A 56,047-nucleotide genomic window follows, 5' to 3' on the forward strand; every position below is an offset into this window, starting at 1 on the left:
ATGAGTGACTCACAGGCAGAAAGAAGCGAATCCGGCATCCACCCAACTGCGACACCAGCGCCTGCAACTGCCCGCCGTGGGCCTGAGCCACCGAACTGCAGATCGCCAAGCCCATCCCCATGCCACCGGTCTTGGTGGTATGAAACGCATCGAATATACTCTCCCGCTCGTCCGCCACGATCCCCGGCCCGTTGTCGTCCACGCAGATTTCCACCCCATCCTCGACCACCGCCGATCCAATCTTCAGCACCCCGTCACTGCGATACCCCGCCAATGCTTCCAAGGCATTGGTAATCAGGTTGAACACCAGTTGCTGCAACTGCACCGGGTCGGCTGTCACGCATACCCCGGCTTGTAACAGCGTCTGCACATCCACCTTGCCCCTGGCGGCGTCGGCCGAGGTCAGGCGCACCACCTCGCGGATCAATTCGTCCAGCTTCACCGCCTTGAGTTGCATCGGTGACTGCTTGGCCAGGGACCGCAGCGCCCGCACGATGTTGCCGGCCCGTTCGCTGTCGTTGCGGATATCTTCCAGGCCGGCAATCGCTTCTTCCAGGTCGGGGTTGGCGCGCTTCAGCCAGCGCAGGCTGGCCGCGGCATTGGAAGCGATGCCCAGTAGCGGCTGGCTGATCTCGTGAGCGATGGATGCTGACAGCTCATTCATCGCCTGCAAGTGCGCACTGCGTGCCAGTTCCGCACGCGAGCGGCGCAACTCAGCCTCCATCTGTGCGCGGATCTGGTTTTCCTCGGCCAGACGCGTGTAGAACTTGGCCGTTTGTAGCGATACCGCCGCCTGCGAGGCGAGGATCTCCAGCATGGCCAGGCGCTGACTGCCGAACAGGTTCGGCACAAGGCGGCTTTCCAGGTACACCAGGCCGATCAGCACGCCCTGGATCACCAGCGGCAGGCACAACACCGAGCGGGCGTTGCGTGCCTGCAATTGTTGGCGGAAGGCCTCTGGGCACTCATCAAGGGCATCGTTGAGCACCAGCGGTTTGCGGGTGCGCATGGTGGCGTTGATGACTGACAGCGGCGCCTGGGTCATGAACTTCTGGCAGTTGTCCATGCTCACGTGCAACCCGGCATCGTCGATGTGGGCCAGGGCAGCCATCTGGAATTCGGCCCCGCTTACAATCAGCAACACGCCATGATCGGCACCGGAGTGCTGGGTCAGATGGCCCATCAGGGTTTCGATCAGGCCTTCGAGCAGTACTTCCTCGGACAGCGCCCGCGCAGCTTCGATACCGGCTTCGAGGTCCAGCCTGGCCTGGTGGGTGGCACGATAAGTTTCCTGAACCGGCTGGGTGCGCAGAAACGGATGCAACGTCTCTAGCTGGTGCACCTTGCCGGTCGCGCCCCAGATATGGAAGCAGTCGCGGGCGATACGCAGGTGCAGGTTGGCGCCGGAGATCAGGCCGTTGGGGATGCACACCTCGGCCAGCTGTTCATGGGCCAGTGCCTGCTCGTGGATGAAACCGGCAGCAGTGGCGGCGATCTGCGCCTGGTCGAAGCAGCGGATCGCGGCCAGGCCGTCGCCATCGAGCTTGGCGATCACGCCCTCGATCAGCAACTGCTTGCTGCGGAAGGTGGCCGGGTTGAAGCCGGCCCAGCGGCTGAAGCGCTCGCGCAGGGCCTGTAGCTCGCGCAGCTTGTCGGCAAGGCTGCCGTGGGCTTCGGGGCTGCCCAGGGCCAGGCCGCGGAACAGGTGATAGTCGGCCAGGTTGATGTGCGCCGGTGCCGCCCAGCTGTTGTCACCAGCCAATGCCAGGTCGCGCATGGCCTTCGGGATATTGCCCATGTAAAAGGCGCACATGGCGGCGAACAGATGTTGGAAGAACCGCGTGGTGGCCGACCTCGAGGGTGCGGCCGGGGCTGGGCTGGGTAGGCCGCTCAGGTTGGCGACGAACGCTTGCTGGGCCTGCAGGATCAGCTCGATATCGCGGTAGCCGTGGTGACGCACAGTGGCCAGGCCTTGCGCCACTTCCTCGACCACGTCCGGCAGGTAGCGGCCCATGAACAGCGAGTCTGAAACCAGGTGGTTGCAGGCATAGCAGCTCATCGCCAGGTCACCGCTCAGGCGCGCCGAGTCGACCGCGTCCAGCGCGGTGCGTCGGGCGAATTCCATGGGTGAGGTCCAGGCGCTGACCTGGTCCAGAGCCAGCAGCGCACTGGTCAGATCAGCGTCGAAACCGTGCCGTTCGATCAGCTTGAGCGCGGCCAGGCAACAGGCATGGCCATCATGGTAAGCGCCAAAACGCTCGGCAATCATCACCCCGTACCAGGCCATGCCGTAGGTGCTGCCAGGCGCAACACCGTGCAGTAGCGACATCTCCATGAGCTTGGCCAGGTGCAGGAAGCAGATGTCGTCCTTCACGAAGAACGATGATGAAAGAGTGGCCAACAAGCTGATGGCAACCATCACCTCCTCCGAATCGGTGCGCGGCAGCGACTCCAGGCAATGCCGTCCTTTCTGTTCGACCAGCGCCTGGACATGGGCATGACTGGCCTCGACCTCTTGCCAGTCGATGCCCCGTACCGGGCTTATACCCAGCAAGTCCAGGCCGCTCAGGGCGCTGTCGATGGCTGCCTGATAGTCACCGCGCAAGGTATACAGCAATGCCTGCAGCCGGCACGCTCGTGCCTGGTCCAACACCGAGCGGGCACGCTGTCGGCATTCAGTGAGGCGTGCCTCGGCCGCGACCGTTCGTGACAGTTGCATGTCGCACTCCGTCGCCATGCAGGCGATGGCAAAGCCATGCGTGGCGCGGCTTTCCAGTGTGGCGCTGTGGTGCAACAACTGCTCGGCGGTATGCAGGTAGCCTGCGGTCTGTTCGAAGGCGCCGGCATCGCGTGCGCGTGATGCGGCATCTCGTAAAAGCTGCAGGAACGCTTCGCAATCATCCGCTGCAAACCCGCGGGGGGTGGCACGTTGCAGCTGGCTGGCGAGCTCGAACAGCCCCTCCTGCATGTGGTCTGGCCAAGCCTGGCGCATGGCCAGGGCGATGCGTGCATGCAGCGAGGCGCGCTCGTGTACGGGCGTGAGTGCATAAGCAGCCTCCATCACCCGGTCATGAGTGAAGCCCAAGCCGTTCTGGCCCGGTTGCACGAAACCAGCGCCAATCAAGGCTTTCAACGGTTCGCCTGGCGGTTGGGCAAGCACTTGCCGAAGCAGGCGCTCATCGCAGTGGCTGCCCGCCGCGCTGACGACTCGCAAAAGCTCGCGTTGCGGTGCCGCCAGGCGCCCCAGGCGGTGGACCATCAGGTCGGCGACATTGTCGGAATAGCAGTGCCGGGCCACGGCCTGCAGGCACCAAGACCAGCGCATGGCCTGGGTGTCGAAGATGAACAGCTGGTCCTCGACCATGGCCCTGAGGATCTGGTTGATGAAAAACGGGTTGCCCGCCGTCTTGCCGTGCACCCGTTCGGCCAGCTGAAATGCGTCTTCGGGGGCAACATGGAAGCGCTCGCCAATCAGCTCGGCCACCGCCCCAACGGCCAGCGGCCGCAGGTTCAGCGTGGTGCTGCGCACCGCTGCGGGTATGGCCAGCTGTGCGCTGGTGGTGGGCGTATCGTTGCACCGGGTGAAAATCAGCAGCAGGTTGGCCGGTGCGTCAGCCAGCAGTTGGGCCAGCAGTTGCCGGGTGGCGTCGTCGGCCCATTGCAGGTCGTCGAAGAACAGCACCAGCGGTTGGCCCGGCCGGCTGAAAACCTGCAGGAACTCAATGATCGCGTGCAGTTCCTTGTGCAACGCAAGGCGCGTGGGCTTGGCGGGTAACTGTGGCAGGGGGCCGAGAATCAGTTGCAGGTCCGGGGCCAGCTTGCCGAGCAGACGGCCATGACCTTTGATGCGGCGCAGGATCTCGCGGCGCAGGGTGTCGAGGTCCTGACTGTTCTTGGCCAGCAACTGGGTAGTCAGAGCTCCGAGCACTTCGATCCAGGGCGTGTAGGGCACGGCTTGTGCCTGGCTGTTGCACTTGCCGACGGCCCAGTAACCTTCAGCGTTGGCCTTGAGCGCTGCTTCGACCAGGCTCGACTTGCCCATGCCAGTAGCGCCGTTGATGACCAGGGCTTGTGGTTTGCTGTCGCGATGCAAGGCCTTGAGCAGCAGGGTGATAGCCTTTTGCTCGGCGCCGCGGCCATACAGGCGTGCGTGGCCGGGTGCTACCGGGTCGGCGCAGCCTGGGGTGAAGGGTGCCATGGTTTTGTGGGCGACCCACTGCCGCTGGCAGTGAGCCAAATCCACTGCAAGGGCGCGCGCGCTCTGGTAGCGGGCGTCCGGCTCTTTGGCCAAGGCCTTTGCCAGGATCAGGCTGAGGGGCGGCGGTACGTTGCTGCGCACTTCGCAGGCCGGCCGCGGCTGCGCGCCGGCATGCAGCTGTCGCCAGTGCTGGGTGTCGCGCCCGGCGAGCGGCAGCTCGCCTACCAATAGCTGGTAGAGGATCGCCCCCAGGGCATAGATGTCACTGCGTCGGTCGCAGCTGCTACCGTGCGGGCAAATCTGCTCCGGCGCCAGGTAGGCCCAGTTGCCGAGCGGGGATCCCTGTTCGCTGAACTGCTCTGCCGGGTCGGCGTGAAAGAAGCCCAGGCGCACCTGCTGATGGGCGTGCAGGCACACATGCTCCGGCTGCAGTGTACCGTGCAGCACATTGCGTTCATGCGCTTGCGCCAACGCAAGGGCGGCGTTAACCGCGATGTCGAGAAACGGCTCCAGCGGCGCAGGGCCTTCAGTGATCAGGTCGGCGACTGAGCGCCCGGCCGGGTACACCAGCAATGGGCCTTCGGCCGAGCGCACGAACGCCGAGGGGATCACCGCCCACTGCGGGTCCAGTTGCAGGCGGTAGTCACGTTCCAGGCGCTGACAGGCGGAAGGGGCCTCAAGCGGGGCGCGCACGGCGATCCAGGCCTGGAGTGTGGCCGGGTCACGCAGTCGGAAGTAGCTGAGCTCACCTTCCTTGCCCAGTGCGCTGATCTCGCATCGGTTCAGCCAGCCCTCGTCGATTGACTGGTCGTAATCGATGGGCCTGTGGGCAAGGCGTTCATCGAGCATAAAGCACCCCCGCTAGCGACATCCTGAGGCGCGAGTATACGCAGCGGGCCCAACATGGATGCGGGTTACAGCCTGCTTGGCAGGAACGGGCACGCTGTTGTCCGTTATCGTCCCCTTGGGGCAGGCGGGCTTTTGTATAGTCCTTTGGCCAACCTATCCCTCGGGATAATTGTCTGAACGCCAACGCTGGCCTAGGCTGCCTAGGGCAGCGAAAACGCCCGTGCCCGCGCGAGGAAGCCATGATCCGAATAGGCAATGCCCAGGTGTCGCTGGAGCGGCGCGAAGTCTTTGTCGACGGCAAACCGATCCTGTTGGGTGGGCGTGCTTTCGAAGTGCTGGCCACGCTGATCAGGGCCAAGGGCCGCGTGGTCGGCAAGGACGAGCTGTTCAGTCAGGTGTGGGCTGGTACGGTGGTTGAGGACAATAACTTGCAGGTGCAGGTATCCTTGCTGCGCAAGGCCTTTGGCGACCGCGGCCTGATCCAGACCGTGCCGCGCCGGGGCTACCGTCTGGCCGCACCGATCAGCCTCGAGGTGCCGGGTCAGGCACTGTGTGGGTCGTTGCTGCACACCATGGCCGAGACTGTCGAGCCGCCCGATGAGCGCGTGAATGTGCCGGTGCTGGTGGTGGATGACGACCCGTCGGTGCGCACCGCGTTGGGCCGGCTGTTGCGCTCGCAGGACATCCCGCACCACTTGTTTGCCAGTGCCGAGGCGCTGTTCGAGGCCCGCCTGGAAACCCCCTGTGCCTGCCTGCTGCTGGACATGCACTTGCCTGGCACAAGCGGCCTGGAGGTACAGGATGCGCTATGCCGGCTGGCGCTGCCCTGGCCGATCGTGTTCATGACCGGCTTCGGCACCATCCCGATGACCGTTCAGGCCATGCGCGCCGGGGCGGTGGAGTTTCTGACCAAACCATTCGATGAAGACCAGTTGCTGACCCTGTTGCAGACAGTGCGCGCCCGTGCCGTGGCCGAAGGCCGCAAGTGGCTCCATGCGCGGCAGGTCGAGGAAAAGTACCAGCGCCTGACTCAGCGTGAGCGCCAGGTCTTCTCGCTGGTGGTCGGCGGCTTGTCGCACAAGCAGATCGCCAGGCAGATCGGCACCAGCGAGGTGACGACCAAGGTGCACAAGAAGAACATCATGAACAAGATGCAGTCCCGCTCGCTGCTGGAGCTTGCAGCCATGCACAACCTTCTCGGCGCGCGGTCTGAGAGCTTGGGCAGCGCATGAGCAGAGGGGTGTGCATCGTCGACGACGATGCCTCGGTGCGCAAAAGCCTGGCCAACCTGCTGCGCTCGGTGGGGTTCGAGACCTTGTCGTTTTCCGCCGCGGACGCATTCCTGGCCTCGCCACTGGCGGGTGAGGCGGGCTGTGTGTTGCTTGACCTGAAGATGCCGGGGATGAGTGGGCTGGAGGTACAGCGTGAGCTGGCACAGCGGGGGTGGCGCTTGCCGGTGATCTGCATGTCGGCACATTGGGATGATGGCTCGGTACGGGCAGCGATGGGCCTTGGGGCACTGGCCTGCCTGGGCAAGCCGTTTTCTGAAGAGGTGCTGCTGAAGGTGGTTGAAGAGGCTTTGGCCGGCGGTCAGTGAGGTATGGCTGTGCCGGCCTCTTCGCGGGTGAACCCGCTCCTACGGGGGGCCTCACAACCCTGGCAATCTAACTGCTCCCCGGCCGGTACTGCAGGGCCTCGGCCAAGTGCGCCCGGCCTATCGTCTCGCATCCCTCCAGGTCCGCCAGTGTCCGCGCCACCTTCAACAACCGGTGCGCCGCCCGAAGCGATAAGGTCAGCCGCTCGCAGGCCCCTTCCAGCCAGACTTGGTCCGCCGCTACCAACCCACAGTGATGCCTTAAACCTTCAAGGTCTAGAAATGCATTCGCACACCCTTGTCGCCTGTGCTGCAGCTCCCGCGCTTCAGCTACCCTGACGGCGACATCGGCACTGGTTTCACCACAAGGCTGGTTGTTCAACGTAGTGCTTTCGCGAGCCACGGTCAGGTGCAGGTCGATGCGGTCCAGCAGTGGCCCGGAAAGTTTGTTGCGATAGCGCGCGATCTGCTCGGTGCTGCAGCGGCAGCGGCCAGTGGGGTCGCCCAGGTAGCCGCAAGGGCAGGGGTTCATCGCCGCCACCAGCTGGAAGCGCGCGGGGAAACGCACTTTGTCGCGGGCACGGGCAATCACGATTTCACCTGACTCCAGTGGCTCGCGAAGCACTTCCAGTACGCGCCGCTCAAACTCCGGAAGTTCGTCGAGAAACAACACGCCGTGATGGGCGAGCGTGATTTCACCTGGTTGCGGTCGGCTACCGCCACCGACCAGCGCCGGGCCGGACGCAGAGTGATGGGGGTGGCGAAAGGGTCGCTGTGGCCAGCTGTTCAGCGGCGCTTTCCCGCTGACCGACTGGATTGCCGCCACCTCCAGCGCTTCGTGCTCGTCCAGTGGTGGCAGCAGCCCGGGCAGGCGGCTGGCGAGCAAGGTCTTGCCGGTGCCGGGCGGCCCGGTGAACAGCAGGTTGTGCGCACCGGCCGCAGCCAGCAGCAAGGCACGCTTGGCTGCCAGTTGGCCCTGCACTTCGCTCAGGTCCGGGTAGGGGCGTTGCTGCAGGATCAGGCCGTTGGCAGCGTAGGGCGGCAGCGGCACCTGGCCGTTCAGGTGGGCGACCAACTCCAGCAGGTGGCCCACCGCATACACCACCAACCCGCCGGCCAGGCTGGCTTCCTCGGCATTTTCCCGTGGTACCACCAGCGCCCGGCCTGCTTCGCGTGCCGCCAGTGCCGCAGGCAGCACGCCCTGCACCGGGCGCAATTTCCCCGACAGCGCCAGTTCGCCCAGGCATTCCATATCGGCCAGGGTGGCAATCGGCACCTGGCCGTCGGCGGCGAGGATGCCCAGGGCGATGGCCAGGTCATATCGGCCGCCATCCTTGGGCAGGTCGGCGGGGGCGAGGTTCTGGGTAATGCGCCGCTGTGGGTACTTCAGCCCGGAGTTGACGATGGCGCTGCGCACCCGGTCCTTGCTTTCCTTGACCGTGGTTTCCGGCAGGCCGACCAGGGTGAGATGAGGCAGGCCGTTGGCCAGGTGGGTTTCGACGCTGACCGCCGGTGCCTGCACGCCAACCTGGGCGCGGCTGTGGACGAGGGCTAGGGACATGAACACTCCGTTGTTGCTGGAAAATGCCGCTTCCTGCGGCTGGGCAAAGAATAGCCAGTGCTGCCATGGCAGGCGCAACAAGTGTGCGTCGTGGTTTTTCAGGGCAGGGGTTTTCCCTGCGTTTTGATGGGCTTCGGCAAAAATGGATCCAATAGGCTTTGCGCAGTCGTCAGGTATGACTTAGTGTTGTTGGGCAACCGCAGTTGCCATGGGATGGCACTGCGTCTTCTTTCAAATGGACTTGAGGTATTGCTCCGTGCAAACGCTCACCTGCACGCACCAGGCAATTCGCGAACTGGTGCAGGCCAGTGCATTCGTTGAACTCAACCGCTTTTTCGACAGGCTCGAGGCTCAGTGGCGTCAGGCCCCGACCGGCGAGTTCCCGGCCTACCTGGCGGCCATTGAAGGGCACATGCTGCTCGACCAGGAAAACCAGAGTGACAGGGCCCTGAGCCAAGTGCTCAGAGCCTGGATTGACGCCTGCCCCAGGGCATATCACCCACAAGTGGTAATGGGTATGCACTGCTTCCACCGGGCCCGCCAGGTGCAGGTTGGTGGCCAACGCAACGCTGCACGCTTGCTGGCTGTCGCGCAAATTTGTGAATCCGCCAGCGCGCACCTGTTGCGTGCAATGGACCGCTCTGCGCACCCCGTGGCAGCGGCCATTGGCATGCTGCGCATCAGTGCGCAGTTCCATGAGCCTGGTTGGTTGCTGCAACTGTTTCAGGGGGAGCCTGCACGCTTCAGGCCCAGTGCCCATGCCGATGTAGAGGTGCAGGAAGCTGCAGCGCCGTTGCTGGTGAGGCATGGGCTGTTGGCCTTGGCCGAGCTGCCACAGGCGCTGCCGCTCTACCTGGGCAAGCGGATCGTTCATGAAAACGAAGACCCTCGCTATTACTGGCTGCGCCATGCGCTGATCGCCCGCCCCGGTTGCTTCGAAGCGATCCAGGCCCTTGCTGTGTACCTGCTGCCCCGCTGGGGCGGCAGCCTCGATGCGTTCGAGCTGTTGGTCAATGGCCCGTTGTGCGCGACCTGGGACGAGCGCTTGCGTAATGCGCTGCGCTGGATGGCCGTCGAAGGCCGCCTGATGCTGCCACAGGCTGACCCGTTGCAGGCCGTCGCCGACTGGCAGCAGGTGGTCGAAGACTGGTCAGAACGCCCGTTAAGGCCCAGAGAGCGTGCCGTTGTTCTGGCATGGCGGGGGACGCTGCGTAGCAGGGCATCGGGCGACCATGCTGGCGCGATGCGCGATTTTGCCGCGAGCTTGGCGTGCAATGCCGATCTCGGCGCCATCCGCGCCATGGGCGTGCCTTTTCGCTGTTTGGCCGAGCTGATACTGCGCGATGGCATGGCAGATGAGAAGCAACTGTTACACGGCGCCATTGAGCGCCTGTGTGACGGCCGTTCACATGCTGCTGCCTGTGCATTGCGCGCGGCCGGGCACCGTTTCGGGCTGTGGGCGCTGCCACGCTCGGCCGAGCAGGCAAGGCTATGGTTGCAACGGGCGGTGAATCGCCAGTGTGCGGGCCAGGCACCGGGGTTCGAAGTGCTTGAAGTGGCACGGTTGCTGTGGGCAGCCAACCGGCATGAAGTGGCCTGCTACCTGTATGAACGCTGCGCCGAACTGAACCTGCCGGGTGCTGCCTTGGCCTTGTACGAGCTGCACCACGGCGGCCTGGCCAACACCCCGGCGCATTACCTGGATGATGAAGCAGCCGGGTATTGGCTGCAGCGTGCGGTGGAGGCAGGTAGCAGGCAGGCCAAGTACAATCTGGCCTGCCTGCGCATGGATGGCGATGAGGATTTGAACGAGCGCAGTGCCATGCTGGCGGTCAGGCGCCTGCTTGTCGACGCGCTGGGCAACGCGCAGATCAACGCGCGTGCGCGTTTGCATCTGGGAATTTTGTTACGCCGGTTTGGTGAGACGCAGGAGCGGACCGAGGCGGTTGCTTACCTGTTGAGCCTGGTCGAGCACCCGGACCTGCGGCTTGCCGGGCGTGCCTGCGCCGAACTGGGGCTGGCCTGGATGCAGGGGCGCGGCACCCGCAAGCAAAGCCGCTTTGCCGCCATCGAATGGGTCAAGCGAGCGGCCAGCTTGCAGCCACGGGATACGGCCATTGGTGATATCCAGGCCGAGATCCTCAATTCGCGCAATCGGGTGAAGACGCTGTTTACTCAGTGCGGGGCGGCGTTGTTCCGCGGCACACTGCATGCAAGTGAGCTACCACCGAAACAGGCCTTTACCCACACCGAGTCGTTGCGGGTTCAGCCTGCATCGGACCGTCTCAGGCACGTACATAAACCCAGGCTGTCAGGCCCGATGCAAGGGTGACGGCGACGCGCTTGTAGTCGGCAACTTCATAGCGGTCCGCTGCAGCCAGTTCGTCTTCGCTGATCTGAAAGACCATGCCGGCCACGCTGTCGTTCGCCTGGCTGCTGGGGGAAACGATGGGGTGATGGGACTTGCCGCTGGTCGCCAGTACGCCTGGGTCGGTGATCTCGACCCAATCCACGCGGTAGCCCGGCATGCGGTCGGCCTGACCGTTCAGCTCACGGCCAAAGTTGGCCAGTTGCACGGCTTTATCCTGCAAGGTGCCGTAGGAAAACAACAGTACCGGGTATGCGCTGGAGGGTTGCATTCACTCATCCTGTGAGGGTGGGTTCAGCCGGGCTTCCAGCTCGGCTACCTGTTTTTCCAAGGCCTCAAGGCGTGCGCGGGTACGCGCCAGTACGACCATCTGGCTGTCGAATTCGTCACGGCTGACCAGATCCAGCTTGCTGAAGGCACCTTGCATCAACACTTTGAACTGGCTTTCCAGTTCCGCACGGGGCTGGGCGGCATCGCTGCTGAACAGGCGCGAGGCCTGGTCGCTCAGGGCATCGAGAAGGGCTTTGGGCGCGAGCATGGGGCTGTCCACTGAAACGGAGAAATGGCCGCCAGTGTAGCACGCACAAACCTGGCGCCTGAGTGCACATTGGCCTTCGCAGGAGCGGGTTTACCCGCGAAGAAGACACCGCGGTGGATGGCACGGGCTTCGCCCGTGTTCGCGGGCAAGCCCGCTCCCACAGGAATGGCGCCAACTTTTAGAAATTGAGCAAGACAGTTGCTCCCACAAAAGAATGATCTGCGGTTTCTAATCCGTTGCACATTTTTCGCGCAACGTGTCCCGCCGCTGCGCACCGAAATTGTGCATGTTTCCCATGCTGGCGACTGGCCAATCCCGACCAAATCACATAACGCTCTGTTTTTCGGCACTTTGTCGGAACTGGCAAGGATTCTGCAAAGACCTGTACGAGCCATGCACTGAAGCAGTTCCTTGTGACCAGGCAGTGCGCACGCGGAGCCGGGTGCCGACGACGCGTTACAAAGCCAACCGCTGCGCTTAGACTTGAGACGGGTTTGTTTTCCTGGGGCAAGTCCACCAAATCGGGAGAGAGTTTCATGAAGCTAGTCACAGCCATCATCAAGCCGTTCAAGCTGGACGACGTACGCGAGTCGCTGTCGGAAATCGGCGTGCAGGGCATCACCGTCACCGAAGTCAAAGGTTTCGGTCGGCAGAAGGGCCACACCGAGCTGTATCGCGGTGCTGAATATGTGGTTGATTTCCTGCCCAAGGTGAAGATCGATGTCGCCATCGATGACAAGGACCTTGATCGGGTAATCGAAGCCATCACCAAGGCAGCCAACACCGGCAAGATCGGTGACGGCAAGATTTTCGTGGTGAATCTGGAGCAGGCGATCCGCATCCGTACCGGCGAAACCGATACCGACGCGATCTAAGCAGCAACAAAGCCTCACCAAACCCAACGCCCCAGGAGAAAACAACATGACTCTGCGTAAGATCGCAGGGCTAGGAGCCCTATTGTCCCTCGTAATGCCCGGGCTTGCCCTGGCAGAGGAAGCTGCCCCAGCGCTGAACTCCGGCGACACCGCCTGGATGCTGACCGCAACGGCGCTGGTGCTGTTCATGACCATTCCGGGCCTGGCCCTGTTCTATGGCGGCATGGTGCGTTCCAAGAACGTGCTGTCGGTGATGATGCAGTGCTTTGCAATTACCGGCCTGATGAGCATTCTCTGGGTCGTCTACGGCTACAGCATGGCCTTCGATACCGCCGGTATGGAAAAGGGCGTGCTCAACTTCAACTCTTTCGTTGGCGGCTTCTCCAAGGCCTTCCTCAGCGGTGTCACGCCTGACAGCCTGACCTCGGCCACCGCGCTGTTCCCTGAAGCGGTGTTCATCACCTTCCAGATGACTTTCGCCATCATCACCCCGGCGCTGATCGTCGGCGCCTTTGCCGAACGCATGAAGTTCTCGGCGATGCTGGTATTCATGGGCATCTGGTTCACCCTGGTGTATGCGCCGATCGCACACATGGTGTGGAGCGGTGACGGTGCCCTGATGTGGGACTGGGGCGTACTGGACTTCGCTGGCGGCACCGTGGTGCACATCAACGCCGGTATCGCAGGCCTGGTCTGCTGCCTGGTACTGGGCAAGCGCAAAGGCTACCCGACCACCCCGATGGCCCCGCACAACCTCGGCTATACCCTGATGGGCGCGGCGATGCTGTGGATCGGCTGGTTCGGCTTCAACGCAGGCTCTGCTGCTGCTGCCAACGGCACTGCCGGGATGGCCATGCTGGTCACTCAGATCGCTACCGCCGCCGCCGCACTGGGCTGGATGTTCGCCGAGTGGATCGGTCACGGTAAGCCAAGTGCGCTGGGCATCGCCTCGGGCGTGGTGGCTGGCCTGGTCGCCATCACCCCGGCTGCGGGCACCGTCGGGCCGATTGGCGCGCTGATTATCGGCCTGGTTTCGGGTGTGGTCTGCTACTTCTGCGCCACCACGCTCAAGCGCAAACTCGGCTATGACGATTCGCTGGACGCCTTCGGCGTGCACGGTGTTGGCGGCATCATCGGAGCCATCCTCACGGGTGTGTTCGCGGCCCCGGCGCTGGGCGGCTTCGGTACTGTCACCGACATCGGCATGCAAGTCTGGATCCAGGCCAAAGGTGTGATTTTCACCGTGGTCTACACCGCCATCGTCACCTACGTGATCCTCAAGGTGCTGGATGTGGTGATGGGCCTGCGGGTCAACGAAGAAGAAGAGTCGGTCGGCCTCGACCTGGCTCAGCACAACGAACGCGGCTACAACCTGTAACTGCGACGCGGTAAAAACTTGCCCGGCTTGCCGGGCATTTTTTTGCCAGTTTTTCAGCATTTCCCGCACGGCAAACGGTTTATTCGACACGTTCGTGACGTAGGTAAAAAACTTACAAGTCGCAGGGCGTTTATGGTGCTTTGCTTTTTCCACGGGCGCGCTAGAATGCGCGCCGAAGGGTGTTTGACGAGTAGTCCACACACTTCGCCAGCCTTTGCTAGGCTTGCCAATAGCGTGTGGCCAGCAGGGGCTAATGGATTTGTCAGGTCCTGCCAGGAGCAGGGCCTGCTGGGTACCGCCTCCCATCAGGAGTGCCGACCCAAGGGCAGTGGCCTAACCCACGGCCAGTTGAATTTTCACTGGTGGCTGCCGGTCTACGGCTGCACTGGTCTATAACCAACCTGCTTTTCGCAAGTCATGAGGTAGAACATGAGCGACGACGATCTGGAAAATGATGACCTCGAAGTAGGCGACGAAGACGAGGGTGATGAGGGCCTCGAGGCGGCGGCTGATGACGGCGTGGAAGACGCTGGCGATGATGACAGCAGCCCGGCACCCGTTGCCAAGGGCAAATCCAAGGCAGCAGTCTCGGTAGACGAGATGCCGAGCATGGAAGCCAAGCAGAAAGAGCGTGATGCACTGGCCAAGGCGATGGAAGAATTCCTTTCTCGCGGCGGCAAGGTGCAGGAAGTCGAGGCCAACGTGGTCGCCGACCCGCCCAAGAAGCCAGACAACAAGTACGGCAGCCGCCCTATCTGAGTGGCTGATCGCAAAAAAGCCCGCCGTCGCTGCGGGCTTTTTTATGCCTGTGGGTTTTGTGTTGCCTGTTCCGGCCTCTTCGCGGGCATGCCCGCTCCCACAGGTACACCACAGGGTTCAGGACCTGCGCGGTCCCTGTGGGAGCGGGCGTGCCCGCGAATGGGCCGCAAAGCGGCCCCGTCAGCGCCAGCGCGCAAGCACGTCAGGTAGTTGCGACAGGCGCTGGATCTCGGCATCCGGCGCCTGTTCGCCAGCCCAGGTCTTGCCCTGCGGGTTGAACCACACCGCGCGCAAACCGGCGCGCTGGGCACCGGCAATGTCATCGCCAGGGTGATCGCCGATGTGCACCGCCGCACCCGCATCCACCTCGCCACGGCGTAGCGCTTCGAGGAACGGCGCCGGGTCTGGCTTGCCAATGCCCAGGTCCTCGGCGCACAGGGCAAAGCGGAAATAATCGGCCAGCCCCAGCCGGCTGACGTCGGCATTGCCGTTGGTGACCACGCCCAGGATGTATTGATGGCGCAAGATCTCAAGCACCGGCTGCACCTCTGGGAAGATCTCCACCTGGTGGCGGGCATGCAGGAACACTTCGAAGCCCTCGTTGGCCAGCGCTTGCGCGTGCTGCTCGCTGTAGCCGACCTCTTCCAGGGCATGGAACAGCACGCGCCTGCGCAGGGCGCTGATGCGGTGCTTGAGGCCGGGCTCTGCTTGCACCAGGCGCTCGCGGATGGCGAACAGGTGCTCCACCGGTATGCTGCCGAGGGTTGGTGCGTTGGCCTCGAGCCAGTCGCGCAGCACGACTTCCGCGGTGGCAATCACCGGCGCGGTGTCCCACAGGGTGTCGTCGAGGTCGAAGGTGATCAGCTTGATGCTCATGAGTCTGTGCCTTTGCTGCGTTTGGCCCGAGGGTGGGCGCTGTCGTACACCGCGGCCAGGTGCTGGAAGTCCAGGTGGGTGTAGATTTGCGTCGTGCTGATGTCGGCATGGCCGAGCATCTCCTGCACCGCGCGCAGGTCCTGGGATGATTCCAGCACATGGCTGGCGAAGGAATGGCGAAGCATGTGCGGGTGCAGGTGTTGGCCCAGCTCACGCTCACCGGCGGCCTTTACCCGCAGCCGAACGGCCCGGGGGCTGATGCGATTGCCCTGGCGGGTAATGAACACTGCACGGTCGCGTGGGTTGCCGATGCCGCGCAAACGGTACCAGGCCTGCAACGCCTCGCGAGCCTTGCGACCCACCGGCAGTACGCGGGCTTTTCCACCCTTGCCCAGTACCTGCACCAGGCCGGCGGCGAGGTCGAGGTGATCAAGATCGAGGTTGGTCAGCTCGGACAGGCGCAGGCCCGAGGAATAGAACAGTTCGAGGATCGCCTGGTCACGCCGGGCGATGAAGTCGTCGTCCACGCCGCCATCGAGCAGCTGCAGTGCGCGGTCGGTATCCAGTACCTTGGGCAGCCGACGCTCGCCTTTGGGCGCGCTCAGGCCGGTGGCCGGGTCGTGCTGGCACAGGCCTTCGCGGTTGAGGTAGCGGTACAGGCCGCGCACTGCCGACAACAGGCGTGCCAGGCTGCGCGGGGACTGGCCATGGTGGTGCAAGCGAGCGACCAACTGGCGCAGTTGCTGAATTTGCAGCGCCTGCCAGTCGGCAATGCCGTGCTCTTCGCAGTAGGCGATGACTTTTTCCAGGTCGCGACGGTAGCCCAGCGAGGTGTGCTCCGACACTTGGCGCTCGTTGCGCAGGTGTGCGCAATAAGCCTCCAGCTGGCGTTTCATCAGCGTACCGAGCGCAGGGTCTGGGTAACGCGTGGCACAACGCGGCCGAGCACCTCGGCGATATAGCCGAGGAAAAGGGTGCCGACGCTGCTCTTGTAGTGTTGCGGGTCGCGGCTACCGATGGCCAGCACCCCGTGCAGCCCTTGGTACTCAAGAGCTGCCACGGCGCTGGAGCCCACTTCCTGGCGCTGTTCTTCACCGAACAGGAAAGCCAGCTCGTGCTCGCGCAGGTTGCCACTGACTGTCTTGCCACCGCCCAGCAGGGCACCGATGGCTTGCTGCGCCTCGGCATTGCTGACCCAGCGCCCCACCGGCGCGACGTTGTCGCCGAACAGGATCAGGCTGACGAAGGGCACCTGGAATTCCTGGCGCAGGCTGTCTTCGACCGCCATTACCACTTCTTCCAGGCTGCCGGCATCGAGCAGGTCAAGGATCAGCCGGCGGGTCTTGTCGAACAGCCGGTCATTGTCGCGGGCCACGTCCATCAGTTGCGACAGGCGATGGCGCATTTCGATGTTGCGGTCACGCAGCAGCTTGAGCTGGCGTTCTACCAGCGACACGCTGTCTCCTCGCTGGTGCGGGATGTGCTGTTCGATCAGCAGCTCGTCGTGCTCGGCGAAGAAGGTGGGGTGGGCGCGCAGGTAGGCGACCACCGCTTCGGCATCGAGCTCGGTGGACTGCTTGGGTACAACCTTGGGCTGATCGGTCATGGCGGTTACTCGTTTAGAGACGAACCTGTCCTTCGTAGACGCGTACGGCCGGGCCGGTCATCATCACGGGCTTGCCGGGGCCGGCCCATTCGATGTGCAGGCGGCCACCGGGCAGGTCGAGGGACACCGGGGAGTCCATCCAGCCCTGGCTGATCGCCGCCACGGCCGCGGCGCAGGCGCCGGTGCCGCAAGCCTGGGTTTCGCCGGCGCCGCGTTCCCACACGCGCAGGTTGGCGCGGTGGCGGTCGATGACTTGAATGAAGCCGGCATTCACCCGCTGTGGGAAGCGTGGGTGGTTTTCGATCTTCGGGCCCAGCTCGTGCACGGGGGCAGTATGCACGTCGTCGACACGCAGCACGGCGTGCGGGTTACCCATGGACACGGCGGCTATGGAATGCAGCTGGCCGTCGACCTCCAGTGGGTAGCTCAGCGCCTGCGCGTCAGCAACGAAGGGGATTTCGGCAGGGATGAAGCGGGGTGGGCCCATGTCGACACTCACCTGGCCGTCGTTCTGCACGTCCAGCACGATGATGCCGCTCTTGGTCTCCACGCGGATGCGCTTTTTCGCGGTCAGGCGCTTGTCCAGCACGAAGCGGGCAAAGCAGCGCGCACCGTTGCCGCATTGCTCGACCTCGGAGCCGTCGGCGTTGAAGATGCGGTAGCGGAAGTCCACTTCCGGGTTGTTCGGCGCCTCGACGATCAGCAACTGGTCGAAGCCGACACCGGTATGGCGGTCACCCCATTGCTTGGCGTGCTTGGGCTGGATGTGCGCGTGCTGGCTGACCAGGTCCAGGACCATGAAGTCGTTGCCCAGCCCATGCATCTTGGTAAAACGCAGCAGCATGGGCTTACTCCGGCAGCAGGCTTTCGCCAGCATACAGTTCGGCGACGGTCTCGCGGCGGCGTACTTCGAACGCCTGGTCGCCGTCGACCAGGATTTCAGCGCAACGGCCGCGGGTGTTGTAGTTGGAACTCATGACAAAACCATAGGCGCCCGCGGACTCTACGGCCAGCAGATCACCTTCGGCCAGGTTGAGGACGCGGTCCTTGCCGAGGAAGTCGCCGGTCTCGCAGATAGGGCCGACCAGGTCATAGGCACGGCCTTCGCCTGCACGTGGCTTGACCGCGCTGACACCCATCCAGGCCTGGTACAGGGCCGGGCGGATCAGGTCGTTCATCGCTGCATCGATGATGGCGAAGTCCTTGTGTTCGGTGTGCTTGAGGTATTCCACGCGGGTCAGCAGCACGCCTGCGTTGGCGACGATGTAGCGGCCTGGCTCGAACACCAGGGCCAGGTCGCGTTTGCCCACGCGCTCGCGGATGGCCTTGATGTAGTCGGCCACCCGTGGCGGCTGTTCGTCGCGGTAGCGCACGCCGACACCGCCACCCAGGTCCAGGTGGCGCAGGTGTATGCCGCACTCGGCCAGGCGGTCGACCAGCACCAGCAGGCGGTCGAGGGCGTCGAGGAATGGCTCGACGGTGGTCAGCTGCGAGCCGATGTGGCAGTCGACTCCGACCACTTCCAGGTTCGGTAGCTGTGCGGCGCGCACGTAGATGGCCTCGGCATCGGCGATGGCGATGCCGAACTTGTTTTCTTTAAGGCCAGTGGAGATGTACGGGTGAGTACCGGCATCGACATCCGGGTTGACCCGCAGCGAAACCGGGGCAACCTTGCCCATTTCGGCGGCTACCACTTGCAGGCGCTCCAGCTCGTCGGTGGATTCGACGTTGAAGCAGTGCACGCCAACTTCCAGGGCGCGGCGCATGTCTTCACGTGTTTTGCCGACGCCGGAGAACACCACGCGGTCGGCACGCCCGCCAGCGGCCAGCACACGCTCCAGTTCACCACCGGAAACAATGTCGAAGCCTGCGCCCAGGCGCGCCAGCACGTTCAGCACGCCAAGGTTGGAGTTGGCCTTGACCGCGAAGCACACCAGGTGCTCGGTGCCTTGCAGGGCATCTGCGTAGCTCCGGTACTGGGCCTCGATGTGGGCGCGCGAATACACGTAGGTTGGGGTGCCATAACGTTCAGCAATGGCCGACAGGGCCACGCCTTCCGCGAACAGTTCACCGTCGCGGTAGTTGAAAGCGTTCATCTGGTTTCCTTACTGCGCTGGCGATTGCTCGGGCTCGGATTGCAGCTCGGGCTGCTGTTCTTGTTCCGGGGCCGGCTCGGCTTTTGGCTGGTGCTGGTGCGACTTGTGCGCTTTGCCGTTATCGCCATCTTCAGGCAGATACAGCGGGCCTTTCTGGCCACAGGCCGAAACGAGGCAGGCAACAGCGACCAGCGCCGCGAAGGAGGAAATCAGGCGCTTCATGGGTGAAATCCTTAGAAAAATGCAGTATTGCGCCCGAGTATACCGAGCGACCGGCGGCTTGCCTATGCAAGGACCGGTCCGCCGGGCGGGCTATGCTTAGCCTCTGCGCAGCCCCCTGTAGGAGCGGGCTTGCCCGCGAAGAGGCCGGTGAAGGCAACGGCTAAACCTTTGCATTCGGCGGCAAGCGCCCGTATCTTGCCCGGCTTGCCTGTAACGCAGCCAATTTCGAGGTTCCTGCAATGAGTTTGAGTGAAGCGCGTTTCCATGATCTGGTCGACGCGACCCAACAGGCCCTGGAAGATCTGTTCGACGAGAGCGGCCTGGACCTGGACATGGAGAACTCCGCCGGTGTCCTGACCGTCAAGTTCGAGGGCGGCGCCCAGCTGATCTTCAGCCGTCAGGAGCCACTGCGCCAGCTGTGGCTTGCCGACCGCTCCGGTGGTTTCCACTTCGATTACGACGAAGACAGCGGCAAGTGGGTGTGCGAAAAGAGCGAAGAGTTGCTGGGGGAAATGCTCGAGCGTATCGTCTGGGAGCGGGCCGGCGAGAAGCTGGACTTCGACGAAATCTGACATGAGTAGCGCCCAGGTCCGGCCGCCCAAGCCGCTTTACAGCAATGTCAGCCCTGCAGTGCCGTCACCGTGCATCAGCGTATGCCGGCTGGACGAACAACGGGTGTGCACCGGTTGCCATCGGCATGTCGAGCACATTCGCGAATGGCGCTCGGCCGATGACGAACGGCGCCGGCAGATCTGCCGCGAGGCCCAGGTCTTGCGCGAGCAGGCTAAGGCACACTGAGCGCAGGGGCTTGAGTATTTGCCCGGCTGTGGTAGTGTCGGGTTCTGCGTCGGTGACGCCAAAGCCTTCTCAAACCCCGCCCTTGGGCGGGGTTTTGCTTTATTTGCACGTTGAAAACTGCCTGTTCAAAGGAGTCTGACTGGATCATGAGCACCAAGCCTTCCCTCATCCTCACCCGATTGGACGTACAACGTCTGGAGCGTCTGATCGACAGCCTCGACGAGAGTACGCCGGGTGTGCTCGCCCTGCAGGACGAGCTTGACCGCGCCGAGCAGGTGGTCGGTCACGAGGAAGTGCCGGCGGGCGTGGTGACCATGAACTCGCGGGTGCACTGCCGTGAGGAAGCCAGCGGCAAGGACTACCACCTGACGCTGGTGTACCCCAAGGATGCCGGGCCGGAAGGCAAGGTTTCGATTCTGGCGCCGATTGGCTGCGCCTTGCTGGGGCTGTCGGTGGGCGAACAGATCGATTGGCCGGCCCCGGGGGGCAAGACCCTCAAGCTGAAGCTGCTGGAAGTGGAATACCAGCCGGAGGCGGCGGGCGATTACGACCTGTAAGGGCCAGTAGGCCGCTTCGCGGGCCATTTGCAGCACAAGGCTGTTCCATCTTGTGCTGCGAGTTCAGGCGCCTTCCGCCAAAACCTGCTCCAGCCCCTCATTCAAAGCCTGCTCCAGCACCCGTTTGTAGCTCAGGTATACCTGCGTTGCCCCCAGGCGGTCATCCAGCAGCTCGGACAAATCCAGGTCGGTGATATAGCACCGGTACTGCGCTGCACCACGGCGCTGACCGATGATCTGCCGGGCCACCACCGCATACAGCTGCTCACCATGTTCCAGCTCGGAAAACTCCTGCTGGTCGCAGTACAGCGTCACATGCGCCACACCCGCTACACCGGCCTGGATAATCGCCTGTACCTCATAGTAAGGCTGGTCGCTGCCCTCGGCCGGGGCCAGGCGCGGCTCGATGCTGCGTGCCTTGCCTGGGCCGGTGGGCAACAGCTGCGCGAAGTGGATATCCAGCGAGGCCGGCCGCAGGCTATCGAGGGGCAGGCGTGCATCGCGGCGCATCACCACCGAGCGCAGAAAGCGCTGCAGTGGCAACAACAGATGCGCTTCGTCATGCAGCGGCAGGCGTTGTTGCCACAATGCGTTGTATTCATCCAGCACATACACGTCGGCCCAGCCGCCCTGCAGGCGGTAGAACACCTGAATGCAGGCTGGTCGGCCTTGCTCCAGCACCAGGCGCAGGTCGTGGTCCTGCAGCGCATTGGCATCCAGGTACAGCGGGCTGTAGGCGCTGCGCTCTTCGCCCAGGTAGGCCAGTAGCGCCTCATGCTCGGCCAGGGTCGTCAGGCTGACATGCTCGGGCAGCAGCTCCAGCACATGGGTGTGTTGGGCCACCTGCAACAGGTAGCGGTGGTGTAGCCCTTGATCCCGCAGCAGCTGCGCGGTGTCGAAAATTTCCTCTACGCGCTGGCCGATAGGCTGGGCACGGCTTTGGCAGAAGCAGCGTACTCGCACCCGTGGCCGGTGGCCGCGCTGCGCCGGGCTGTTGAGGAAGTCGCGCAGGCAGCGCACCAGCGCGTGTTCGCCGTCATAGCGCTGGACCAGCACCTCGTTCCAGCTGTTGACGGTGACCTGGTCCAGGGTCAGCACCAGGTTTTCGCGTACGCCAGCGTAGCTCAACGAATCAGTGCGCTCTGTGGTCATCAAAACGTTCAGGTCGCGGTGGTGGCGCAGCGGGTCGACGCCGACGTTGACCAGCAACAACACCTCATCGGCAACGCTGGGCTGCAACAGGCGCACTTCGCTGACGGTGGGCAAGGGCAGGGTGATACTTTGCCGCAGACAGCCCAGCAGGTTGAACAGCTCGAATTCCCCGAGGTCGCTGACCCCTGGATGCAGCGCCAGGCGGGTGCTGTTGTCGATGACCCCGTTGCGATGGGCCCAGGTCAGCAGTTCGAGTAGCTCACGGCAGCGCTTGATCGGGCTGAAGTGCTGCACCTCGTGGGTGTTCAGGTTGCCGCTGTACAGCTCCCAGTGGTAGCTGCCCGGCTCCTTGCGGTTGGGTGCCTGAACCAGCGTCAGGGTGCTTTCGGCGAGGTCAGGGGCGATGCCGGGGTTGATCACTTCGACCTTGCCGGCGCGGCGCTCGAAGGCTGCGTACAGGCGCCGGCCCAACACATTGAGGTCGCGCTGGTCAGCGCGGCTGCTCGCGTTCTGGGTGCGGGCGAACTGGCTGAGGAAGCGATAACTGAGGTTAAGCTCGGCCACCAGTTCGCGGCGCTCGACGGCAACCTGCTGCACTTTCCATTGGCTGCGGCTGTCCAGCAGGGCCAGCTGGCGCTGGTCCCAGCCCCACTCGTCGGCCAGGCGCTGCAGCAGCCGGCGTTGCCAGCCTTGGCTGCGGCCTTGGGCGCTGAGCTTCTTGTTCACCTTCAGGTACAGGCTGCGCCTTACCAGCTCCAGGCGCGCGGGTTCGCCGCGTTGCAGCAGGTAACGTTCGATGCGCCGGTAGACCATCACGTAGGGGTCCAGCTCGTCGAGGTCGAGCTGGTTGGCAAACACTGCCTGCTTGTAGTCCAGGCTCAGGCAGCGCACCGCAGGGTGTTCGCTGGCGTAGGCTTCGGTCAGTAGCAGTTTGAGCAGCGATTTGTAGGGCGAGTCGATGCCTTTGAACAATTGCCACAGGCCCGCGCCGACGAACTCACCGGGCGGAATGTGCGCCAGGTTGCCAAGGTCTAGGGCGTCCTGGCTGCGGATGAAGCGTTTGGACAGCAAGGTCTGGGTGTAGCTGTAGTAGTTGTGCTCCTCGTACACAGGTACCAGCCACCACAGCGGCGTGCGCCCGGCCAGCCACAGGGTGGTGCGGTAGAACTCATCCAGCAGCAGGTAGTGCTGGGTGGTGCCGCAGTCGTCGGAGCCGAGCTGGCCATCGCGCTGACCTTGGGCGAAGCCCTGTGTATCGATCAGGAAAAAGTGTGCTTCGGCCCCCAGGCTTGCCGCCCAGACCTCCAGCAGCTGGCACTTGCGGCGCAGCTCACCCAGCAGCTGTTCGGGCAAGCCGGGTGCATGGCACACCCACAGGTCCATGTCGCTGTGCTCGGCCTGCGCCAGCGAGCCCAGGCTGCCCATCAGGAACAGGCCGTGGATTGGGCGTGGCGGGTTGCCATGCTGGGCCTTGTAGGTGAACGAGCGGGCCAGGCGTTGGGCATCTGCCACCAGCTCGGCGCTTGGCTCGTAAGCCGATACGCCCGCGGGTGTGCTGCCGGAGACGTAACCCGGCAATAACGGGTGGTTCACGTGAAACAGCAGCGGCAGCAACGACAGTACCTGTTGCTGGCGCGTTGACAGGCCCTCCTTTGCTCGCTGCAGTCGGCCCTGGTTGAGATGCAGGAAGCGCGCACGCAATGTCGCCAGGACCTTGCGGTCGATGCCTTCGTCCAGGTCAGGGCGGATTTCGTGAGGGTGGTTCATTGCGCGCTCGGGCAGGCCATTGAAGCTGTGGCGAGTTTAGCCTGAGTGGCGGGGTCGGATAAGCGGTAAATGAAATTTTGGCGCCATTTTTCCAGCGCCGGCCTGCTCCAGCTTTCGCTGCACTTCAGGCATGATGGGCGCATTGAGTTCATGTAGAGAGTGTCCAATGCGTGTATGGATCGATGCCGATGCCTGCCCCAAGGCGGCCAAGGATCTGATCGTCAAGTTCGCCCTCAAGCGCAAGTTCGAGGTGGTGATGGTGGCGGGGCAGGCTGTGGCCAAGCCGGCGTTCGCGATCGTGCGCCTGATCGTGGTGCCCAGCGGCATGGATGCGGCCGATGATTACATTGTGGAGCACGCCGTGCCTGGCGAGCTGGTGATCTGCAGTGACGTACCGCTGGCTGACCGCCTGGTGAAAAAGGGTGTAGCCGCACTGGACCCGCGTGGACGTGAGTTCGACGAGCGCAACATGGGCGACCGCCTGGCGGCGCGCAACCTGTTCACCGAGCTGCGTGAGCAGGGCCAGGTGGGGGGCGGACAGGCGGCTTATGGGGAGTGCGAGAAGCAGGCGTTTGCCAATGCATTGGACCGGATCATTGCCCGGCTCTCGAAAAGCTGAGCGCTGACATGGTTCCTGTAGGCGACAGCCCAGCGTAGCGCGGTGGATGGCACCGGCTCTGCCGGTGTTCGCGGGTAAACCCGCTCCTACAGGACCTGTGGGAGCGGGCATGCCCGCGAAGAAGCCAACGCAGTCGCTTACTCGTGCGTCAGCTCCAGCACTCGGTCCACCAGCTTGTAGATTCCGCCCGCCGCCTCGCTGATCGACTTGGCCTCCATGTACGCCGGGGTAGTCACGAGCTTGCGCTGGGTGTCTTCGACAATGTCGTGTACATCGCATTCTTCATGGGTGCCGCCCATCTTCTCGACAGCCGCCGCAGTGCCGGCATCGCTCCCGATGGTGCAGACCACGCCCGGCCCATAGATCTTCGCCGCCAGCGCCGGCGAGATGCAGATCAGGCCAACGGGTTTGCAGGCGTCGGCAAAGGCTTCGGCCAAGGCCAGCACGTCTGGGTTCACGCTGCAGTTGGCGCCTTCCACGGCAAAGTTGGACAGATTTTTTGCTGCCCCGAAACCGCCCGGTACGATCAGCGCATCGAAGTCTTCGGCCTTGGCCTCACGGATATCCTTGACCTCGCCGCGGGCGATGCGCGCCGACTCCACCAGCACATTGCGCGATTCGGGCATTTCTTCGCCGGTCAGATGGTTGATTACATGCATCTGTGCGATGTTCGGCGCGAAGCACTGCACCTGCGCACCGCGCTGGTCGAGGCGCAGCAGGGTGATCACGCTTTCGTGGATTTCGGCGCCGTCATACACGCCACAGCCGGAAAGAATCACCGCTACTTTTTTTGTCATGCTCATTACTCCAGTGTCGAGGCGCTAAATGTCCTCTAGTTTGGCAGATGTCGCCATAGGGATTCCTGCGGGTGCGGCCTAATCTTGGTGGATAACGTCTGAGGTCGCGCCCATGGACCTGATACTGCTGGCCGTGCCTTTCTTTTTTGTGCTGATAGCCGTCGAACTGGTCGCCGATCGTGTGCGTGGCCAGCGCAATTTCACCTTGGCCGATTCGATCAACAGCCTGAGTACCGGCGTACTGTCGACCAGTACCGGGCTGCTGACCAAAGGCGTAGGGCTGGTCACCTATGCCCTGGCCTTCGAGCACCTGGCGCTGCTGCGATTGCCGGCAGAGGCATGGTGGGTCTGGTTGCTGGCCTTTGTCCTGTACGACTTCTGTTACTACTGGCTGCACCGCCTGGGGCATGAGCGCAACGTGCTGTGGGCTGCGCACTCTGTGCATCACCAGAGCGAGGAGTACAACCTCACCACGGCGCTGCGCCAGACCAGTAGCGGGTTCATTTTCTCGTGGCTGTTCTACCTGCCGTTGGCGCTGCTGGGCGTGCCGCCACTGGTGTTCATCACCGTGGCCTCGCTCAACCTGCTGTATCAGTTTTGGGTGCATACCCGGCATATCCCCAAACTTGGCTGGCTTGAGTGGGTGTTGATCACGCCATCCAATCATCGCGTCCACCATGCGCAAAACCCTGCTTACTTGGATCGCAATTACGGCGGTGTGTTCATTTTCTGGGACCGTCTGTTCGGCACGTTCAAGGAGGAGGACACGGCTGAGCCGGTGGTGTTCGGGGTGACCACGCCGCTGGCCAGTTGGAACCCGCTATGGGCCAACCTGCAGTTCTATGCCCAGCTCTGGCATGACGCCCGGCGCACCACCAGCCTGTGGGACAAGCTGCGTATCTGGTTCATGCCTACCGGCTGGCGCCCGGCCGATGTGGCTGCACGCTACCCACAGGCCAAGCAGGACCTGGCGTTATTTCGCAAGTTCGAGATTGCCCTGGGGCGCGCGCAGCAAGCCTATGTGGCCGCGCAGTTCGTGGTCTACGTGGCCTTGGGCAGCTACTTGATGGACGTGGCCGAGCGCGTGCCGGTTGCCGCGCTGGTGCTCGGCTGGTCACTGATGGCGTTTGGCTTGTTCGTGCTGGGCGCGTTGCTGGAGAATCGGCCCTGGTCTGCACGCCTTGAGCTGGCGCGGCTGTTTCTGAATGCGCCGGCCTTGTACCTGGCCGGCGCCTTGGGCTTAGCGGTGGTCGTGCCGCTGGCCTGGTTTCTGCTCGTGGCCTACAGCCTGCTCAGCCTCTGGGGGCTGGGCCTGGCTCGCCGCCCTGCGCTCCGCGCGCAACGCGCGGAAGCGCCGGCGCAGCCACAGCAGACCGCCCAGCGCCACCAGGCCACCAAGCACCCATAGCTCGTAACGCTTGACGTTGCCCAGCAAGCCTTCGAGGATGGCGCCGAAGTGGTAGGCCGCGACGCCCAGGGCCACTGCCCAGATGCCCGCGCCAATCCCGTTCAGCAGCAGGTAGCGGCGTGGCGGGTAACCCGACAGGCCTATGGCCACCGGCATGACCGTGCGCAAACCATAGACAAAGCGGAAGCTCAGCACCCAGATATCAGGATGGCGGCGGATGTGGTCCAGCGCGCGGTCACCCATTGCCTGCCAGCGCGGCTTGCGCGCCAGGATCCTGCGCCCGTGGCGTCGGCCCATGAAGTACCACAACTGGTCGCCCGCGTAGCTGCCGAAGAAGGCCACCAGGCACACCAGATTGATATCCATGTAACCGCGGAACGCAAGGAAACCCGCAAGCACCAGAATGGTCTCGCCTTCAAAGAAGGTGCCTAGAAAAAGGGCGAAGTAGCCGAAATCCTGCAGGAATTGTTGAAGCATTTTCTGAGGTGCTGGCGAAATGAACGCGCAGCCTACCCCTTCGCGCGCGTTCGTGAAAGTGTCCAAATGTGTCTCGACGTGAACAATTCCAGCGCAGACAATGCCAGAGGCCTTGCCACGGCTTGCCCATGTGTGTCACACGGGCGTCATAATGGGCGCTTATCTTGCCGCTCAATAGATGATAGGGCGTTAACGTCCTCAGGAACGCCAGATGAATAATGAAGTGCTAAGCCCTGTCGCGATCAAGGATGCTCAGGAGCTCCCAGAAGAGATGGTGCAAACCCCGCCAGACCTGCCTCCGGCGGCCGAGCCTGTAGCGGAGCAGGTGGTCGAGCCTGTGGCTCCGGCGCCCGCGCCGTCCCCGGCAATCACCGTCCCTGGCCTGGACGACAGCAGCCTGTACATTCATCGCGAACTCTCGCAACTGCAGTTCAATATCCGGGTGCTGGAGCAGGCACTGGATGAGAGCTACCCGCTGCTGGAACGCCTCAAGTTTCTGTTGATCTTCTCCAGTAACCTCGACGAGTTCTTCGAGATTCGCGTCGCCGGCCTGAAGAAGCAGATCAACTTCGCCCGTGAACAGGCCGGAGCCGATGGCCTGCAGCCCCACCAGGCGCTGGCGCGCATCAGCGAACTGGTGCACATCGAGGTAGAGCGCCAGTACGCGATCCTCAACGACGTGCTGTTGCCTGAGCTGGAAAAGCACCAGATCCGCTTTATCCGCCGCCGTTACTGGACACCCAAGCTCAAGACCTGGGTACGCCGCTATTTCCGCGACGAAATTGCCCCGATCATTACCCCGATTGGCCTTGACCCGACTCACCCGTTCCCGCTGCTGGTGAACAAGAGCCTCAACTTCATAGTCGAGCTCGAGGGGGTGGATGCCTTCGGTCGCGACTCGGGTCTGGCGATCATTCCGGCGCCACGCCTGCTGCCGCGGGTCATTCGCGTGCCGGAAGAGGTGGGCGGCCCGGGCGCAAACTACGTGTTCCTGTCGTCGATGATCCACGCGCACGCCGACGACCTGTTCCAGGGCATGAAGGTGAAGGGCTGCTACCAGTTCCGTCTGACGCGTAACGCCGACCTGGCGCTGGACTCTGAAGAGGTCGACGACCTGGCTCGCGCGCTGCGCGGTGAGCTGTTCTCGCGCCGCTACGGTGACGCCGTGCGCCTGGAAGTGGCCGACACCTGCCCGAAACACCTGTCGGACTACCTGTTGAAGCAGTTCAGCCTGAGCGAAAGCGAGCTGTACCAGGTCAATGGCCCGGTCAACCTCACCCGCCTGTTCAGCATCACCGGCCTGGACAGCCATCCGGAGCTGCAATACACACCCTTCACCCCGGCGATCCCCAAGCTGCTGGCGAACGCCGATAACATATTCAGTGTGATCAGCAAGCAGGACATCCTGCTGATGCACCCGTTCGAGTCCTTTACGCCAGTGGTCGACCTGCTGCGCCAGGCCGCCAAGGACCCGCACGTGCTCGCCGTGCGCCAGACCCTGTACCGCTCGGGGGCTAACTCGGAAATCGTCGACGCCCTGGTGGATGCGGCGCGTAACGGCAAGGAGGTCACTGCGGTGATCGAGTTGCGTGCGCGTTTTGACGAAGAGTCCAACCTGCAGATGGCCAGCCGCCTGCAAGCGGCCGGTGCGGTAGTGATCTACGGCGTGGTCGGGTTCAAGACCCACGCCAAGATGATGCTGATTCTGCGCCGCGAGCAGGGTGAGATCGTGCGTTATGCGCACTTGGGTACCGGTAACTACCACGCCGGCAACGCCCGCCTGTACACCGACTACAGCCTGCTGACCTCTGACGATGCGCTCACCGAGGACGTCGGCAAGCTGTTCAGCCAGTTGATCGGCATGGGCAAGACCCTGCGCATGAAGAAGCTGCTGCATGCGCCGTTCACCCTGAAAAAGGGCATGCTCGACATGATCGCGCGGGAAACCCAGTTTGCCCTCGAAGGCAAGCCGGCGCACATCATCGCCAAGTTCAACTCGCTGACCGACGCCAAAGTCATCAAGGCGCTGTACAAGGCCAGCCAGTCGGGCGTGAAAATCGACTTGGTGGTGCGGGGCATGTGCTGCCTGCGCCCTGGCATTCCGGGGGTTTCGCACAACATCCAGGTGCGCTCGATCATTGGTCGCTTCCTCGAGCACACGCGGGTGTTCTACTTCCTCAATGGCGGCGAAGAGCAGATCTACCTGTCCAGCGCCGACTGGATGGAGCGCAACCTCGACAAGCGTGTCGAGACTTGCTTCCCGGTGGAAGGCAAGAAGTTGTTGCTGCGTGTGAAGAAGGAGCTGGAAGGCTACCTGACCGACAATACCCACGCCTGGACCTTGCAGCCAGACGGGCGCTACGTGCGCAGCACCCCGACCGGCAACCAGAACCCGCGCAGCGTTCAGGCGACCCTGCTGGAGCGCCTGAGCAACCCGGTCCTCAACGTACGCTGAGGACGAAACCGACCCGGGCCAGCCACTCCGCCTCGTTGGCGAAGTCGGCCTGGGTCAGCTGGTTCTGTTCCAGCCAACCCTCAGGGAAGGCGACATCCAGGCTGTTGTCCCCGCCGTGCAGTTCTACTTTTGGCATTTGCTGGGTGCCGCGGATGTGGTGGAACAGGATGGCAAAGCGCAGCAGCACGCACAGGCGCAGCAGCTTGACCCCTTCCTCACCCAGTTCGGCATAACGGTCCTTGGGGATGTTGCGGCGGTGCCCGCGCACCAGCAGGGCCATCATCTGCTGATCTTCCCGGGAAAAGCCCGACAGGTCCGAGTGCTCGATCAGATAAGCGCCGTGCTTGTGGTAGTGATAATGGGCAATGTCCAGCCCGATTTCGTGCACTTTCGCGGCCCAGCCCAGTAGATCGCGCCAGTTTCCTTCTTTCAGATCCCAAGCATCGGCCACCTGGTCGAATGCGTGCAACGCCTTGCGCTCGACGCGCGCAGCCTGGCCCTGGTCCACGTGATAGCGCTCCATCAGCGAGTTCAGGGTGCGTTCGCGCACGTCTTCGTGGTGGTGGCGGCCGAGCAGATCGAACAGCACGCCTTCGCGCAGGGCGCCGTCGCAGTGGTCCATGCGGTGCAGTTCAAGGGCATCGAAGATCGCTTCGAGAATCGCCAGGCCAGCCGGGAAGATGGTGCGGCGGTCTGGCTTGACGCCGTCGAAGTCGATCTTGTCGACCTCGCCCAGCTTGAACAGTTTGCGTTTGACCCAGGCCAGGCCTTCGGCGTTGACCTCGCCATTGCCCAGGCCGCCGGCCTTGATGGCGGCGCCGATGGCGCGAATGGTGCCGGATGAGCCGATCGCCTCATCCCAGGTCAGGCGGTGCAGGGCATTTTCGATGCTCATCAGTTCCAGGCGCGCGGCAGTGTAGGCCTGGGCATAGCGGGCCGGGGTGATCTTGCCGTCGCGGAAATAGCGCTGGGTAAAGCTTACGCAACCCATCTGCAGGCTTTCGCGCAGCAGCGGCTCGAAGCGCTGGCCAATGATGAATTCGGTACTGCCGCCGCCGATGTCGGCCACCAGGCGCTTGCCGGGGGTGTCGGCCAGGGTGTGTGACACGCCCAGGTAGATCAGGCGCGCCTCTTCACGGCCGGAGATGACCTCCACCGGGTGGCCGAGGATGGCTTCGGCGCGTTGGATGAATTCGTTACGGTTGCGCGCTTCGCGCAAGGCATTGGTACCGACGATACGCACGGAGCCTGCCGGCATGCCGTTGATCAGCTGGGAAAAGCGCTTGAGGCAATCCAGGCCTCTTTCCATTGCCTCTTCATTGAGCATGCGCTCTTCGTTGATGCCGGCGGCCAGCTGAACCTTCTCGCCGAGCCGCTCAAGGATGCGGATTTCGGTATGGTGGGCCTTGGCCACGACCATGTGAAAACTGTTGGAGCCAAGGTCGATGGCGGCGATCAGGGACAGGTTCTTCGCGATGGTATGCGGCATGATCTGGTTGTTCTCGGTCGTTAACCTGGCAATCGTGCCACGATAGCAGGCTATCGCCAACGCGTGGCACTCCGCCGTTGTACTGGCCTTGATGCAAGGCAATGTGCCATTCGATTCTATGACGGCCATATGACAGTTTCGATTCGCGGCGTCTTGCGCAACTATAGTTACACTCAATCGTCCGTGGCTTCCTGTCCGGCGTGGGTGCGGCTATCATGGGCCACGTTTTTTGCTTACGACCCTGGAGATATCCATGAGCAGCGATCTGATCAAACATGTCACCGACGCCTCCTTCGAAGCCGATGTCCTGAAGGCCGAAGGCGCGGTACTGGTCGACTACTGGGCTGAATGGTGCGGTCCATGCAAGATGATCGCTCCGGTTCTGGACGACATCGCTTCCACCTACGAGGGCAAACTGACCGTCGCCAAGCTGAATATCGACGAGAACCAGGAAACCCCGGCCAAGCACGGTGTGCGTGGTATCCCGACGCTGATGCTGTTCAAGAACGGCAACGTCGAGGCCACCAAGGTTGGTGCACTGTCCAAATCGCAGTTGGCCGCATTCCTCGACGCCCACCTGTGATGTGAATAGGCCCCGCAAATGCGGGGCTTTTCTTTTTCAGAGCACTAGACGCAGAAAAAAGCAAGTGTTACATTCGGCCTCGCACTGCTTTTCCAGTGCCCTCTACATGCCGTCGCCGAAGCATCCCTAATTCGAATCAGTACGCGATCCTGTCGCCATCCAGCGGCGCGGCCTCATTAAGCCAGAAGCTTAATTCTCCCTTCTTACATGATTACGTCATTCCCCTTATGAACCTGACTGAACTCAAGCAAAAGCCGATTACCGATCTTTTGGAAATGGCCGAACAGATGGGCATCGAAAACATGGCCCGTTCGCGCAAACAGGACGTGATTTTCGCCCTGCTGAAGAAGCATGCGAAAAGCGGCGAAGAGATCTCGGGTGACGGCGTGCTGGAGATTCTCCAGGATGGTTTCGGTTTCCTGCGTTCGGCTGATGCGTCCTACCTGGCCGGCCCAGACGATATCTATGTCTCGCCCAGCCAGATCCGCCGTTTCAACCTGCGTACCGGCGACACCATCGTCGGCAAGATCCGCCCACCGAAGGAAGGGGAGCGTTACTTCGCCCTGCTGAAGGTCGATACCATCAACTTCGACCGCCCGGAAAACGCGAAGAACAAGATCCTGTTCGAAAACCTGACGCCGCTGTTCCCGAACAAGCGCCTGAAGATGGAAGCCGGTAACGGCTCCACCGAGGACTTGACCGGTCGCGTCATCGACCTGTGCGCCCCGATCGGCAAAGGCCAGCGCGGCCTGATCGTTGCCCCGCCGAAAGCCGGTAAGACGATCATGCTGCAGAACATTGCGGCCAACATCACCCGCAACAACCCCGAGTGCCACCTGATCGTCCTGCTGATCGACGAGCGCCCGGAAGAAGTGACCGAAATGCAGCGCACCGTGCGTGGCGAAGTGGTTGCCTCCACCTTCGACGAGCCGCCAACCCGCCACGTGCAGGTTGCCGAGATGGTGATCGAGAAGGCCAAACGCCTGGTCGAGCACAAGAAGGATGTGGTTATCCTGCTGGACTCGATCACTCGACTGGCACGTGCCTACAACACCGTGATCCCGAGCTCCGGCAAGGTGCTGACCGGTGGTGTCGACGCCCACGCCCTCGAGAAGCCCAAGCGCTTCTTCGGTGCTGCGCGTAACATCGAGGAAGGCGGTTCGCTGACCATTATCGCCACTGCGCTGGTTGAAACCGGCTCGAAGATGGACGAAGTGATCTACGAAGAGTTCAAGGGCACCGGCAACATGGAGCTGCCGCTGGACCGCCGCATCGCCGAGAAGCGTGTGTTCCCGGCCATCAACATCAACCGTTCCGGCACCCGCCGCGAAGAGTTGCTGACCGCTGACGACGAACTGCAGCGTATGTGGATTCTGCGCAAGCTGCTGCACCCGATGGACGAAATCGCTGCCATCGAGTTCCTGGTCGACAAGCTCAAGCAGACCAAGACCAACGATGAGTTCTTCCTGTCGATGAAGCGCAAGTAAGCTTCCCGATCAGGCAGTAATTGGGGCCGCCTTGCGGCCCTTCGCGGGCACGCCCGCTCCCACAGGTTAAATACAATCCTTGTGGGGGCGGGCGTGCCTGCGAAGGGGCGCAAGGTGGCCCCAGTGCATTTTTGCCCCCAAACAGGCCTCGAACGGCGCTACACTCTGCACCCCGACCGATACGGCCAACACGAGGCTCCTGCATGCAGTATCGCGACTTGCGCGACTTCATCCGTGGCCTGGAACAGCGCGGTGAGCTCAAGCGCATCCAGGTACCGATCTCCCCCGTCCTGGAAATGACCGAGGTCTGCGACCGCACCCTGCGCGCCAAGGGCCCGGCATTGCTGTTCGAAAAGCCCACCGGCTTCGACATCCCCGTGCTGGGCAACCTGTTTGGTACCCCGGAGCGGGTGGCCATGGGCATGGGCGCCGAGTCGGTCAGCGAACTGCGGGAAATCGGCAAGCTGCTGGCCTTCCTCAAGGAGCCCGAGCCGCCCAAGGGCCTGAAGGACGCCTGGTCGAAGCTGCCGATCTTCAAGAAGGTCGTGTCGATGGCGCCAAAAGTGGTCAAGGACGCGGTGTGTCAGGAAGTGGTGGTCGAGGGTGACGATGTCGACCTCGGCGCACTGCCGATTCAGCACTGCTGGCCTGGCGACGTGGCGCCGCTGATTACCTGGGGCCTCACCGTTACCCGTGGCCCGAACAAGGACCGTCAGAACCTGGGCATCTATCGCCAGCAGGTGATTGGCCGCAACAAGGTGATCATGCGCTGGCTCAGCCACCGTGGCGGCGCCCTCGACTACCGAGAGTGGTGCGAGAAGAACCCCGGCCAGCCGTTTCCGGTCGCCGTGGCGCTGGGCGCTGACCCGGCGACCATTCTCGGCGCCGTGACCCCGGTGCCGGACACTCTTTCCGAGTACGCCTTCGCCGGCCTGCTGCGAGGCAACCGCACCGAGCTGGTCAAGTGCCGTGGCAGCAACCTGCAGGTACCGGCAACCGCCGAGATCATCCTGGAGGGGGTGATTCACCCGGGCGAAATGGCCCCGGAAGGCCCGTACGGCGATCACACGGGCTACTACAACGAAGTGGACAGCTTCCCGGTGTTCACCGTCGAGCGCATCACCCACCGGCAAAAACCGATCTACCACAGCACCTACACCGGTCGGCCGCCCGATGAGCCGGCCATTCTCGGCGTGGCGCTGAACGAAGTCTTCGTGCCGATCCTGCAGAAGCAGTTCCCGGAAATCACCGACTTCTACCTGCCGCCGGAAGGCTGTTCGTACCGCATGGCGGTGGTGACCATGAAGAAACAGTACCCAGGCCACGCCAAGCGCGTAATGCTGGGTGTGTGGTCGTTCCTGCGACAGTTCATGTACACCAAGTTCGTTATTGTCACCGATGACGATATCAACGCTCGTGACTGGAACGATGTGATCTGGGCCATTACCACGCGCATGGACCCCAAGCGTGATACGGTAATGATTGACAACACCCCGATCGACTACCTGGACTTTGCGTCACCGGTATCGGGGCTGGGTTCGAAGATGGGCCTGGACGCTACTCACAAGTGGCCGGGCGAGACTACACGCGAATGGGGCCGGGTCATCGTCAAGGATGAGGCCGTCACCCGCCGTATCGATGAGCTGTGGGATCAGTTGGGAATAGATTGATGCAGGTAACGTTGCAGCCGTCCGGGGCGGTGCTGGCGCTTGAACCCGGGGAACGGATCCTGGATGGAGCACGGCGGCTGGGCTATGACTGCCCAAACAGCTGCCGCAATGGCAATTGCCATGTTTGCGCCGCATTGTTGGTTGAAGGCCGGGTTCGCCAGGATGGCGAAGTCCGCGACCATGGCGAGTTGTTCACCTGCATTGCCGAACCGCTGGAGGACTGCGTGTTGCTCTGGGACGGTGTGCTTGCCTTGGGCGAGCTGCCAGTGCGCAAGCTGGCGTGCAGCGTCAGTGAGTGCGTCGACGTCGGTGGCGACGTCTGGCGGGTGCGCCTGCGTGCGCCTGCCGGCAAGCCACTGCGCTACCACGCAGGGCAATACCTGATGATCGAACGTGAGGGCGGCAAGCAGGCGGCCTTCTCGCTGGCATCCGCGCCGCATGCCGGGCGTGAACTGGAATTGCACGTGCTGGCGCGTGAGCCTAGTGCGGTGCAACTGATCGACCAGCTCAGGCGAGATGGCCTGGCACGCATCGAAATGCCGTTTGGCGATACCCATCTGGCCGAACTGCCCGACGGGCCTCTGGTGCTGATTGCCGCCGGCACCGGCATGGGCCAGATGCACAGCCTGGTCGAGCACTGCCGGGCCCAGGGCTTCAAGCACCCGGTGCACCTGTACTGGGGTGTGCGCCGGCCTGAGGACTTCTACCAGATCGAGCACTGGGACGAGTGGCAGCGCCTGCCCAACCTGTTCCTGCATCAAGTGGTCAGCGACCTGTGCGGTTGGGAAGGCCGTTGCGGTATGCTGCATGAAGCGGTCTGCGAAGACATTGCCGACCTCAATAGCGTGCATGTGTATGCCAGCGGCTCACCGAACATGATCTACGCCACACTCGACGCTTTGGTCGAAGCCGGTATGGATGCGCACCGCATGCGTGCCGATGTGTTCGCCTACGCGCCGCGCGGTTAATAACCAAAGTTTGAAAGTATGGGTATAAGGCGGTAATTATTACCGCCTTCGCCAATAACTTTCACCGTTGCTGAAACAGTACTTCCCAGTCGTCGGAGCCGTGCACGAAACGCGTGTTCAAGGGCTTGAGTATTCCTGCAATTCTGGCCTATGGTTACTGCAAGCGCCCTTGGTACAGCGGCCTGGCGGCGCAGCGTAATCGAATCTCGCTACCTCCGTAGTTCAAAGGAATAATGGCGGCAGCTTATGTCGGCTCTTGAACGTATGTCTTGGGAAGTTTCATACCCTCCAGCTCTCGATTTCGGTCAGCAACATACTCGCGAACAGTTGTTCAGCTCCATGAAGACAACCATGTCCAGGCATCAGGGTGGCCCGGTGTGGCTGTTTGCCTATGGCTCGTTGATCTGGCGTCCGGAGTGCAATTCGGTGGAGCGCCAGCGCGCGCGGGTACATGGTTATCACCGTGGCTTGTACCTGTGGTCGCATGAACATCGCGGCACCCCGGAAACCCCCGGCCTGGTGTTTGGCCTGGACCGCGGTGGTTCCTGCAGCGGTTTTGCCTACCGGCTGGATGAGCGCAATCTGGACGACTCACTGATGGCCCTGTGGCAACGCGAGATGCCGTATCCGGCCTACCGGCCGCACTGGCTCCACTGCCGCCTGGGCGATGGTAGCAAGGTGCAGGCCTTGGGCTTTGTGCTGGAGCGGCATTTGCCGTGCTATGCAGGCAACTTGCCGGATACCTTGCTCAGCCAGATCCTGGCCAGTGCCAAGGGGCGTTATGGCACCACGCGCGACTATGTCGAGCAGACCTTGAATGCATTGCGTAGTCACCAGATGCCCGATCGCAATCTGGAGGCGCGATTCAGGCGTTGCCACAATCTGCGCGAAGTGTGAGCAACCTGTTCCGGCCTCTTCGCCGGCAAACCCTGCGCGGTCGCCTGTAGGAGCGGGTTTACCCGCGAAAGGGCCGGGCCTGCCGGCCAATCTCCACCCGCCGTTCACCGTTGTCGCCACCCCCGTATTCGCGGGTAAACCCGCTCCTACAGTCCAATATTCCCTACCTGTAGGAGCGTGTTCACCCGCGAAGAGGCCGCTACTGCCTTACCTGGCCAGCACCACCAACTTACCCACAGCCTGCCGTTGCCCCAGCGTCTCGATAGCAGCCCCGGCTTCTGCCAGTGGATAAGTCTGCGACACCAGCGGCTTCAACTTGCCCTCGGCATGCCAGGCAAACAGCTGGCGGAAGTTGGCGGCATTGTCCTCCGGCTGGCGCTGGGCAAATGCCCCCCAGAACACGCCCAGTACCGCCGCGCCCTTGAGCAGCACCAGGTTGGCCGCCAGCTGTGGAATGCTGCCGCTGGCAAAACCCACCACCAGCAGCCTGCCATTCCAGGCCAACCCGCGCACCGCCTGTTCGAACAGTTCGCCACCGACCGGGTCGTAGATCACGTCCACGCCCTGGCCGCCGGTCAGACGTTTGATTTCTTCGCGCAGGTTGGCCTGGCTGTAATCGATCAGCTCATCCGCCCCGGCAGCCTTGGCCACGGCCAGTTTCTCGGCACTGCTGGCCGCCGCGATCACCCGCGCGCCCATGGCCTTGCCGATCTCCACCGCCGCCAGGCCGACCCCACCGGAAGCGCCCAGTACCAACAGGGTCTCGCCTGCTTGCAACTGGCCGCGCTGGCGAAGGGCGTGCATCGAGGTGCCGTAGGTCATGCCGAAGGCCGCAGCGGTGGTGAAGTCCATGCTCGCCGGGATCGGCAGAACGTTATAGAACGGCACCGCCACTTGCTCGGCGAACGCCCCCCAGCCGGTGAGCGCCATGACCCGGTCGCCTACCTGGAACGCGCCGGCCTTTTCACCGATGGCGGCCACCACGCCCGCTGCCTCGCCACCTGGAGAGAACGGCAGCGGTGGCTGGAACTGGTACTTGCCTTCGATGATCAAGGTGTCGGGGAAGTTGACCCCAGCAGCCTGCACGTCCAGCAGGATCTCGTTTTTCTTCGGCAGTGGGCTGGCCACCTCTTCCAGCACCAGGTTGCGCGCTGGACCCAGGGTTTTGCACAACACAGCTTTCATCGGGGCTATTCCTTTGCGGGTAGTGGCCGATAAGTGTAGGAGGGCCGCTTGGCAGGTCAACGAGCATGGCCCGCCCTGATGGGCCGGCATAAGCCCGGGCTTGGGTTTGAGCGGTGTGCTGGGTAAGCTGGCGCCAATTGTATTGAGGAGCGAATTCGTGAAAGCGTGGATCTTGATGGTGCTGGCGCTGCTGCTGCCGGCTGCGGCCATGGCCGAAGAAGCCAAGGAAGGGGTGCCCAAGGTCGCCTACATCAGCCTGAGCCCGCCCTTTGTTGGCAACTATGCGCTCGACGGCAGCCCGCGGCTGCGCGTGTACAAGGCTGACGTGGCCCTGCGCGTGACGGGTGATGAAGCGGCCAAGACGGTGAAACACCACGAACCGCTGATCCGTAACCAGCTGGTGGCACTGTTCACCCAGCAGACGGTGGACAGCATGAGCAACGTCGAGGCCAAGGAGCATCTTCGCCAAGAGGCGCTGAAACAGGTGCAGCAGGTGCTGGAGGCGGAAGAGGGTAAGCCGATCGTTGAGGACCTGCTGTTCAACAACCTGATTGTGCAATAACCGCTGATAGTTGCCAGTCCGGCCCCGTGGGGATTGTGCAGGCCCTCGTCCTTGCTCAGGACGCCAGGGTACGGCGGAACCGCGCGAGGGCCACGCTGAAGAACACCAGGCCGATCAGCGTCAGCGCCAGGATATCCGGCCATACCACCGCCCACCCGGCATCCCGGAACAGGATTGCGGCACTCAGGCTGACAAAGTGCGTCGATGGTGACCCTTGCATCACCCACTGCAGCCACTGCGGCATGCTGTCCAGTGGTGTGCTGCCGCCGGACAGCAACAGCATCGGGATGATCACCGGGATCGCCAGCAGGCCGAACTGCGGCGTCGAGCGCGCCAGGGTGGCGAGGAAAATGCCCAGCGCAGTACTGGCGAACAGGTACAGCGCGGTCACAGCCAGGAACAGCCCCATCGAGCCAGACAGCGGCACGCCCAGTGCGCCTTTGACTACTACCACCAACGAAATCCAGGTGCAGATCACCACCACCAGCGCGTTGCTGCCGATCTTGGCCAGCATGATCTCCAGCGCGGTCAACGGCAGCACCAGCAGGTGGTCGAGGGTGCCGTGCTCACGCTCGCGCAGCAGCGCGGTGCCGGTGAGGATGATCGCCAGGATGGTGATGTTGTTGACGATCTGGATCACTGCCAGAAACCAGCCCCCCTCCAGGTTGGGGTTGAACAGCGCCTTGGGGTTGATCAGCACCGGGCTTTGCACGTTGCCACGCTGGCTGTAGTCGAGCAGCTCACGCTCGAAGATGCGGCCGATGTAGCCGGCGCCCATGAATGCCTGGCTCATGGCCGTGGCGTCGACGTTGATCTGCAGCTCCGGCGAGCGCCCGGCCAGCAGGTCGCTCTGGAAGTTCACCGGTACGTTGATGACGAAGGTGTACTGGCCGCTGTCCATGGCCTGGTCCAGGCGCTGCGGGGGCAGCGGCACGGCTGGCTGGAACTCGGGGGGTTGCAGGGCTTCGCTGAGCTTGCGCGAGAGCAGGCTATGGTCTTCATCCACCACCGCCACGCTGGCGTTGTGTACGCCGATCACCGAGCCGGCTGCCGGCATGTAGATCGCCACGCTGAAGGCATATAGCAGGAACAGCAGCAGTACGCTGTCATGGCGCAGGCTGGTCAGTTCTTTCAGGCCCAGGCGCAAGGTGTGGTTCAGGCGCGACATGTCAGGCCTCCTGCTTCTTCAGCATTGCCAGGCTCAGGCCGGTGAATGCGGCAAAGAAGCTCAGCAGGATCAGGCACTGCGGCCACAACTCGCGCAGGCCTAACGCCTTGGTGAAGGTGCCGACTGCGATGTCGAGGAAGTAGCCCGCCGGGAACAACTGGCCCATCACCGCTGCTGCGCCGTCCAGCGACGAGCGTGGCACGATCAGCCCGGAAAACTGGATGGTCGGCAGGCTGGTAATGATCATGGTGCCGAGAATGGCGGCGATCTGGGTGCGGGTGAATGCCGAAATCAGCAGGCCCAGGCTGGTGGTTGCCAGCAGGTAGGCCACGCCGCCACACGCCAGGGCCAGTACGCTGCCCTTGAGCGGTACGGCGAACAGCCAGCAGTTCATCGCGACGAGCAGCGCCAGGTTGACCAGGCTCACAGCCAGGTAGGGCATCTGCTTGCCAAGCAGGAATTCCAGGCGGGTGAGGGGTGTGGCGTAGAAGTTGGTGATGGAGCCGAGTTCCTTCTCGCGCACGATGCCCAGTGCAGTGAGCATGGCCGGTATGAAGGCCAGTATCAGTGCCATCACGCCCGGACCGATGGCGTTCACGCTGACCACATCCTGGTTGTAGCGGAAACGCGTTTCCAGGCGCACCGGGTCCTGGCGTGGCTGCGGTTGCGGGCTGGCCTGTGCCAGTTGCTCCAGGTTGGCCTGGTGCACGGCTTCCACGTAGTTGCGGCTGGTTTCTGCGCGGAACGGCATGCCACCGTCGAGCCAGGCAGCCACCACCGGCTGGCGCCCTGCGTACAGGTCGCGGCCAAAACCGGGCGGAATCTCCAGTGCCAGTTTGATTTCCGAGCGTTGCAGGCGCTGGTGCAGCTCGCTGCTATCGCGGATGGGTGCCTGTTCGGCGAAGTAGCGTGAACCACGGAAGGCTTCGAGGTAGGCGCGACTTTGCGGGCTCTGGTCCTGATCGTGCACGGCGAAGGCGAGGTTTTCCACATCCAGTGAAATGCCGTAGCCGAAGATCACCATCATGAACATTGCACCCAGTAAGGCGAAGGCCAGGCGCACCTTGTCGCGCAGCAGCTCCTTGCCCTCACGGCCGGCCACTGCCAGCAGGCGGCGCAGGCTGAATCCCTGGCGTAGCGGCAGGGTGGGGGTGGACGCCTGTTCCAGCACGCTGCTGTCGGTGGCGGCTGGCGCCAGCTCCTGGGCCTGCTCCAGGCAGCGGACGAACGCGTCCTCCAGCGTGGCGCCCTGGTACTGATGCTGCAGGGCATCGGGTGTGTCGCAGGCCAGCACTCGCCCGGCGTGCATCAGCGAAATACGATCGCAGCGCTGGGCTTCGTTCATGAAGTGGGTGGAGAGGAAAATGGTCACGCCTTGCTCGCGGGACAGTTCTACCAGCAGGCGCCAGAAGTCGTCGCGGGCGGCCGGGTCGACGCCGGAGGTCGGTTCGTCGAGGATCAACACTTCCGGGCGATGCAGAACCGCCACTGCCAGCGACAGACGCTGGCGCAAACCAAGGGGCAGGGCGCCAGACGGTTGGTCGGCGATAGTGGCGAGCTCGAAGCGCTCGATCAGCTCATCGATGCGCTGGGCGCTCTCGGCTTTGGGCAAGTCGAACAAGCGGGCATGCAGGGCCAGGTTCTGCCGGGTGCTGAGCTCGCCATACAGAGAGAAACTCTGCGACATGAAACCGACCCGCTTGCGTGTGGCCAGGTCGCTGGCGTCCACCGGGCGACCCAGCAGGCTGGCGCTACCCTCGCTGGCCGGCATCAGGCCGGTAAGCACTTTCATGGTGGTGGTCTTGCCGCAACCGTTGGAACCCAGGAAGCCGAAGATCTCCCCACGGCCAATGGCGAAACTGACCTTGTTCACCGCTGTGAAGTCGCCAAAGCGCAGGGTCAGGTCGTGTGCCTCGATGGCGACCGGGCCGTCCGTGGCTTGGCGCGGCGGGATTGCCAGTGGTTGATGCTGCGTCTTGCCAGCGCCCTGGTAGTGGGTAAAGGCGTCATCCAGCTTGCCGCTGGGGGTTACCGCAGCCAGTTCGTGGCTAGGGCCGGCGGCCAGCAGCCGGCCGCCATCGAGCATCAGGCAATGCTCGAACTGTTCGGCTTCTTCCATGTAGGCGGTAGCCACCAGCAGGGTCAGTTGCGGGCGTTGTACGCGAACCTGCTCAACCAGCTCCCAGAAGCGCCGCCGCGACAGTGGGTCGACGCCGGTGGTCGGCTCGTCCAGGATAAGCAGGTCTGGCTCGTGGATCAGCGCGCAGCAAAGACCCAGCTTCTGCTTCATGCCACCCGACAGCTTGCCGGCCGGGCGCTGGGCAAAGCGCTGCAGGTCGGTGGCCTGCAACAGATTGGCCATGCGCTGCTCACACTCGCGGCGGCCCAGCCCGAACAGGGTGGCGAAAAAGCGGATGTTCTCGCTGATCGACAGTTCCGGGTACAGGTTGTTGCCCAGCCCCTGCGGCATGAACGCTACTTTGGGGTATAGCGCCGTGCGATGGCGGCGTTGGCGGATCGAGCCGCCCAGCACCTGCAGCTCCCCCTGTTGCAGGCGTTTTACGCCGGCGATCAGCCCCAACAGGGTTGATTTGCCTGCCCCGTCGGGGCCGATCAGTGCGCAGCGGGTGCCCACAGGCAGGCTGAAGCCTAGCTGGTGCAGGGCTACCAGGTCGCCGTAACGGTGGCTGATGCCTTCGGCCAGCAGTGCCGGGGCGTTCATTGCAAGTTGGCCGGCCAGTCCACTTCAGCCGTGCGGACATAGCCGGCGCCTGGCATGCCTGGTTTGGCTTGCGGCACGGCGCCCGGGTCGCTCAGGCGCAGTTTGACCCGGAACACCAGCTTTTGCCGTTCGTCGCGGGTTTCGACCTGTTTGGGGGTGAACTGGGCCTTGGCTGCGACAAAGGCCACCTTGGCCGGCAGCGCGCGCTCGGGCAGGGCGTCGAGCACGATGCGCGCCTGATCGCCTACGGTCAGCCGGCCGCTGGTGGACGCCGGCAGGTACAGGTTCATGTATTGGTCGCTGGGGTCGATCAGCATCAGGACGCGGCCGCCGGCACCCAGCACTTCACCGGGTTCGGCCAGGCGCAGCTGGATGATGCCGTTGATGGGCGCTCGCAGGCTGCTGTCGTCGATTTCGCTGGTGAGCTGTGCCACTTGAGCTTCGGCGGCGCCGATTGCAGCCTTGATCGCTGCCAGTTGGGCGCGGGCAGCGACCACTGCTGCGCTGGCTGTGTCAAAGCGCGCCTGCTGTTGGTCGAGCAACTGCTGGCTGGCGTACTTGCGCTGGAAAATTTCGCGCACGCGCTTGAGCTCCTGGCTGGCCAGCAGCAGTTCGCTCTGGCGCAGTTGCACGCTGGCCTGGGCGGCGGCGTAGTTTTCCCGGGCGCGCAGCACTTCGGCTTCGGCCTGGCTGCGCTGGGCTTCCATGGTGCGGGTGTCGATGCGTGCCAGTAGCTGGCCTTGGGTAACGTTGTCGCCTTCATCGACCAGTACCTCGGCCAGGCGACCGGGGACCTTGCTGGCGATCTGCACTTCGGTGGCTTCAAGGCGGCCGTTGCCCATGCTCAGGCCTTCGGGCAACTGGTCGTGGAGCGACTTCCAGTACCCCAGCCCGCCGGCTGCAACGAGCAGTGCGATCAGTGCAGTGGCGAAGATTCTAGGGGCGTATCGGTTCATCGTTCTGCATCCTTGCGGTCATGCACGGTCCATCATGCCTTGCGGCCATATGTGGCGTGTTGATATTGGTCAAGCCCTTGACCTTAGCTGCGCATTCAGCGCAACGCGACAATCACCGCCCACTGCTCGGGCGTTACCGGCATGACCGACAGGCGGCTGCCTTTTTGCACCAGCGGCAACTCGACCAGCCCGGCCTGCTGTTTCAGCCATCCCAGCTCCAGCACCCTTGGGAAGGTTTGTACGTGGGCCACATCCACTGCGCTCCACGGGTTCTTGTCGGTGGTGGCCTTGACATCGTGATAATGGCTTTCCGGGTCCAGCGCGGTAGGGTCCGGGTAGGCCGCGCGGGTGATTCTGGCAATGCCGGCGATGCCGGGTTGTGGGCAGCTGGAGTGGTAGAAGAAAAATTCGTCACCCACGCTCATGGCCCGCAGAAAATTACGCGCCTGATAGTTACGCACGCCGTCCCAGCGCGCTTCACCCAAGCGTGCGAGGGCTTCTATGGAGAGCTCGTCGGGCTCGGATTTCATCAGCCAGTAAGCCATGAATGCTGCTCCTGAAAAGGTTTGAAATAACCTGTTGCACGAAACCGACAGTCGGTTGGCGTCAAGGTTTGCGTGCGGACGCATGTTGTCGGAAAATGCGCACCGTTTAAAGCGCGTGCACCGGCGGTACCCAGAATATCGCCGAGTACAGAACAGTTTGCCTGGGGGGCAATCTTCGATGAATCAACGTAAAAAGCCGGATCTACTGTGGATCCTGGTGTTCATTTTTGGCCTGGGTGTGGTCACTACCGGTTATGCGCAAGGGTTCTGGGAGCGCAAGCTGGACAGCGCCTATCAGATGCCGGTCGACGCCGGCCAGCCACAACGTTGATATCCCCGCTGGCGCCGCTCAACGTGGCGCCAGGTACCAGCCACGGTCAGAGACCGTACCCTGCAGCGGTACGTCCCAACTGGCCTGCGCCAGCCGCTCGACCTTCTGGCATTCATGCGCCAGCCCCAGCAGCAACGGTTTTTTCCAGGTTTGCCGACGCGCCTGGTAGGCCAGGCTGCGATCATAGAAGCCACCGCCCATTCCCAGGCGTCCGCCCACTTCGTCAAAACCGACCAGCGGTAGCAGAATCAGATCCAGCGCCCAGATTGGCCGTTGGCGTTTGCGATCGATTATCGGCTCTGGAATACGAAAGCGATTGGGCTTGAGTTTCTCACCCTGCTCAAAAAGCTGGAACACCATGCGCGTGCGCGGCCAGGCGTGCAGCACCGGCAGGTAGGTGCGCTTGCCGCGACGCTGGGCTTCGCGCATCAGCAGGCGAGGGTCGATTTCACCGTCGTTGGGCAGGTACAGGGCGATGTGGCGGGCGCGGCGGAACAAGGGGTGTTGCGCCAGTTGGCGGTACAGGCCGAGGGTGGCCTGGCGTTGCTGCGCAGGGGTAAGGGCGCGGCGGGCATTGCGAAGCAGGCGACGTAACTGGGGGCGGGTGAGCGGCACGGTTTCGGTCATGGCACAGGCGGTCCCAGATGTGCTGCCTTATACGAAAAGTGCCTGCGCGGTGACTATTCGTACAAAGCTTGAATAAAGTCGGCCAAAACGAATTGCCCGCCGGGGAGGGCGGGCAAGAAAATTCAGGCTCCCCGATAAGACCGCTATCGGTGTAGCCCTTGAACCCGAAAGTTCAAGGTGGAGATTGCAGGGGGCGTTAAGGCTTTCCGTCGGGCGGACATGCACACCGGCCCCAGCGTGCAACCCCCGTGGTTGTGCGTATCGGCTCAGGGACATAACCGACTGGCGCATCCCCCAGGGAGTGGCGCCAGTATACCAATCTCAGCCGATTTTGGTATCCGTGTCGTCGGACAAAGCCTTATCTACCCGATCCAGCAGGTCGCGCACCTGTTCGCGGTTTGTGCCGCTGACCGGTGCATCGTTGCGATCTTCCTGGCGGTGCAGCATTTCGTGGGTAATGTTCAATGCTGCCATGACCGCGATGCGGTCGGCACCGATCACCTTGCCGCTGCTGCGGATCTCGCGCATCTTGCCGTCCAGGTAGCGCGCAGCGCTGACCAGGTTGTTGCGCTCTTCCGGCGGGCAGATGATCGAGTATTCCTTGTCGAGGATCTGCACGGTGACGCTATTGCTTGAACTCATGAGTCTTGCTCCAGAGCCTTGAGGCGTAAAATCATCGACTCGACTTTGCGCTTGGCGATCTCGTTCTTTTCGATGAGGTGGGCGCGCTCTTCGCGCCAGGACTTTTCCTGAGCTACTAGGAGTGCATTTTGCCGTTTTAGTTGCTCGACGCGTTCGATCAGCAACTCGAATCGGCTCATCAGTGCCTGCAGGTCGTTCTCTTGCGTGGGTTGCACTCGATTCGCTCCGTCGTTGAGTCACCTGGCGATGATGCCTCCCCCTGGGCGGCAACGGCCAGTGCAGATGGTCTTGGCGCGCCTGCCGGTGCTAGGATACAAGGTCTTCATTCTAGACATTGCGCCGTCTGGCGCCTAGCTGCCCATGCCCAATACTCAATCGCCCTACAACGCCTTCGCCATGCTGCTCTCGAGCAATGGTCATCCCGTCACCCCGGCCGAACTGCACGGCCTGCTGATTGGCCGCAGCTGCGCCGGCGCCGGCTTCGATGCCGATGCCTGGTTGGCCGATGCCGCCCAACTGCTGGAAACCGAGCCTGGTGACAGTGTCCGCAATGCCTTGATCGGCTTGCAGGAAATGGTCAAGGGCGAGCTGACCAGCGACGACATGGCGATCGTCCTGCTGCTGCCTACCGATGATGCTGCACTGAGCGACCGCGCCACCGCGCTGGGCCAGTGGTGCCAAGGCTTCGTGACCGGTTTCGGCCTGAACGCTGGCGGTAAGGACTTGTCCGACGAGGCCAAGGAAGTGCTGCAGGACCTGGTGGCCATTTCGCAGGTCCAGGAAGCGCTCGAAGAATCCGAGGACGGCGAGAGCGACTACATGGAAGTCATGGAATACCTGCGCGTGGCGCCCCTGCTGCTGTTCTCCGAACTGGCCAAGCCGGCCGCACCCGCGCCCAAGCCGTCGCTGCACTGATCAACCAGGGGTAGTCTGCCCATGAGCCACATTCCCAAGGCCGAATATGCCCGTCGGCGCAAGGCGCTGATGGCGCAGATGGTCCCCAACAGCATCGCTATTCTGCCCGCCGCCGCGGTTGCCATCCGCAACCGCGACGTCGAACACGTGTACCGCCAGGACAGCGACTTCCAGTACCTCAGCGGCTTCCCGGAGCCCGAGGCGGTGATTGCTTTGATTCCAGGGCGCGAGCATGGCGAGTACGTGCTGTTCTGCCGTGAACGCAACCCTGAGCGCGAGCTGTGGGACGGCCTGCGGGCCGGCCAGGAAGGGGCGGTGCGTGATTTCGGCGCCGACGATGCCTTCCCCATCACGGATATCGACGAGATCCTGCCTGGCCTGATCGAAGGCCGCGAGCGGGTCTACAGCGCCATGGGCAGCAACCCGGAGTTCGATCGCCGGCTGATGGACTGGATCAACGTGATCCGCTCCAAGGCACGCCTGGGCGCCCAGCCACCAAACGAGTTCGTTGCGCTGGATCATCTGCTGCACGATATGCGCCTGTATAAATCGGCGGCGGAAGTGAAGGTGATGCGTGCTGCCGCAGACATTTCTGCGCGAGCCCACGTGCGGGCCATGCAGGCCTGCCGCGCCGGGCTGCACGAGTACAGCCTGGAAGCCGAGCTGGACTACGAATTCCGCAAGGGCGGGGCGAAGATGCCGGCCTACGGCTCGATCGTTGCGGCCGGGCGCAACGGCTGCATCCTGCACTACCAACAGAACGATGCGCCGCTCAAGGACGGCGACCTGGTGCTGATCGACGCCGGCTGCGAAATCGACTGCTATGCCAGCGACATCACCCGCACCTTCCCGGTCAGTGGGCGGTTTTCGCCCGAGCAGAAGGCCATCTACGAGCTGGTGCTCAAGGCGCAGGCGGCGGCGTTTGCCGAAATAGCCCCCGGCAAGCACTGGAACCACGCCCATGAGGCGACCGTGCGGGTCATCACTGCGGGCCTGGTGGAGCTGGGCTTGCTTGAAGGGGATGTGCAGGCGCTGATCGACAGCGAAGCGTATCGCGCCTTCTACATGCACCGCGCCGGGCATTGGCTGGGCATGGATGTGCACGACGTGGGCGAGTACAAGGTGGGCGGCGAGTGGCGGGTGCTGGAACCCGGCATGGCGCTGACCGTGGAGCCGGGTATCTACATTGGCGCCGACAATCAGGCCGTGGCCAAAAAGTGGCGCGGCATTGGGGTAAGGATCGAGGACGACGTGGTAGTGACCAGGCAAGGTTGTGAAATCCTGACTTCGGGTGTGCCGCGTACGGTCGCCGAGATCGAGGCGCTGATGCAGGCTGCCCGCAAGGCCGTGGCATGAGCCGGGTAAACCTGGCGATCATCGGCGGTGGCCTGGTTGGCGCAAGCCTGGCTTTGGCCCTGCAGGCCGGCGCCAAGGCGCGCGGCTGGAAGATCCTGCTGATCGAGCCGTTCGCCCCCGGCGACAACTACCAACCCAGCTACGATGCGCGCTCGTCGGCGTTGTCATTCGGCACCCAGCAGATTTATCAGCAACTGGGCCTGTGGCAGGCCATCGGCCGCCGCGCCGAGCCTATTCGCCAGATTCACGTGTCCGACCGTGGTCGCTTTGGCGCCACCCGCCTGGATGCCCTGGAAGAGGGCGTACCGGCGCTGGGTTACGTGGTGGAAAACGCCTGGCTCGGCCAGTGCCTGTGGCAAGGGCTGGACAGCGAGGTGGTGAGCTGGCGCTGCCCGGCGGAAGTGACCTCGATGCAGGCCATCGAACGCGGCTACCGGCTGGGGCTGAACGACGACACTCAGCTGGAATGTGACCTGGCGGTGCTGGCCGATGGTGGTCGCTCTGGCCTGCGCGAGCAGTTGGGAATCCATGTGCGGCACACGCCTTACCAGCAGAGCGCGTTGATCGCCAACATTACCCCGGGTGAGGCCCACGGCGGCCAGGCTTTCGAGCGCTTCACCGAGGAGGGCCCCATGGCCTTGCTGCCGTTGCCGGAAAACCGCTGCGCATTGGTGTGGACCCGCCAGGGCATGGATGCGCGGCGCCTGGCCGACATCGACGAGCGCAGTTTCCTGCGCGAACTGCAGGGTGTGTTCGGCTACCGCCTGGGCGCGCTGCGCCAGGTGGGTGTACGGCACCTCTACCCGCTGTCCTTGATCGAGGCCCAGGAGCAGGTGCGGCCGCACCTGGTGGTGCTGGGCAACGCAGCACACAGCCTGCACCCCATCGCGGGCCAGGGTTTCAATCTGTCGCTGCGTGACGTGCAGGCCCTGGCCGAAGCACTGCTGGCGGGTCCACAGCAGCCTGGCGACCTGACCACGTTGCAGGCCTATCACCAGCGCCAGCGCCTGGACCAGGCGATGACCATCGGCTTCTCCGACCAGGTCACCCGTCTGTTCGGCAGCAATCAGCCGTTGCTGACGGCCGGGCGCAACCTTGGCCTGCTCGGGCTCGACCTGTTGCCACCGGCAAAAAGCTGGTTCGCCCGCCAGGCCATGGGCCTGGGCACCCGCCCTGATCCGCGGGGCCAGGCATGAGCAACCCGCGTAAACTGGCGCGCCGGGCGCGCATGCTTCGCTGGATGCTGAACCTCTACCCACCTTACCTGGGTGCCGGTATCCGTGTGCAGCACATCAGCCCGGACCTGCGTAGCGTCAAGGTGGCGATGAAGCTGACCCGCTGGAACCGCAATTACGTCGGTACCCAGTTCGGTGGCAGCCTGTATGCCATGGTCGACCCGTTCTACATGCTGCTGCTGATCGAGCAGTTGGGGCGTGACTACATCGTCTGGGACAAGGCCGCCAGCATCGATTTCATCTCGCCGGGCAAAGGCCCGGTGTATGCCGAACTCCACGTCGATGATGCGCTGCTGGACGAAATTCGCCAGCAGGCCGCCACCGGCAAGAAATGCCTGCCGCGTTTGCAGGTCGATATCCGCGATGGCGCCGGCGAGTTGGTGGCGCGGGTCGATAAAACCCTATACGTGCGGCTCAAGCCGCAAGCGAGGCAGGCGTAAGGCATGGAAATGCGCGCAGATCTGTTGATTGTCGGTGCCGGTATGGTCGGCAGCGCCCTGGCCTTGGCGTTGCGCCACAGTGGCCTGCAAATTTTGTTGCTCGATGGTGGCCCGCTGACGGTTGTACCCTTCGATGCCCAGGCCCCGTTCGAGCCGCGTGTCAGCGCGCTATCGGCGGCCAGCCAGCGCATCCTCGAGCGCCTTGGCGCCTGGGACGGCATTGCCCAGCGGCGCGCCACGCCGTACTCCGACATGCATGTGTGGGATGGCAGCGGCACCGGGCAGATTCACTTTTCGGCGGCCAGTGTGCATGCCCAGGTGCTCGGCCATATCGTCGAGAACCGGGTGGTGCAGGACGGCCTGCTGGAGCGCCTGCACGACAGCGACATCGGCCTGCTGGCCAATGCGCGGCTGGAGCAATTGCGTCGCTCCGGCGATGAGTGGCTGCTGACCCTGGCGGATGGCCGGCAACTGCGGGCACCGTTGGTGATCGCTGCCGACGGTGCCAATTCGGCGGTGCGGCGTCTGGCCGGCTGCGAAACCCGCGAGTGGGATTACCTGCACCATGCCATTGTCACCAGCGTGCGTTGCAGCGCCGGGCACCAGGCCACGGCCTGGCAGCGCTTCACTGACGAAGGTCCGCTGGCGTTCCTGCCGTTGACCCGCGATGGCCTGCAGGACTGGTGCTCGATCGTCTGGTCGACCACCCCGGAGCATGCCGAGCAGCTGATGGCGATGGATGAAGCGGCCTTCCTGCAGGCCCTGGAGCGGGCCTTCGAAGGGCGTCTGGGGGACGTGCTGCAGGCCGACCCACGGGTGTGCGTGCCGCTGCGCCAGCGTCACGCCAAGCGCTATGTGGATGAAGGCCTGGCCTTGATCGGTGATGCTGCACACACCATTCACCCGTTGGCCGGGCAGGGCGTGAACCTGGGCTTTCTCGATGCGGCGGTGCTGGCCGAGGTGTTGGTCAATGCCTGCGAGCGTGGCGAGAGGCTGGCCGATGTGAAGGTGCTGAGCCGTTACGAGCGGCGGCGCATGCCACACAACCTGGCGTTGATGGCGGCGATGGAGGGGTTCGAGAGGTTGTTCCAGGCCGATCCGCTGCCGTTGCGCTGGTTGCGCAACAGCGGGTTGAAGCTGGTGGAGCAGATGCCGGAGGCCAAGGCGCTGTTTGTGCGCCAAGCGTTGGGTTTGAGTGGTGACCTGCCGGATCTGGCCAAGGCTTGAGAGTGGCGGGGCCGCTTTGCGGCCCTTTCGCGACACCAGGCCGCTCCCACAGCGTGGCGCAATCACCTGTGGTAGTCCTTTGCAACATCCGGTAACGCCTAGGTAGGTGAGCCAGAAAATGGGATTCACTACCATTCGCACCTCTCATACGATCGAGGAGTGCTTAAAATGTTGCCACGCAAGCCCCTACTGGCCGCCTTGGCCCTGACCCTGTTCGGCGGCACTGCCCAGGCAGCGGACGAAGTGGTGGTGTACTCCTCGCGCATCGACGAGCTGATCAAGCCGGTGTTCGATGCCTATACCGCCAAGACCGGTGTCAAGATCAAGTTCATTACCGACAAGGAAGCCCCGCTGATGCAGCGCATCAAGGCCGAGGGCGACAACGGCGTGGCCGACCTGTTGCTGACCGTCGATGCAGGCAACCTGTGGCAGGCTGAGCAGATGGGCATCCTGCAGCCGATCGAGTCCGACGTCATCGACCAGAATATCCCGTCGCAGTACCGCGCCTCGTCCCACGACTGGACCGGTCTGAGCCTGCGCGCCCGCACCATCATCTACTCCACCGAGCGAGTCAAACCCGAAGAATTGAGCACCTACGAAGCCCTGGCTGACAAACAGTGGGAAGGCCGTCTGTGCCTGCGCACGGCCAAGAAGGTGTACAACCAGTCGCTGACCGCCACCTTGATCGAAACCCACGGTGAGGCCAAGACCGAGCAAATCGTCAAAGGTTGGGTCAACAACCTGTCCACCGATGTGTTCTCCGACGACAACGCGGTGATCCAGGCCATCGAGGCCGGGCAGTGTGATGTGGGCGTGGTCAACACCTACTATTACGGCCGTCTGCACAAGCAGAACCCGAACCTGCCGGTGAAGATCTTCTGGCCCAACCAGGGTGATCGTGGTGTGCATGTGAACCTCTCGGGCATCGGCCTGACCAAGCATGCGCCACACCCGGAAGCCGCGAAGAAACTGGTGGAATGGATGACCGGCGAAGAAGCGCAGAAGCTGTTCGCTGACATCAACCAGGAATTCCCGGCCAACCCGAAGGTGAAACCTTCGGAGGAAGTGGCGGCGTGGGGCAGCTTCAAGGCCGACAGCATTCCGGTGGAAATTGCCGGCAAGCGCCAGGCTGAAGCCATTCGCCTGATGGATCGGGCTGGCTACAACTAAGCGCCAGGCTTTATCCTCTCTGGGCCCGTTAGGGCCCTTTCGCGGGTAAACCCGCTCCTACAGGATCTGCACTGCCTTGCGCGGTCCCCGTAGGAGCGGGTTTACCCGCGAACGGCCGCGCAGCGGTCGCCATCGCACTCGAGATTTCAGCCTTGCCCCACACCCCCCAACGCCGCTGGTACCTCCCGGTCTCCCTGATCGCCGCCTTGGTGCTGCTGCCCCTGAGCGTGCTGCTGCTCTCCTGGCAATCCATCGACCTGCAGATCTGGTCCCACCTGCTCGACACCCAGATGGGCCGCCTGCTCGGCAATACCCTGACCCTGGTGGTGGGTGTGGGTATTGGTGTCACCGTGCTGGGCGTCAGCCTGGCCTGGCTCACCAGCCTCTGCGACTTCCCCGGTCGACGCTGGCTGGACTGGGCGCTGATGTTACCGTTCGCCATCCCGGCCTACGTGCTGGCGTTCGTCTTCGTCGGCCTGCTGGACTTTGCCGGCCCGGTGCAAAGCGCCCTGCGCGAGGTGTTCGGGCCAATGCGCCTGCCTCGGGTGCGTTCCACCGGTGGGGTAATCACCGTCCTGGTGCTGGTCTTCTATCCCTATGTCTACTTGTTGGCGCGCACGGCTTTCCTGGCTCAGGGCAAGGGCCTGATGGAGGCGGCGCGGGTACTTGGGTTAACGCCCCTGCAGGCTTTCTGGCGGGTGGCCCTGCCCATGGCGCGGCCGGCGATCGGTGCCGGTATCGCCCTGGCGCTGATGGAAACCCTGGCCGACTTCGGTGCAGTGGCCGTATTCAACTTCGACACCTTCACCACGGCCATCTACAAGACCTGGTACGGCTTCTTCAGCTTGTCCAGTGCGGCCCAGTTGGCCAGCTTGCTGTTGCTGGCGGTGATGCTGGTGCTGTACGGCGAGCGCCGCGCCCGTGGTGCCAGCCGCAGCGGCAACGAACGACCACGCGTGCAGGCGCTTTATCAACTGCGTGGACTCAAGGCGCTGCTGGCCAGTGGCTGGTGCCTGCTGGTGTTCGCCTGCGCTTTCGTCATCCCGTTGCTGCAGTTGCTGGCGTGGTTCTGGCAGCGCGGCCGGCATGACCTGGATGAGCGTTATATCGGCCTGGTGCTGCACACCCTTTACCTGGGCAGCATGGCGGCGCTGGTCACGGTATGTGTGGCGCTGCTGCTGGCCTTTGCCCGGCGCCAGGCACCGACGGGCGGTATCCGCGCCGGGGTTGGTCTGGCCAATCTGGGGTATGCCCTGCCCGGTTCGGTGTTGGCGGTGTCGATCATGCTGGCCTTCAGTTACCTCGACAACCACCTGGTCATTCCGCTGTCCAGCTGGCTGGGCGGCGCCGGCAAGCCGCTGCTGCTAGGCAGCCTCTCGGCGTTGCTGTTGGCCTACCTGGTGCGCTTCATCGCGGTGGCCTACGGGCCGCTGGAGAGCAGCCTGGAACGCATCCGCCCCTCACTCCCCGAAGCCTCGCGCAGCCTGGGTGTCGGCGGCGCAAGATTGTTTTTCAAGGTATATCTGCCGCTGCTGGTACCCGGTGCCCTTAGTGCCGCGCTGCTGGTGTTCGTCGACGTGCTCAAGGAAATGCCCGCCACCTTGCTGATGCGGCCGTTCGGCTGGGACACCCTCGCTGTGCGGGTGTTCGAGATGACCAGCGAGGGCGAATGGGCGCGAGCCTCGCTGCCGGCACTGACCTTGGTAATGGTGGGGCTGCTGCCGGTCATCGGACTGATTCGCCGTTCGGCCCGCCGACCCGGTCACAGTCACTGAGGATGTCAGCTTGCGACCTTGCGGCTACAATGCGCGGCATTCGCGCGGCGGGTGTGAGTAACAAGAACAGCTGACGACCCAACGTCATCGACCGCCGCCGCTTCGCCACGCCCGGAAGGAGAAACCCATGGGACAGCGCACGCTTTTGTATGACCTGCACCTGGCGCTAGGCGCCAAGACGGTCGATTTCGGTGGCTGGGACATGCCCCTGCACTATGGCTCGCAGGTCGAGGAGCACCATCAGGTGCGCAGCGATTGCGGCGTCTTCGATGTTTCTCATATGACCGTGATCGATGTCGACGGCACTGATGCCACTGTTTGGCTGCAGCGTCTGCTGGCCAACGACGTGGCCCGCCTCGACGACACCGGCAAGGCGCTGTATAGCCCGCTGCTGAACGAACAGGGCGGGGTGATCGATGATCTGATTGTCTACCGCACTGAAACCGGCTATCGCCTGGTCACCAATGCCGCCACCCGTGCCAAGGTGCTCGATTGGCTGCAATTGCAACGTGCCGGTTTTTCCGTGGACTTCCAGGTCCGCCCTGATCTGGCCATCCTTGCCATCCAGGGGCCGCGTGCCCGCGAAAAGGTCGCGGCCTTGCTCAGCCCCGCGCGCGCTGCACTCATCCGCGAACTGCGCCCGTTCGAGGGCGTTGCCGACGGCGACTGGTTCATTGCCCGCACCGGCTATACCGGTGAGGACGGCCTGGAGATCATCTTCCCGGGCGATCAGGCGGTGGCCTTCTTCAACGACCTGGTCGGTGCCGGTATCGCCCCAAGCGGCCTGGGCGCCCGCGATACCCTGCGCCTGGAAGCCGGCATGAATCTGTACGGCCAGGACATCGACGAAAACCACACCCCGCTCACCTCCAACCTGGGCTGGAGCATCGCCTGGGAACCGGCCGAGCGCGACTTCATCGGCCGTGCCGGCCTGCTTGCGGAAATCGAGCACGGCGTGCAGGAAAAACTGGTGGGTCTGGTGCTGGAAGAGCGCGGTGTACTGCGCGCCCATCAGGTAGTACGTGTAGCCGGTATTGGCGAAGGGGAGATCACCAGTGGTAGTTTCTCGCCTACGCTGAGCAAGTCCATTGCGTTGGCGCGCGTGCCTATGGCTACCGGTGATCGGGCCGAGGTAGAAATTCGCGGCAAGTGGTACCCGGTGCGGGTGGTCAAACCGACCTTCGTGCGCCACGGCAAGATCCTGATCTGAACAATTTATAACCGGCGGGCGTACCGCTGAGCCAATCGAGGAATTCAAGACATGAGCAATATCCCCGCCGACCTGCGTTTTGCCGAAAGCCATGAGTGGGCTCGCCTGGAAGCCGACGGCAGTGTGACCGTGGGAATCAGCGATCACGCCCAGCAAGCCTTGGGTGATGTGGTGTTCGTCGAGCTGGCTGAAGTCGGCAAAGTGTTTGGCGCTGGCGACGCTGCGGGTGTGGTGGAGTCGGTCAAGGCCGCTTCGGACATCTACGCCCCGGTCGGTGGCGAAGTGATTGCGGTCAACGAAGAGCTGGCTGAGAGCCCGGAACTGCTCAACGAAGAGCCTTACGATTCGTGGATCTTCAAATTGAAGCCAAGCAACCCGGCCGAGCTGGACAAGTTGCTGGATGCTGCTGGCTACAAGGCCCTGATTGGCGAGTAAGACCGCGTCGCCTGCTTCGCGGCTAAAGCCTCCTACACGGGTACAGCACTGCATTCGAGGCGGGTGCAGCCCCTGTAGGAGCGGCTTTAGCCGCGAAGAGGCCGGGCCTGCAGACAAGTTTCCCCGCACAATCGGCAATCCCTTCCTAGACTTGTAAGTCTCCATGAGACCTGGTCCAGGAAGAGAGCGTCGTCATGTCCCAGTCGCCAAGCCTGCATCAACTGCAAGAGTTCAACCCATTTCTGCGCCGTCACCTGGGCCCCGATGCCACAGAGCAGCAGGCCATGCTCAACGCGCTGGGTATCGCCAGCCGCAACGAGCTGATCGAGCAGACCGTTCCGCCCGACATCCGCCTCAATCGCCCCCTCGACCTCCCAGCGGCACTGGACGAGCAAGCCGCCCTGGCCAAGCTCGCCGGTTACGCCGAACAGAATCAGGTCTGGACCAGCCTCATCGGTATGGGCTACCACGGCACCATCACCCCCACGGTCATCCTGCGCAACGTGCTGGAAAACCCCGGCTGGTACACCGCCTACACGCCATACCAACCCGAAATTGCCCAAGGCCGGCTGGAGGCGCTGCTGAACTTCCAGCAAATGGTCATTGACCTCACTGGCCTGGCTCTGGCCAATGCCTCGCTGCTCGATGAAGCCACTGCTGCCGCCGAGGCCATGGCCTTGGCCAAGCGGGTGGCACGCAACACGAGCAACACCTTCTTTGCCGACGAGCACTGTCATCCGCAGACCCTATCGGTACTCAAGACCCGCGCCGAGGGCTTCGGCTTCGAGCTGATCGTCGACTCTGTGGATAATCTTGCCAAGCACTCCGTGTTCGGCGCTTTGCTGCAGTACCCCGACACCCACGGCGAAGTGCGCGACTTGCGCCCGTTGATCGACCAGGTGCACAGCCAGCAGGCCTTGGCCTGCGTAGCCGCTGACCTGCTAAGCCTGGTGGTGCTGGCGCCGCCCGGAGAACTGGGCGCCGATGTGGTGCTGGGCTCGACCCAGCGCTTTGGTGTGCCGATGGGCTATGGCGGGCCTCACGCGGCCTATTTCGCCTGTCGCGACGACTACAAGCGGGCTATGCCGGGGCGCATCATCGGCGTATCGCGCGATGCCCGTGGCAACACCGCATTACGGATGGCCCTGCAGACCCGCGAGCAGCATATTCGCCGCGAAAAGGCCAATTCCAACATCTGCACGGCCCAGGTGCTGCTGGCCAACATTGCTGGCTTCTACGCGGTGTACCACGGCCCGGAAGGCCTGCAGCGCATCGCTCAGCGTGTGCACCGGCTGACCTTCATCCTGGCTGCCGGCCTCGAGGCCAAGGGCATCAAACGCCTCAATCAGCACTTCTTCGATACCCTTACCCTGGATGTTGGCGGTGCCCAGGCGGCCATCATTGAAAGCGCCGAGGCCGCGCACATCAATTTGCGCATTCTCGGTCGCGGGCACTTGGGGGTGAGCCTGGACGAAACCTGCAACGAGCAGACGGTGCTGCGC

General features: G+C 63.2%; 50 protein-coding genes, 1 other RNA gene and 1 pseudogene (1 of these 52 cut by a window edge). 29 read left to right on the plus strand and 23 right to left on the minus strand.

What is annotated here, in order from left to right:
* Positions 1-5,047: AAA family ATPase (locus ACF8RA_RS02435; RefSeq protein ID WP_392487778.1), on the minus strand; the 5,047-nt coding region annotated here is incomplete at its 3' end.
* 239 nt (positions 5,048-5,286) lie between these two features.
* On the opposite strand from ACF8RA_RS02435, the gene ACF8RA_RS02440 reads away from it, so the two are divergent.
* Positions 5,287-6,279: a response regulator gene (locus ACF8RA_RS02440; RefSeq protein WP_392518749.1), complete on the plus strand. Its 993-nt coding sequence runs from the start codon at positions 5,287-5,289 to the stop codon at positions 6,277-6,279.
* Entirely contained in the window at positions 6,276-6,644 is a 369-nt protein-coding gene (locus ACF8RA_RS02445) for a response regulator transcription factor (RefSeq protein WP_392518750.1), read from the plus strand. Before ACF8RA_RS02440 ends, ACF8RA_RS02445 begins: the two co-directional genes overlap by 4 nt.
* Before the next feature lie 67 nt (positions 6,645-6,711).
* Here ACF8RA_RS02445 and ACF8RA_RS02450 read toward each other — a convergent pair whose 3' ends face one another.
* Entirely contained in the window at positions 6,712-8,202 is a 1,491-nt protein-coding gene (locus ACF8RA_RS02450) for a YifB family Mg chelatase-like AAA ATPase (protein ID WP_392461519.1), read from the minus strand.
* 235 nt (positions 8,203-8,437) lie between these two features.
* Here ACF8RA_RS02450 and ACF8RA_RS02455 point away from each other — a divergent pair, with 235 nt between their 5' ends.
* Positions 8,438-10,534: a DUF4034 domain-containing protein gene (locus ACF8RA_RS02455; RefSeq protein ID WP_392518751.1), complete on the plus strand. Its 2,097-nt coding sequence runs from the start codon at positions 8,438-8,440 to the stop codon at positions 10,532-10,534.
* On the opposite strand, the gene ACF8RA_RS02460 is transcribed toward ACF8RA_RS02455, so the two are convergent.
* Entirely contained in the window at positions 10,488-10,841 is a 354-nt protein-coding gene (locus ACF8RA_RS02460) for a gamma-glutamylcyclotransferase family protein (protein WP_392518752.1), read from the minus strand. The genes ACF8RA_RS02455 and ACF8RA_RS02460 overlap by 47 nt on opposite strands.
* Entirely contained in the window at positions 10,842-11,108 is a 267-nt protein-coding gene (locus ACF8RA_RS02465; protein WP_339533578.1) for an accessory factor UbiK family protein, read from the minus strand.
* A 536-nt stretch (positions 11,109-11,644) separates the two neighbouring features.
* On the opposite strand from ACF8RA_RS02465, the gene glnK reads away from it, so the two are divergent.
* From glnK to sutA, 3 genes are all read left to right on the plus strand, one after another.
* A complete protein-coding gene (gene glnK / locus ACF8RA_RS02470; protein WP_002555808.1) occupies positions 11,645-11,983 on the plus strand; it encodes a P-II family nitrogen regulator in 339 nt (112 codons plus the stop codon).
* A gap of 46 nt (positions 11,984-12,029) precedes the next feature.
* Positions 12,030-13,361, plus strand: a complete 1,332-nt coding sequence (locus ACF8RA_RS02475) for an ammonium transporter (protein WP_176682844.1) — start codon at positions 12,030-12,032, stop codon at positions 13,359-13,361.
* Between the two features lie 429 nt (positions 13,362-13,790).
* The gene (gene sutA, locus ACF8RA_RS02480; protein WP_021783509.1) at positions 13,791-14,120 is read left to right on the plus strand and encodes a transcriptional regulator SutA; all 330 of its coding nucleotides are present in this window, start codon (positions 13,791-13,793) and stop codon (positions 14,118-14,120) included.
* Positions 14,121-14,300: 180 nt separating this feature from the next.
* On the opposite strand, the gene ACF8RA_RS02485 is transcribed toward sutA, so the two are convergent.
* From ACF8RA_RS02485 to ACF8RA_RS02510, 6 genes are read right to left on the minus strand one after another with little or no spacing between them, the layout of a single operon-like run.
* The gene (locus ACF8RA_RS02485) at positions 14,301-14,996 is read right to left on the minus strand and encodes an HAD family hydrolase (protein WP_176682843.1); all 696 of its coding nucleotides are present in this window, start codon (positions 14,994-14,996) and stop codon (positions 14,301-14,303) included.
* Positions 14,993-15,892: a tyrosine recombinase XerC gene (xerC, locus tag ACF8RA_RS02490; protein ID WP_176682842.1), complete on the minus strand. Its 900-nt coding sequence runs from the start codon at positions 15,890-15,892 to the stop codon at positions 14,993-14,995. Before xerC ends, ACF8RA_RS02485 begins: the two co-directional genes overlap by 4 nt.
* On the minus strand, positions 15,892-16,602 hold the full coding sequence (locus tag ACF8RA_RS02495) for a DUF484 family protein (protein WP_176682841.1): 711 nt from the start codon (positions 16,600-16,602) through the stop codon (positions 15,892-15,894). The genes xerC and ACF8RA_RS02495 overlap by 1 nt, the downstream gene beginning before the upstream one ends.
* A gap of 13 nt (positions 16,603-16,615) precedes the next feature.
* Entirely contained in the window at positions 16,616-17,446 is an 831-nt protein-coding gene (gene dapF, locus ACF8RA_RS02500) for a diaminopimelate epimerase (RefSeq protein WP_014592814.1), read from the minus strand.
* 4 nt (positions 17,447-17,450) lie between these two features.
* Positions 17,451-18,698: a diaminopimelate decarboxylase gene (gene lysA, locus ACF8RA_RS02505; RefSeq protein ID WP_176682840.1), complete on the minus strand. Its 1,248-nt coding sequence runs from the start codon at positions 18,696-18,698 to the stop codon at positions 17,451-17,453.
* A gap of 9 nt (positions 18,699-18,707) precedes the next feature.
* Complete coding sequence (locus ACF8RA_RS02510; RefSeq protein ID WP_176682839.1) at positions 18,708-18,920, minus strand: lipoprotein; 213 nt, start codon at positions 18,918-18,920, stop codon at positions 18,708-18,710.
* A 239-nt stretch (positions 18,921-19,159) separates the two neighbouring features.
* Here ACF8RA_RS02510 and cyaY point away from each other — a divergent pair, with 239 nt between their 5' ends.
* The 3 genes from cyaY to rnk all read left to right on the plus strand — a co-directional run bounded on the left by cyaY (position 19,160) and on the right by rnk (position 20,275).
* The gene (gene cyaY / locus ACF8RA_RS02515) at positions 19,160-19,492 is read left to right on the plus strand and encodes an iron donor protein CyaY (RefSeq protein ID WP_004575827.1); all 333 of its coding nucleotides are present in this window, start codon (positions 19,160-19,162) and stop codon (positions 19,490-19,492) included.
* 1 nt (position 19,493) lies between these two features.
* Positions 19,494-19,718 carry a DUF1289 domain-containing protein gene (locus ACF8RA_RS02520; protein WP_176682838.1) on the plus strand — a complete coding sequence of 75 codons (225 nt, stop codon included), beginning with the start codon at positions 19,494-19,496 and terminating at the stop codon, positions 19,716-19,718.
* A gap of 146 nt (positions 19,719-19,864) precedes the next feature.
* Complete coding sequence (gene rnk / locus ACF8RA_RS02525; protein WP_003253652.1) at positions 19,865-20,275, plus strand: nucleoside diphosphate kinase regulator; 411 nt, start codon at positions 19,865-19,867, stop codon at positions 20,273-20,275.
* 63 nt (positions 20,276-20,338) lie between these two features.
* Here the strand turns inward: rnk and ACF8RA_RS02530 are convergent, their stop codons facing one another.
* Positions 20,339-23,194, minus strand: coding sequence for a class I adenylate cyclase (locus ACF8RA_RS02530; protein ID WP_392515474.1), 2,856 nt, complete (start codon positions 23,192-23,194; stop codon positions 20,339-20,341).
* A 166-nt stretch (positions 23,195-23,360) separates the two neighbouring features.
* On the opposite strand from ACF8RA_RS02530, the gene ACF8RA_RS02535 reads away from it, so the two are divergent.
* Positions 23,361-23,813, plus strand: coding sequence for a YaiI/YqxD family protein (locus ACF8RA_RS02535; protein ID WP_392518753.1), 453 nt, complete (start codon positions 23,361-23,363; stop codon positions 23,811-23,813).
* Between the two features lie 137 nt (positions 23,814-23,950).
* Here the strand turns inward: ACF8RA_RS02535 and elbB are convergent, their stop codons facing one another.
* The gene (elbB, locus tag ACF8RA_RS02540; RefSeq protein WP_017148021.1) at positions 23,951-24,610 is read right to left on the minus strand and encodes an isoprenoid biosynthesis glyoxalase ElbB; all 660 of its coding nucleotides are present in this window, start codon (positions 24,608-24,610) and stop codon (positions 23,951-23,953) included.
* A 112-nt stretch (positions 24,611-24,722) separates the two neighbouring features.
* Between elbB and ACF8RA_RS02545 the strand changes: the two are divergent.
* Positions 24,723-25,349, plus strand: a pseudogene (locus ACF8RA_RS02545) (sterol desaturase family protein); the annotation flags it as partial.
* Positions 25,350-25,850: 501 nt separating this feature from the next.
* On the opposite strand, the gene ACF8RA_RS02550 reads toward ACF8RA_RS02545, so the two are convergent.
* Complete coding sequence (locus ACF8RA_RS02550) at positions 25,851-26,495, minus strand: DedA family protein (protein ID WP_176682836.1); 645 nt, start codon at positions 26,493-26,495, stop codon at positions 25,851-25,853.
* 211 nt (positions 26,496-26,706) lie between these two features.
* On the opposite strand from ACF8RA_RS02550, the gene ppk1 reads away from it, so the two are divergent.
* Positions 26,707-28,950: a polyphosphate kinase 1 gene (gene ppk1, locus ACF8RA_RS02555; RefSeq protein ID WP_101196400.1), complete on the plus strand. Its 2,244-nt coding sequence runs from the start codon at positions 26,707-26,709 to the stop codon at positions 28,948-28,950.
* On the opposite strand, the gene ppx is transcribed toward ppk1, so the two are convergent.
* A complete protein-coding gene (gene ppx / locus ACF8RA_RS02560; RefSeq protein WP_392518755.1) occupies positions 28,937-30,439 on the minus strand; it encodes an exopolyphosphatase in 1,503 nt (500 codons plus the stop codon). The two genes, ppk1 and ppx, sit on opposite strands and share 14 nt — an antisense overlap.
* A 253-nt stretch (positions 30,440-30,692) precedes the next feature.
* Between ppx and trxA the strand changes: the two genes are divergently transcribed.
* The 5 genes from trxA to ACF8RA_RS02585 all read left to right on the plus strand — a co-directional run bounded on the left by trxA (position 30,693) and on the right by ACF8RA_RS02585 (position 36,044).
* Positions 30,693-31,022 (plus strand): thioredoxin TrxA, encoded by a 330-nt coding sequence (trxA, locus tag ACF8RA_RS02565; RefSeq protein WP_003253660.1) that lies wholly within the window; start codon positions 30,693-30,695, stop codon positions 31,020-31,022.
* Between the two features lie 227 nt (positions 31,023-31,249).
* Positions 31,250-32,509, plus strand: a complete 1,260-nt coding sequence (gene rho, locus ACF8RA_RS02570; protein WP_003253661.1) for a transcription termination factor Rho — start codon at positions 31,250-31,252, stop codon at positions 32,507-32,509.
* Positions 32,510-32,712: 203 nt separating this feature from the next.
* A complete protein-coding gene (ubiD, locus tag ACF8RA_RS02575) occupies positions 32,713-34,179 on the plus strand; it encodes a 4-hydroxy-3-polyprenylbenzoate decarboxylase (RefSeq protein ID WP_020192776.1) in 1,467 nt (488 codons plus the stop codon).
* Positions 34,179-35,147, plus strand: a complete 969-nt coding sequence (locus tag ACF8RA_RS02580; RefSeq protein ID WP_010955736.1) for a CDP-6-deoxy-delta-3,4-glucoseen reductase — start codon at positions 34,179-34,181, stop codon at positions 35,145-35,147. Before ubiD ends, ACF8RA_RS02580 begins: the two co-directional genes overlap by 1 nt.
* A gap of 246 nt (positions 35,148-35,393) precedes the next feature.
* Positions 35,394-36,044, plus strand: coding sequence for a gamma-glutamylcyclotransferase (locus ACF8RA_RS02585; protein ID WP_176682832.1), 651 nt, complete (start codon positions 35,394-35,396; stop codon positions 36,042-36,044).
* Positions 36,045-36,251: 207 nt separating this feature from the next.
* Here ACF8RA_RS02585 and ACF8RA_RS02590 read toward each other — a convergent pair whose 3' ends face one another.
* Positions 36,252-37,229, minus strand: a complete 978-nt coding sequence (locus tag ACF8RA_RS02590) for an NADPH:quinone oxidoreductase family protein (RefSeq protein WP_392518757.1) — start codon at positions 37,227-37,229, stop codon at positions 36,252-36,254.
* Positions 37,230-37,386: 157 nt separating this feature from the next.
* On the opposite strand from ACF8RA_RS02590, the gene ACF8RA_RS02595 reads away from it, so the two are divergent.
* Positions 37,387-37,791: a flagellar basal body-associated protein FliL gene (locus ACF8RA_RS02595; RefSeq protein ID WP_003253671.1), complete on the plus strand. Its 405-nt coding sequence runs from the start codon at positions 37,387-37,389 to the stop codon at positions 37,789-37,791.
* A gap of 55 nt (positions 37,792-37,846) precedes the next feature.
* Here the strand turns inward: ACF8RA_RS02595 and ACF8RA_RS02600 are convergent, their stop codons facing one another.
* The 4 genes from ACF8RA_RS02600 to ACF8RA_RS02615 all read right to left on the minus strand — a co-directional run bounded on the left by ACF8RA_RS02600 (position 37,847) and on the right by ACF8RA_RS02615 (position 43,182).
* Positions 37,847-38,959 (minus strand): ABC transporter permease, encoded by a 1,113-nt coding sequence (locus ACF8RA_RS02600; RefSeq protein WP_101196396.1) that lies wholly within the window; start codon positions 38,957-38,959, stop codon positions 37,847-37,849.
* A 1-nt stretch (position 38,960) separates the two neighbouring features.
* A complete protein-coding gene (gene rbbA / locus ACF8RA_RS02605) occupies positions 38,961-41,681 on the minus strand; it encodes a ribosome-associated ATPase/putative transporter RbbA (protein WP_392518758.1) in 2,721 nt (906 codons plus the stop codon).
* Positions 41,678-42,637 carry an HlyD family secretion protein gene (locus tag ACF8RA_RS02610; RefSeq protein WP_176682828.1) on the minus strand — a complete coding sequence of 320 codons (960 nt, stop codon included), beginning with the start codon at positions 42,635-42,637 and terminating at the stop codon, positions 41,678-41,680. Before ACF8RA_RS02610 ends, rbbA begins: the two co-directional genes overlap by 4 nt.
* 95 nt (positions 42,638-42,732) lie before the next feature.
* Positions 42,733-43,182 (minus strand): EVE domain-containing protein, encoded by a 450-nt coding sequence (locus ACF8RA_RS02615; protein ID WP_176682827.1) that lies wholly within the window; start codon positions 43,180-43,182, stop codon positions 42,733-42,735.
* A gap of 178 nt (positions 43,183-43,360) precedes the next feature.
* Between ACF8RA_RS02615 and ACF8RA_RS02620 the strand changes: the two genes are divergently transcribed.
* Positions 43,361-43,513: a hypothetical protein gene (locus ACF8RA_RS02620; protein ID WP_176682826.1), complete on the plus strand. Its 153-nt coding sequence runs from the start codon at positions 43,361-43,363 to the stop codon at positions 43,511-43,513.
* A gap of 18 nt (positions 43,514-43,531) precedes the next feature.
* On the opposite strand, the gene ACF8RA_RS02625 is transcribed toward ACF8RA_RS02620, so the two are convergent.
* From ACF8RA_RS02625 to ACF8RA_RS02640, 4 genes are all read right to left on the minus strand, one after another.
* Positions 43,532-44,140, minus strand: a complete 609-nt coding sequence (locus ACF8RA_RS02625) for a 5-formyltetrahydrofolate cyclo-ligase (RefSeq protein ID WP_176682825.1) — start codon at positions 44,138-44,140, stop codon at positions 43,532-43,534.
* Between the two features lie 124 nt (positions 44,141-44,264).
* A non-coding RNA gene (gene ssrS, locus ACF8RA_RS02630) (6S RNA) lies at positions 44,265-44,444 on the minus strand.
* A 17-nt stretch (positions 44,445-44,461) separates the two neighbouring features.
* Entirely contained in the window at positions 44,462-44,782 is a 321-nt protein-coding gene (locus ACF8RA_RS02635; RefSeq protein WP_003253687.1) for a cell division protein ZapA, read from the minus strand.
* Positions 44,779-44,961: a TIGR02449 family protein gene (locus ACF8RA_RS02640; protein ID WP_029886233.1), complete on the minus strand. Its 183-nt coding sequence runs from the start codon at positions 44,959-44,961 to the stop codon at positions 44,779-44,781. Before ACF8RA_RS02640 ends, ACF8RA_RS02635 begins: the two co-directional genes overlap by 4 nt.
* Positions 44,962-45,142: 181 nt before the next feature.
* On the opposite strand from ACF8RA_RS02640, the gene ACF8RA_RS02645 reads away from it, so the two are divergent.
* The 10 genes from ACF8RA_RS02645 to gcvP all read left to right on the plus strand — a co-directional run.
* Positions 45,143-45,697, plus strand: a complete 555-nt coding sequence (locus ACF8RA_RS02645; protein WP_176682824.1) for a YecA family protein — start codon at positions 45,143-45,145, stop codon at positions 45,695-45,697.
* Positions 45,698-45,718: 21 nt separating this feature from the next.
* Positions 45,719-47,053: a Xaa-Pro aminopeptidase gene (pepP, locus tag ACF8RA_RS02650; RefSeq protein ID WP_003253692.1), complete on the plus strand. Its 1,335-nt coding sequence runs from the start codon at positions 45,719-45,721 to the stop codon at positions 47,051-47,053.
* Positions 47,050-48,249, plus strand: coding sequence for a 2-octaprenyl-6-methoxyphenyl hydroxylase (gene ubiH, locus ACF8RA_RS02655; protein WP_209969241.1), 1,200 nt, complete (start codon positions 47,050-47,052; stop codon positions 48,247-48,249). The genes pepP and ubiH overlap by 4 nt, the downstream gene beginning before the upstream one ends.
* On the plus strand, positions 48,246-48,728 hold the full coding sequence (locus ACF8RA_RS02660; protein ID WP_176682822.1) for a DUF4442 domain-containing protein: 483 nt from the start codon (positions 48,246-48,248) through the stop codon (positions 48,726-48,728). The genes ubiH and ACF8RA_RS02660 overlap by 4 nt, the downstream gene beginning before the upstream one ends.
* 9 nt (positions 48,729-48,737) lie before the next feature.
* A complete protein-coding gene (locus ACF8RA_RS02665; protein ID WP_176683046.1) occupies positions 48,738-49,955 on the plus strand; it encodes a 2-octaprenyl-3-methyl-6-methoxy-1,4-benzoquinol hydroxylase in 1,218 nt (405 codons plus the stop codon).
* A 168-nt stretch (positions 49,956-50,123) separates the two neighbouring features.
* The gene (locus ACF8RA_RS02670) at positions 50,124-51,125 is read left to right on the plus strand and encodes an extracellular solute-binding protein (RefSeq protein WP_012054051.1); all 1,002 of its coding nucleotides are present in this window, start codon (positions 50,124-50,126) and stop codon (positions 51,123-51,125) included.
* Between the two features lie 152 nt (positions 51,126-51,277).
* Positions 51,278-52,900, plus strand: a complete 1,623-nt coding sequence (locus ACF8RA_RS02675) for an iron ABC transporter permease (protein ID WP_176682821.1) — start codon at positions 51,278-51,280, stop codon at positions 52,898-52,900.
* A 127-nt stretch (positions 52,901-53,027) separates the two neighbouring features.
* Positions 53,028-54,110 (plus strand): glycine cleavage system aminomethyltransferase GcvT, encoded by a 1,083-nt coding sequence (gcvT, locus tag ACF8RA_RS02680; protein WP_252460452.1) that lies wholly within the window; start codon positions 53,028-53,030, stop codon positions 54,108-54,110.
* A 51-nt stretch (positions 54,111-54,161) separates the two neighbouring features.
* Positions 54,162-54,545: a glycine cleavage system protein GcvH gene (gene gcvH, locus ACF8RA_RS02685; RefSeq protein WP_176682820.1), complete on the plus strand. Its 384-nt coding sequence runs from the start codon at positions 54,162-54,164 to the stop codon at positions 54,543-54,545.
* 194 nt (positions 54,546-54,739) lie between these two features.
* Positions 54,740-56,047: the 5' end (the start) of an aminomethyl-transferring glycine dehydrogenase gene (gene gcvP, locus ACF8RA_RS02690; protein ID WP_392518760.1), read on the plus strand. 1,566 nt of this gene lie beyond the right edge of the window; only the first 1,308 of its 2,874 coding nucleotides appear in the window; the start codon lies at positions 54,740-54,742; its stop codon lies off the right edge, out of view.

It is taken from the genome of Pseudomonas sp. FYR_5, assembly GCF_043106315.1.
Classification (GTDB): Bacteria; Pseudomonadota; Gammaproteobacteria; order Pseudomonadales; family Pseudomonadaceae; genus Aquipseudomonas; species Aquipseudomonas putida_Y.

Bases quoted from the DNA above. Each gene is read 5' to 3' on its own strand.
- gcvH (WP_176682820.1), top strand. From the start codon at position 54,162: ATGAGCAATATCCCCGCCGACCTGCGTTTTGCCGAAAGCCATGAGTGG.
- ACF8RA_RS02660 (WP_176682822.1), top strand. From the start codon at position 48,246: ATGAGCAACCCGCGTAAACTGGCGCGCCGGGCGCGCATGCTTCGCTGG.
- dapF (WP_014592814.1), bottom strand. From the start codon at position 17,446: ATGCTGCTGCGTTTTACCAAGATGCATGGGCTGGGCAACGACTTCATG.
- ACF8RA_RS02485 (WP_176682843.1), bottom strand. From the start codon at position 14,996: ATGAGCATCAAGCTGATCACCTTCGACCTCGACGACACCCTGTGGGAC.
- ACF8RA_RS02635 (WP_003253687.1), bottom strand. From the start codon at position 44,782: ATGAGTTCAAGCAATAGCGTCACCGTGCAGATCCTCGACAAGGAATAC.
- ACF8RA_RS02455 (WP_392518751.1), top strand. From the start codon at position 8,438: ATGGACTTGAGGTATTGCTCCGTGCAAACGCTCACCTGCACGCACCAG.
- cyaY (WP_004575827.1), top strand. From the start codon at position 19,160: ATGAGTTTGAGTGAAGCGCGTTTCCATGATCTGGTCGACGCGACCCAA.
- ACF8RA_RS02475 (WP_176682844.1), top strand. From the start codon at position 12,030: ATGACTCTGCGTAAGATCGCAGGGCTAGGAGCCCTATTGTCCCTCGTA.
- ACF8RA_RS02440 (WP_392518749.1), top strand. From the start codon at position 5,287: ATGATCCGAATAGGCAATGCCCAGGTGTCGCTGGAGCGGCGCGAAGTC.
- ACF8RA_RS02495 (WP_176682841.1), bottom strand. From the start codon at position 16,602: ATGACCGATCAGCCCAAGGTTGTACCCAAGCAGTCCACCGAGCTCGAT.
- xerC (WP_176682842.1), bottom strand. From the start codon at position 15,892: ATGAAACGCCAGCTGGAGGCTTATTGCGCACACCTGCGCAACGAGCGC.
- ACF8RA_RS02640 (WP_029886233.1), bottom strand. From the start codon at position 44,961: ATGAGCCGATTCGAGTTGCTGATCGAACGCGTCGAGCAACTAAAACGG.
- ACF8RA_RS02600 (WP_101196396.1), bottom strand. From the start codon at position 38,959: ATGTCGCGCCTGAACCACACCTTGCGCCTGGGCCTGAAAGAACTGACC.
- ppk1 (WP_101196400.1), top strand. From the start codon at position 26,707: ATGAATAATGAAGTGCTAAGCCCTGTCGCGATCAAGGATGCTCAGGAG.
- gcvT (WP_252460452.1), top strand. From the start codon at position 53,028: ATGGGACAGCGCACGCTTTTGTATGACCTGCACCTGGCGCTAGGCGCC.
- ACF8RA_RS02550 (WP_176682836.1), bottom strand. From the start codon at position 26,495: ATGCTTCAACAATTCCTGCAGGATTTCGGCTACTTCGCCCTTTTTCTA.
- rho (WP_003253661.1), top strand. From the start codon at position 31,250: ATGAACCTGACTGAACTCAAGCAAAAGCCGATTACCGATCTTTTGGAA.
- ACF8RA_RS02620 (WP_176682826.1), top strand. From the start codon at position 43,361: ATGAATCAACGTAAAAAGCCGGATCTACTGTGGATCCTGGTGTTCATT.
- ACF8RA_RS02530 (WP_392515474.1), bottom strand. From the start codon at position 23,194: ATGAACCACCCTCACGAAATCCGCCCTGACCTGGACGAAGGCATCGAC.
- ACF8RA_RS02465 (WP_339533578.1), bottom strand. From the start codon at position 11,108: ATGCTCGCGCCCAAAGCCCTTCTCGATGCCCTGAGCGACCAGGCCTCG.
- ACF8RA_RS02665 (WP_176683046.1), top strand. From the start codon at position 48,738: ATGCGCGCAGATCTGTTGATTGTCGGTGCCGGTATGGTCGGCAGCGCC.
- ACF8RA_RS02510 (WP_176682839.1), bottom strand. From the start codon at position 18,920: ATGAAGCGCCTGATTTCCTCCTTCGCGGCGCTGGTCGCTGTTGCCTGC.
- sutA (WP_021783509.1), top strand. From the start codon at position 13,791: ATGAGCGACGACGATCTGGAAAATGATGACCTCGAAGTAGGCGACGAA.
- ACF8RA_RS02460 (WP_392518752.1), bottom strand. From the start codon at position 10,841: ATGCAACCCTCCAGCGCATACCCGGTACTGTTGTTTTCCTACGGCACC.
- ACF8RA_RS02580 (WP_010955736.1), top strand. From the start codon at position 34,179: ATGCAGGTAACGTTGCAGCCGTCCGGGGCGGTGCTGGCGCTTGAACCC.
- ACF8RA_RS02645 (WP_176682824.1), top strand. From the start codon at position 45,143: ATGCCCAATACTCAATCGCCCTACAACGCCTTCGCCATGCTGCTCTCG.
- ACF8RA_RS02625 (WP_176682825.1), bottom strand. From the start codon at position 44,140: ATGACCGAAACCGTGCCGCTCACCCGCCCCCAGTTACGTCGCCTGCTT.
- ubiH (WP_209969241.1), top strand. From the start codon at position 47,050: ATGAGCCGGGTAAACCTGGCGATCATCGGCGGTGGCCTGGTTGGCGCA.
- ubiD (WP_020192776.1), top strand. From the start codon at position 32,713: ATGCAGTATCGCGACTTGCGCGACTTCATCCGTGGCCTGGAACAGCGC.
- elbB (WP_017148021.1), bottom strand. From the start codon at position 24,610: ATGACAAAAAAAGTAGCGGTGATTCTTTCCGGCTGTGGCGTGTATGAC.
- ACF8RA_RS02585 (WP_176682832.1), top strand. From the start codon at position 35,394: ATGTCGGCTCTTGAACGTATGTCTTGGGAAGTTTCATACCCTCCAGCT.
- rnk (WP_003253652.1), top strand. From the start codon at position 19,865: ATGAGCACCAAGCCTTCCCTCATCCTCACCCGATTGGACGTACAACGT.
- glnK (WP_002555808.1), top strand. From the start codon at position 11,645: ATGAAGCTAGTCACAGCCATCATCAAGCCGTTCAAGCTGGACGACGTA.
- ACF8RA_RS02610 (WP_176682828.1), bottom strand. From the start codon at position 42,637: ATGAACCGATACGCCCCTAGAATCTTCGCCACTGCACTGATCGCACTG.
- trxA (WP_003253660.1), top strand. From the start codon at position 30,693: ATGAGCAGCGATCTGATCAAACATGTCACCGACGCCTCCTTCGAAGCC.
- ppx (WP_392518755.1), bottom strand. From the start codon at position 30,439: ATGCCGCATACCATCGCGAAGAACCTGTCCCTGATCGCCGCCATCGAC.
- ACF8RA_RS02450 (WP_392461519.1), bottom strand. From the start codon at position 8,202: ATGTCCCTAGCCCTCGTCCACAGCCGCGCCCAGGTTGGCGTGCAGGCA.
- ACF8RA_RS02535 (WP_392518753.1), top strand. From the start codon at position 23,361: ATGCGTGTATGGATCGATGCCGATGCCTGCCCCAAGGCGGCCAAGGAT.
- ACF8RA_RS02590 (WP_392518757.1), bottom strand. From the start codon at position 37,229: ATGAAAGCTGTGTTGTGCAAAACCCTGGGTCCAGCGCGCAACCTGGTG.
- ACF8RA_RS02670 (WP_012054051.1), top strand. From the start codon at position 50,124: ATGTTGCCACGCAAGCCCCTACTGGCCGCCTTGGCCCTGACCCTGTTC.
- ACF8RA_RS02615 (WP_176682827.1), bottom strand. From the start codon at position 43,182: ATGGCTTACTGGCTGATGAAATCCGAGCCCGACGAGCTCTCCATAGAA.
- lysA (WP_176682840.1), bottom strand. From the start codon at position 18,698: ATGAACGCTTTCAACTACCGCGACGGTGAACTGTTCGCGGAAGGCGTG.
- ACF8RA_RS02520 (WP_176682838.1), top strand. From the start codon at position 19,494: ATGAGTAGCGCCCAGGTCCGGCCGCCCAAGCCGCTTTACAGCAATGTC.
- ACF8RA_RS02445 (WP_392518750.1), top strand. From the start codon at position 6,276: ATGAGCAGAGGGGTGTGCATCGTCGACGACGATGCCTCGGTGCGCAAA.
- rbbA (WP_392518758.1), bottom strand. From the start codon at position 41,681: ATGAACGCCCCGGCACTGCTGGCCGAAGGCATCAGCCACCGTTACGGC.
- pepP (WP_003253692.1), top strand. From the start codon at position 45,719: ATGAGCCACATTCCCAAGGCCGAATATGCCCGTCGGCGCAAGGCGCTG.